The sequence below is a fragment of the Nitrososphaera sp. genome (genome assembly GCF_013388945.1).
Classification (GTDB): Archaea; Thermoproteota; Nitrososphaeria; order Nitrososphaerales; family Nitrososphaeraceae; genus Nitrososphaera.
This window is the reverse complement of the sequence record NZ_JACAEH010000002.1, coordinates 56441-109361: the sequence shown is the minus strand read 5'-3', so window position 1 is coordinate 109361 and position 52921 is coordinate 56441. Positions and strand designations below refer to the sequence as shown.

General features: G+C 55.6%; 69 protein-coding genes, 3 tRNA genes and 1 pseudogene (2 of these 73 cut by a window edge). 31 read left to right on the top strand and 42 right to left on the bottom strand.

Annotated features, from left to right (window positions below; genetic code table 11):
- The 3 genes from HXY31_RS01115 to HXY31_RS01105 form a co-directional block, all read right to left on the bottom strand.
- Positions 1–1204 carry the 5' portion of a hydroxymethylglutaryl-CoA synthase gene (locus HXY31_RS01115; RefSeq protein WP_292638651.1) on the bottom strand. The gene continues 197 nt to the left of window position 1, outside the view, so only the first 1204 of its 1401 coding nucleotides appear in the window; it begins with the start codon at positions 1202–1204; its stop codon lies off the left edge, out of view.
- A gap of 202 nt (positions 1205–1406) precedes the next feature.
- On the bottom strand, positions 1407–1799 hold the full coding sequence (locus HXY31_RS01110; RefSeq protein WP_292638649.1) for a hypothetical protein: 393 nt from the start codon (positions 1797–1799) through the stop codon (positions 1407–1409).
- Complete coding sequence (locus HXY31_RS01105; RefSeq protein WP_292638647.1) at positions 1796–3214, bottom strand: hypothetical protein; 1419 nt, start codon at positions 3212–3214, stop codon at positions 1796–1798. Before HXY31_RS01105 ends, HXY31_RS01110 begins: the two co-directional genes overlap by 4 nt.
- 86 nt (positions 3215–3300) lie before the next feature.
- Between HXY31_RS01105 and HXY31_RS01100 the strand changes: the two genes are divergently transcribed.
- Together HXY31_RS01100 and HXY31_RS01095 are read left to right on the top strand one after the other, a co-directional pair.
- Positions 3301–4128, top strand: a complete 828-nt coding sequence (locus tag HXY31_RS01100; protein ID WP_292638645.1) for a hypothetical protein — start codon at positions 3301–3303, stop codon at positions 4126–4128.
- A gap of 42 nt (positions 4129–4170) precedes the next feature.
- The gene (locus HXY31_RS01095; RefSeq protein WP_292638642.1) at positions 4171–4794 is read left to right on the top strand and encodes a superoxide dismutase; all 624 of its coding nucleotides are present in this window, start codon (positions 4171–4173) and stop codon (positions 4792–4794) included.
- Positions 4795–4806: 12 nt separating this feature from the next.
- On the opposite strand, the gene HXY31_RS01090 is transcribed toward HXY31_RS01095, so the two are convergent.
- On the bottom strand, positions 4807–5535 hold the full coding sequence (locus tag HXY31_RS01090) for a YkgJ family cysteine cluster protein (RefSeq protein ID WP_292638641.1): 729 nt from the start codon (positions 5533–5535) through the stop codon (positions 4807–4809).
- Positions 5536–5570: 35 nt separating this feature from the next.
- Between HXY31_RS01090 and HXY31_RS01085 the strand changes: the two genes are divergently transcribed.
- The 6 genes from HXY31_RS01085 (at position 5571) to HXY31_RS01060 (ending at position 8866) form a co-directional block, all read left to right on the top strand.
- Positions 5571–5924: a hypothetical protein gene (locus HXY31_RS01085; protein WP_292638639.1), complete on the top strand. Its 354-nt coding sequence runs from the start codon at positions 5571–5573 to the stop codon at positions 5922–5924.
- Between the two features lie 30 nt (positions 5925–5954).
- Positions 5955–6069 (top strand) — tRNA-Gln (locus HXY31_RS01080).
- Between the two features lie 6 nt (positions 6070–6075).
- Entirely contained in the window at positions 6076–6846 is a 771-nt protein-coding gene (locus tag HXY31_RS01075) for a hypothetical protein (protein WP_292638636.1), read from the top strand.
- Positions 6800–7327 (top strand): hypothetical protein, encoded by a 528-nt coding sequence (locus tag HXY31_RS01070; RefSeq protein WP_292638634.1) that lies wholly within the window; start codon positions 6800–6802, stop codon positions 7325–7327. The genes HXY31_RS01075 and HXY31_RS01070 overlap by 47 nt, the downstream gene beginning before the upstream one ends.
- Positions 7299–8264 carry a glycosyltransferase family A protein gene (locus HXY31_RS01065; RefSeq protein WP_292638632.1) on the top strand — a complete coding sequence of 322 codons (966 nt, stop codon included), beginning with the start codon at positions 7299–7301 and terminating at the stop codon, positions 8262–8264. The genes HXY31_RS01070 and HXY31_RS01065 overlap by 29 nt, the downstream gene beginning before the upstream one ends.
- Before the next feature lie 20 nt (positions 8265–8284).
- The gene (locus HXY31_RS01060) at positions 8285–8866 is read left to right on the top strand and encodes a hypothetical protein (protein WP_292638630.1); all 582 of its coding nucleotides are present in this window, start codon (positions 8285–8287) and stop codon (positions 8864–8866) included.
- On the opposite strand, the gene pckA is transcribed toward HXY31_RS01060, so the two are convergent.
- From pckA to HXY31_RS01035, 5 genes are all read right to left on the bottom strand, one after another.
- Positions 8863–10410 carry a phosphoenolpyruvate carboxykinase (ATP) gene (pckA, locus tag HXY31_RS01055; protein WP_292638628.1) on the bottom strand — a complete coding sequence of 516 codons (1548 nt, stop codon included), beginning with the start codon at positions 10408–10410 and terminating at the stop codon, positions 8863–8865. The two genes, HXY31_RS01060 and pckA, sit on opposite strands and share 4 nt — an antisense overlap.
- A 111-nt stretch (positions 10411–10521) precedes the next feature.
- Complete coding sequence (locus tag HXY31_RS01050; protein WP_292638625.1) at positions 10522–10653, bottom strand: hypothetical protein; 132 nt, start codon at positions 10651–10653, stop codon at positions 10522–10524.
- Positions 10654–10768: 115 nt separating this feature from the next.
- On the bottom strand, positions 10769–11041 hold the full coding sequence (locus HXY31_RS01045) for a hypothetical protein (RefSeq protein ID WP_292638621.1): 273 nt from the start codon (positions 11039–11041) through the stop codon (positions 10769–10771).
- A gap of 24 nt (positions 11042–11065) precedes the next feature.
- Positions 11066–11422, bottom strand: a complete 357-nt coding sequence (locus HXY31_RS01040) for a hypothetical protein (protein ID WP_292638618.1) — start codon at positions 11420–11422, stop codon at positions 11066–11068.
- A 31-nt stretch (positions 11423–11453) separates the two neighbouring features.
- Positions 11454–12254 (bottom strand): class I SAM-dependent methyltransferase, encoded by an 801-nt coding sequence (locus HXY31_RS01035; RefSeq protein ID WP_292638616.1) that lies wholly within the window; start codon positions 12252–12254, stop codon positions 11454–11456.
- An 81-nt stretch (positions 12255–12335) separates the two neighbouring features.
- On the opposite strand from HXY31_RS01035, the gene HXY31_RS01030 reads away from it, so the two are divergent.
- Genes HXY31_RS01030 through HXY31_RS01020 form a run of 3 tightly spaced genes read left to right on the top strand, consistent with a single transcriptional unit; the run spans position 12336 to position 14243 of the window.
- Entirely contained in the window at positions 12336–12647 is a 312-nt protein-coding gene (locus HXY31_RS01030; protein ID WP_292638614.1) for a hypothetical protein, read from the top strand.
- Positions 12648–12689: 42 nt separating this feature from the next.
- Positions 12690–13007: an MTH1187 family thiamine-binding protein gene (locus HXY31_RS01025; protein ID WP_292638611.1), complete on the top strand. Its 318-nt coding sequence runs from the start codon at positions 12690–12692 to the stop codon at positions 13005–13007.
- A 3-nt stretch (positions 13008–13010) separates the two neighbouring features.
- Positions 13011–14243 carry a cation:proton antiporter gene (locus tag HXY31_RS01020; protein WP_292638608.1) on the top strand — a complete coding sequence of 411 codons (1233 nt, stop codon included), beginning with the start codon at positions 13011–13013 and terminating at the stop codon, positions 14241–14243.
- Here HXY31_RS01020 and HXY31_RS01015 read toward each other — a convergent pair.
- Both HXY31_RS01015 and HXY31_RS01010 read right to left on the bottom strand, forming a co-directional pair.
- A complete protein-coding gene (locus HXY31_RS01015) occupies positions 14240–14548 on the bottom strand; it encodes a non-heme iron oxygenase ferredoxin subunit (RefSeq protein WP_292638606.1) in 309 nt (102 codons plus the stop codon). The two genes, HXY31_RS01020 and HXY31_RS01015, sit on opposite strands and share 4 nt — an antisense overlap.
- A 31-nt stretch (positions 14549–14579) precedes the next feature.
- The gene (locus HXY31_RS01010) at positions 14580–15692 is read right to left on the bottom strand and encodes a DUF763 domain-containing protein (protein WP_292638604.1); all 1113 of its coding nucleotides are present in this window, start codon (positions 15690–15692) and stop codon (positions 14580–14582) included.
- 99 nt (positions 15693–15791) lie between these two features.
- On the opposite strand from HXY31_RS01010, the gene HXY31_RS01005 reads away from it, so the two are divergent.
- Positions 15792–16475, top strand: a complete 684-nt coding sequence (locus HXY31_RS01005; protein WP_292638602.1) for a DedA family protein — start codon at positions 15792–15794, stop codon at positions 16473–16475.
- Here HXY31_RS01005 and argF read toward each other — a convergent pair.
- From argF to HXY31_RS00985, 4 genes are read right to left on the bottom strand one after another with little or no spacing between them, the layout of a single operon-like run.
- Positions 16459–17412, bottom strand: coding sequence for an ornithine carbamoyltransferase (argF, locus tag HXY31_RS01000; RefSeq protein ID WP_292638600.1), 954 nt, complete (start codon positions 17410–17412; stop codon positions 16459–16461). The two genes, HXY31_RS01005 and argF, sit on opposite strands and share 17 nt — an antisense overlap.
- Positions 17384–18811: a signal recognition particle-docking protein FtsY gene (gene ftsY, locus HXY31_RS00995; RefSeq protein WP_292638597.1), complete on the bottom strand. Its 1428-nt coding sequence runs from the start codon at positions 18809–18811 to the stop codon at positions 17384–17386. The genes argF and ftsY overlap by 29 nt, the downstream gene beginning before the upstream one ends.
- 9 nt (positions 18812–18820) lie before the next feature.
- Positions 18821–19327 carry a prefoldin subunit alpha gene (gene pfdA, locus HXY31_RS00990; RefSeq protein ID WP_292638595.1) on the bottom strand — a complete coding sequence of 169 codons (507 nt, stop codon included), beginning with the start codon at positions 19325–19327 and terminating at the stop codon, positions 18821–18823.
- Positions 19328–19360: 33 nt separating this feature from the next.
- On the bottom strand, positions 19361–20380 hold the full coding sequence (locus tag HXY31_RS00985) for an NAD(P)/FAD-dependent oxidoreductase (protein ID WP_292638593.1): 1020 nt from the start codon (positions 20378–20380) through the stop codon (positions 19361–19363).
- 84 nt (positions 20381–20464) lie between these two features.
- Between HXY31_RS00985 and HXY31_RS00980 the strand changes: the two genes are divergently transcribed.
- Positions 20465–20659: a hypothetical protein gene (locus tag HXY31_RS00980; protein ID WP_292638591.1), complete on the top strand. Its 195-nt coding sequence runs from the start codon at positions 20465–20467 to the stop codon at positions 20657–20659.
- Here HXY31_RS00980 and leuS read toward each other — a convergent pair whose 3' ends face one another.
- Complete coding sequence (gene leuS / locus HXY31_RS00975; protein ID WP_292638588.1) at positions 20660–23545, bottom strand: leucine--tRNA ligase; 2886 nt, start codon at positions 23543–23545, stop codon at positions 20660–20662.
- A gap of 3 nt (positions 23546–23548) precedes the next feature.
- Complete coding sequence (alaS, locus tag HXY31_RS00970) at positions 23549–26257, bottom strand: alanine--tRNA ligase (RefSeq protein WP_292638585.1); 2709 nt, start codon at positions 26255–26257, stop codon at positions 23549–23551.
- 117 nt (positions 26258–26374) lie between these two features.
- Between alaS and HXY31_RS00965 the strand changes: the two genes are divergently transcribed.
- The gene (locus HXY31_RS00965) at positions 26375–26863 is read left to right on the top strand and encodes a hypothetical protein (protein WP_292638582.1); all 489 of its coding nucleotides are present in this window, start codon (positions 26375–26377) and stop codon (positions 26861–26863) included.
- Positions 26864–26878: 15 nt separating this feature from the next.
- Here HXY31_RS00965 and trxA read toward each other — a convergent pair whose 3' ends face one another.
- On the bottom strand, positions 26879–27220 hold the full coding sequence (trxA, locus tag HXY31_RS00960) for a thioredoxin (RefSeq protein WP_292638579.1): 342 nt from the start codon (positions 27218–27220) through the stop codon (positions 26879–26881).
- Between the two features lie 32 nt (positions 27221–27252).
- Positions 27253–27444: a protein translocase SEC61 complex subunit gamma gene (locus HXY31_RS00955; protein ID WP_342817006.1), complete on the bottom strand. Its 192-nt coding sequence runs from the start codon at positions 27442–27444 to the stop codon at positions 27253–27255.
- A gap of 391 nt (positions 27445–27835) precedes the next feature.
- Between HXY31_RS00955 and HXY31_RS00950 the strand changes: the two genes are divergently transcribed.
- On the top strand, positions 27836–28132 hold the full coding sequence (locus tag HXY31_RS00950) for a winged helix-turn-helix transcriptional regulator (RefSeq protein ID WP_292638575.1): 297 nt from the start codon (positions 27836–27838) through the stop codon (positions 28130–28132).
- Here the strand turns inward: HXY31_RS00950 and HXY31_RS00945 are convergent.
- Together HXY31_RS00945 and HXY31_RS00940 are read right to left on the bottom strand one after the other, a co-directional pair.
- Entirely contained in the window at positions 28129–28560 is a 432-nt protein-coding gene (locus HXY31_RS00945) for an Lrp/AsnC family transcriptional regulator (protein ID WP_342817007.1), read from the bottom strand. The genes HXY31_RS00950 and HXY31_RS00945 overlap by 4 nt on opposite strands.
- A gap of 184 nt (positions 28561–28744) precedes the next feature.
- Positions 28745–28975 carry a hypothetical protein gene (locus HXY31_RS00940; RefSeq protein WP_292638570.1) on the bottom strand — a complete coding sequence of 77 codons (231 nt, stop codon included), beginning with the start codon at positions 28973–28975 and terminating at the stop codon, positions 28745–28747.
- 187 nt (positions 28976–29162) lie between these two features.
- On the opposite strand from HXY31_RS00940, the gene HXY31_RS00935 reads away from it, so the two are divergent.
- From HXY31_RS00935 to HXY31_RS00920, 4 genes are all read left to right on the top strand, one after another.
- The gene (locus tag HXY31_RS00935; RefSeq protein ID WP_292638568.1) at positions 29163–29666 is read left to right on the top strand and encodes a hypothetical protein; all 504 of its coding nucleotides are present in this window, start codon (positions 29163–29165) and stop codon (positions 29664–29666) included.
- 37 nt (positions 29667–29703) lie between these two features.
- A complete protein-coding gene (locus tag HXY31_RS00930) occupies positions 29704–30021 on the top strand; it encodes a hypothetical protein (protein WP_292638566.1) in 318 nt (105 codons plus the stop codon).
- 131 nt (positions 30022–30152) lie between these two features.
- Positions 30153–30350, top strand: coding sequence for a hypothetical protein (locus HXY31_RS00925; protein ID WP_292638564.1), 198 nt, complete (start codon positions 30153–30155; stop codon positions 30348–30350).
- Between the two features lie 38 nt (positions 30351–30388).
- On the top strand, positions 30389–30742 hold the full coding sequence (locus HXY31_RS00920) for a hypothetical protein (RefSeq protein WP_292638562.1): 354 nt from the start codon (positions 30389–30391) through the stop codon (positions 30740–30742).
- Between the two features lie 4 nt (positions 30743–30746).
- Here the strand turns inward: HXY31_RS00920 and HXY31_RS00915 are convergent, their stop codons facing one another.
- Entirely contained in the window at positions 30747–32048 is a 1302-nt protein-coding gene (locus HXY31_RS00915; RefSeq protein ID WP_292638560.1) for a hypothetical protein, read from the bottom strand.
- A 210-nt stretch (positions 32049–32258) separates the two neighbouring features.
- Positions 32259–32342: transfer RNA gene (locus HXY31_RS00910), tRNA-Ser, on the bottom strand.
- A 309-nt stretch (positions 32343–32651) separates the two neighbouring features.
- Between HXY31_RS00910 and HXY31_RS00905 the strand changes: the two genes are divergently transcribed.
- Positions 32652–33092: a hypothetical protein gene (locus HXY31_RS00905; RefSeq protein WP_292638558.1), complete on the top strand. Its 441-nt coding sequence runs from the start codon at positions 32652–32654 to the stop codon at positions 33090–33092.
- Here the strand turns inward: HXY31_RS00905 and HXY31_RS00900 are convergent, their stop codons facing one another.
- Genes HXY31_RS00900 through cofE form a run of 3 tightly spaced genes read right to left on the bottom strand, consistent with a single transcriptional unit; the run spans position 33093 to position 35005 of the window.
- Positions 33093–33620 (bottom strand): hypothetical protein, encoded by a 528-nt coding sequence (locus HXY31_RS00900; protein ID WP_292638556.1) that lies wholly within the window; start codon positions 33618–33620, stop codon positions 33093–33095. It abuts the gene before it with no gap.
- 40 nt (positions 33621–33660) lie between these two features.
- A complete protein-coding gene (locus tag HXY31_RS00895; RefSeq protein ID WP_292638554.1) occupies positions 33661–34209 on the bottom strand; it encodes a hypothetical protein in 549 nt (182 codons plus the stop codon).
- 55 nt (positions 34210–34264) lie between these two features.
- Positions 34265–35005 carry a coenzyme F420-0:L-glutamate ligase gene (gene cofE, locus HXY31_RS00890; protein ID WP_292638552.1) on the bottom strand — a complete coding sequence of 247 codons (741 nt, stop codon included), beginning with the start codon at positions 35003–35005 and terminating at the stop codon, positions 34265–34267.
- A 100-nt stretch (positions 35006–35105) separates the two neighbouring features.
- On the opposite strand from cofE, the gene HXY31_RS00885 reads away from it, so the two are divergent.
- The 3 genes from HXY31_RS00885 to HXY31_RS00875 are packed head-to-tail and all read left to right on the top strand — an operon-like array spanning position 35106 to position 37083.
- Complete coding sequence (locus tag HXY31_RS00885) at positions 35106–36377, top strand: 3-isopropylmalate dehydratase large subunit (RefSeq protein WP_292638551.1); 1272 nt, start codon at positions 35106–35108, stop codon at positions 36375–36377.
- The gene (locus HXY31_RS00880) at positions 36374–36868 is read left to right on the top strand and encodes a 3-isopropylmalate dehydratase small subunit (protein ID WP_292638549.1); all 495 of its coding nucleotides are present in this window, start codon (positions 36374–36376) and stop codon (positions 36866–36868) included. The genes HXY31_RS00885 and HXY31_RS00880 overlap by 4 nt, the downstream gene beginning before the upstream one ends.
- Complete coding sequence (locus HXY31_RS00875) at positions 36865–37083, top strand: DUF504 domain-containing protein (RefSeq protein ID WP_292638547.1); 219 nt, start codon at positions 36865–36867, stop codon at positions 37081–37083. The genes HXY31_RS00880 and HXY31_RS00875 overlap by 4 nt, the downstream gene beginning before the upstream one ends.
- Here the strand turns inward: HXY31_RS00875 and HXY31_RS00870 are convergent.
- Together HXY31_RS00870 and HXY31_RS00865 are read right to left on the bottom strand one after the other, a co-directional pair.
- Complete coding sequence (locus tag HXY31_RS00870) at positions 37072–37635, bottom strand: YkgJ family cysteine cluster protein (protein WP_292638544.1); 564 nt, start codon at positions 37633–37635, stop codon at positions 37072–37074. The two genes, HXY31_RS00875 and HXY31_RS00870, sit on opposite strands and share 12 nt — an antisense overlap.
- Positions 37611–38108, bottom strand: a complete 498-nt coding sequence (locus HXY31_RS00865) for a hypothetical protein (RefSeq protein ID WP_292638541.1) — start codon at positions 38106–38108, stop codon at positions 37611–37613. The genes HXY31_RS00870 and HXY31_RS00865 overlap by 25 nt, the downstream gene beginning before the upstream one ends.
- A 127-nt stretch (positions 38109–38235) precedes the next feature.
- On the opposite strand from HXY31_RS00865, the gene HXY31_RS00860 reads away from it, so the two are divergent.
- Positions 38236–38517, top strand: a complete 282-nt coding sequence (locus tag HXY31_RS00860; RefSeq protein ID WP_292638538.1) for a winged helix-turn-helix domain-containing protein — start codon at positions 38236–38238, stop codon at positions 38515–38517.
- 26 nt (positions 38518–38543) lie between these two features.
- Here HXY31_RS00860 and HXY31_RS00855 read toward each other — a convergent pair whose 3' ends face one another.
- Both HXY31_RS00855 and HXY31_RS00850 read right to left on the bottom strand, forming a co-directional pair.
- Positions 38544–38723 (bottom strand): hypothetical protein, encoded by a 180-nt coding sequence (locus HXY31_RS00855; protein WP_292638536.1) that lies wholly within the window; start codon positions 38721–38723, stop codon positions 38544–38546.
- Positions 38724–38762: 39 nt separating this feature from the next.
- The gene (locus tag HXY31_RS00850; protein ID WP_292638532.1) at positions 38763–39089 is read right to left on the bottom strand and encodes a DUF4342 domain-containing protein; all 327 of its coding nucleotides are present in this window, start codon (positions 39087–39089) and stop codon (positions 38763–38765) included.
- Between the two features lie 295 nt (positions 39090–39384).
- Between HXY31_RS00850 and HXY31_RS00845 the strand changes: the two genes are divergently transcribed.
- The gene (locus HXY31_RS00845; protein ID WP_292638529.1) at positions 39385–40410 is read left to right on the top strand and encodes an AsnC family transcriptional regulator; all 1026 of its coding nucleotides are present in this window, start codon (positions 39385–39387) and stop codon (positions 40408–40410) included.
- Here the strand turns inward: HXY31_RS00845 and HXY31_RS00840 are convergent.
- From HXY31_RS00840 to HXY31_RS00820, 5 genes are all read right to left on the bottom strand, one after another.
- Entirely contained in the window at positions 40407–41393 is a 987-nt protein-coding gene (locus tag HXY31_RS00840; protein WP_292638526.1) for an aldo/keto reductase, read from the bottom strand. The two genes, HXY31_RS00845 and HXY31_RS00840, sit on opposite strands and share 4 nt — an antisense overlap.
- Positions 41390–41938, bottom strand: coding sequence for a DUF1802 family protein (locus HXY31_RS00835; RefSeq protein ID WP_292638522.1), 549 nt, complete (start codon positions 41936–41938; stop codon positions 41390–41392). The genes HXY31_RS00840 and HXY31_RS00835 overlap by 4 nt, the downstream gene beginning before the upstream one ends.
- Position 41939: 1 nt before the next feature.
- Entirely contained in the window at positions 41940–42626 is a 687-nt protein-coding gene (locus HXY31_RS00830) for a chlorite dismutase family protein (protein WP_292638520.1), read from the bottom strand.
- Positions 42627–42702: 76 nt separating this feature from the next.
- Complete coding sequence (gene sufC, locus HXY31_RS00825) at positions 42703–43476, bottom strand: Fe-S cluster assembly ATPase SufC (protein ID WP_292638517.1); 774 nt, start codon at positions 43474–43476, stop codon at positions 42703–42705.
- 79 nt (positions 43477–43555) lie between these two features.
- Positions 43556–44110 (bottom strand): plastocyanin/azurin family copper-binding protein, encoded by a 555-nt coding sequence (locus HXY31_RS00820; RefSeq protein ID WP_292638515.1) that lies wholly within the window; start codon positions 44108–44110, stop codon positions 43556–43558.
- Positions 44111–44225: 115 nt separating this feature from the next.
- Here HXY31_RS00820 and HXY31_RS00815 point away from each other — a divergent pair, with 115 nt between their 5' ends.
- On the top strand, positions 44226–44393 hold the full coding sequence (locus tag HXY31_RS00815; protein ID WP_292638513.1) for a hypothetical protein: 168 nt from the start codon (positions 44226–44228) through the stop codon (positions 44391–44393).
- Positions 44394–44447: 54 nt separating this feature from the next.
- A complete protein-coding gene (locus tag HXY31_RS00810) occupies positions 44448–44696 on the top strand; it encodes an Lrp/AsnC ligand binding domain-containing protein (protein ID WP_292638510.1) in 249 nt (82 codons plus the stop codon).
- Here HXY31_RS00810 and HXY31_RS00805 read toward each other — a convergent pair.
- Both HXY31_RS00805 and HXY31_RS00800 read right to left on the bottom strand, forming a co-directional pair.
- Positions 44693–44899: a hypothetical protein gene (locus HXY31_RS00805; RefSeq protein WP_292638507.1), complete on the bottom strand. Its 207-nt coding sequence runs from the start codon at positions 44897–44899 to the stop codon at positions 44693–44695. The genes HXY31_RS00810 and HXY31_RS00805 overlap by 4 nt on opposite strands.
- On the bottom strand, positions 44896–45048 hold the full coding sequence (locus tag HXY31_RS00800) for a hypothetical protein (protein ID WP_292638504.1): 153 nt from the start codon (positions 45046–45048) through the stop codon (positions 44896–44898). Before HXY31_RS00800 ends, HXY31_RS00805 begins: the two co-directional genes overlap by 4 nt.
- Positions 45049–45123: 75 nt before the next feature.
- Between HXY31_RS00800 and HXY31_RS00795 the strand changes: the two genes are divergently transcribed.
- A tRNA-Arg gene (locus HXY31_RS00795) sits at positions 45124–45198 on the top strand.
- A 5-nt stretch (positions 45199–45203) separates the two neighbouring features.
- On the opposite strand, the gene HXY31_RS12315 is transcribed toward HXY31_RS00795, so the two are convergent.
- From HXY31_RS12315 to HXY31_RS00780, 4 genes and pseudogenes are all read right to left on the bottom strand, one after another.
- On the bottom strand, positions 45204–46142 hold the full coding sequence (locus tag HXY31_RS12315) for a 2-oxoacid:ferredoxin oxidoreductase subunit beta (RefSeq protein WP_366933057.1): 939 nt from the start codon (positions 46140–46142) through the stop codon (positions 45204–45206).
- Positions 46128–47156 (bottom strand): annotated as a pseudogene (locus HXY31_RS12310) (LAGLIDADG family homing endonuclease); the annotation flags it as partial. The pseudogene HXY31_RS12310 and the gene HXY31_RS12315, both read right to left, overlap by 15 nt.
- Before the next feature lie 109 nt (positions 47157–47265).
- The gene (locus HXY31_RS00785) at positions 47266–49230 is read right to left on the bottom strand and encodes a 2-oxoacid:ferredoxin oxidoreductase subunit alpha (RefSeq protein WP_292638498.1); all 1965 of its coding nucleotides are present in this window, start codon (positions 49228–49230) and stop codon (positions 47266–47268) included.
- A gap of 35 nt (positions 49231–49265) precedes the next feature.
- Positions 49266–49400: a hypothetical protein gene (locus tag HXY31_RS00780; protein WP_292638497.1), complete on the bottom strand. Its 135-nt coding sequence runs from the start codon at positions 49398–49400 to the stop codon at positions 49266–49268.
- Positions 49401–49485: 85 nt separating this feature from the next.
- Between HXY31_RS00780 and HXY31_RS00775 the strand changes: the two genes are divergently transcribed.
- Entirely contained in the window at positions 49486–49872 is a 387-nt protein-coding gene (locus HXY31_RS00775) for a hypothetical protein (protein ID WP_292638494.1), read from the top strand.
- A gap of 1 nt (position 49873) precedes the next feature.
- Here HXY31_RS00775 and HXY31_RS00770 read toward each other — a convergent pair whose 3' ends face one another.
- A complete protein-coding gene (locus HXY31_RS00770; protein WP_292638491.1) occupies positions 49874–52147 on the bottom strand; it encodes an aconitate hydratase in 2274 nt (757 codons plus the stop codon).
- Positions 52148–52220: 73 nt separating this feature from the next.
- Between HXY31_RS00770 and HXY31_RS00765 the strand changes: the two genes are divergently transcribed.
- On the top strand, positions 52221–52697 hold the full coding sequence (locus tag HXY31_RS00765) for a hypothetical protein (protein ID WP_292638489.1): 477 nt from the start codon (positions 52221–52223) through the stop codon (positions 52695–52697).
- Between the two features lie 42 nt (positions 52698–52739).
- Positions 52740–52921, top strand: the 5' portion of a protein-coding gene (pdxS, locus tag HXY31_RS00760; RefSeq protein WP_292638487.1) for a pyridoxal 5'-phosphate synthase lyase subunit PdxS. Its footprint extends 784 nt past the window's final position; 182 of the gene's 966 nt are visible here — the first part of the coding sequence; its start codon is at positions 52740–52742; the stop codon falls past the right edge of the window.

Here is a 52921-nt window from a genome sequence, read left to right as displayed (position 1 = left end):
TCTCCTTGTATGTGGGCTGGATGACGCCAGAGAACACCATCGCGCTGCTGCCGCTGCCGTAAGAGCCAAAGCCGACGCGCTTGCCTTCAAGGTCGGTGCCCTTTCTGTGCTCGAACTCGAGCAGGCTTCTCAGGCCCATGTACATCGACGCTGTGTACAGGTTGCCTATCTGCGCCGACGCCTCCAGAGAGCTTGCCAGCTTTTTCTCGTAGACTTCGTTGTAGAACGAGGTCTGCATGAACGTCCGGCGGAACTGCTCGTCGGCCTTCATGAATTCTGTATCTGCAAGTATCGATTCTATGGTTCCACGCGGGTCTTTTGGCTGCGGCTCGTTAGAGCCGACCTCCTTTATGACGTGCTTCCACCTCGGCAGGTGGCGCCACTCGTGCCTCATGAGGTAGGCAAGCGCCTTCTCGCCCATCCTGCGGTACGGTAGGTGGACTGCGAACAAATCTATATGATCGGTAATCGCCTCGCCTTCGCTCAGCTTCACAAGGCCAGTCTTTATCGCCTTTTCCTTGTACGCGTCAAAGGCCTTCTTTACCTGGATGAGGTAAAGCAGGTTTGAATAGCCGCCGTTCACGAGAGGGGTCTCCTTGCCAAAGGGCCTGTAAAAGTCGTACTCGTTTTTGATTATAGTCGACGCTACTTTGGGGTCAAACGCCATCAGGCGCGGATCTTCTTTTATCAGGAGCGCGACCGCGCCGCCGCCCTGCGTGTACTCGCCTGCAGAGCCGAGGTCGTACTTGGCGATGTCGCTCACAATGACAATAGCGGCCTTGCCGTTGTTCTCCTCTGCGCGTATCCAGTTGGCGTTGTCGTGCAAAGCGTAAGAACCTGAAACGCATGCAAACTTGCACTCGATGCCGCCGGCGTGCTCAAACGAGCCCTCGCCGTAGATCTGCTCGAGCATTCCTATCACAAAAGAGTTCATCGCCTTTGATTCGTCAAGCGCAGACTCTGTGGCGACGTAGACCCTGCCGATGTCCTCCGGGTGCAGGTGGTTTTTCTGCATCAGCTTCAGGCAAGCGTTTGCCGCCATGCAGGCAGAGTCCTGGTTGGTGTCGGCAATCGCCATCTTGCGTATGCCGATACCGTACTCGAGCTTTTGCGGATCAATGCCTCTGGCCTGAGCAAAATCCTTGTAGTCGATGTAGAGTTTCGGGACGTAGATCGCCAGATCATCGATCCCTACGACTGGCATTCTGTACTTCCAGATGCCAATAGTCATTTAAAGGTATTTCTGGTTGTTTTTGAGTTGTACGTATCATTAAATAGACAAGCGCCTCAGGTGCTGGCATCAGGTTTAAATTATCATTCTGCATGAGTAGCCTTACATCGACCAAACCGATGGGGAACAAACGCTGGCAGGCGTGGTCAAAAGCTGCGTCCTGTCAGCTATTCTACTAAACTGCAACTATTTCCACCTCGTCGTACGCGTCCTTTACCGCAAGCAAAAACAGGTCGTCCTCGTATATGAGGAGCCAGTCCTTGACGCCCAGGACCGGCAGCTTTCTCACAAGCAGCTTGCCGGTCTCGTTTATTGTCGCCGTGACGTACGCAAACTTGGGCGTGCGGCCTTGCAGGCGGAAGAGGTTTTCCTGCAGGTCGATGCCCGTCAGGCCGCCCTCGATGTTTATACTCACCTTGTCGCCGTTTCTGTCCTCGACCTTTGCAGTGACGTAGCTCTGCCCCACCTCGAACCTCTCGATGTGGAGCATCACCTTGCCCGCGGCCTGCAGGCTTGAAGGCATCTCGCGGTACGTCTTTTGCGACAGCTCGTCGTGGAAACCTTTCAAGGCTTGCGCGCCAGCCGCTGGTATGCGACTAACGATCCCAGCGCCCCTATCACTGCCAGCATTGCGCCGACTGGAAATTCCGGCACAATCACAGTGCCGCGTGCTATGCCGTTTCTTGTCAGGTCCGGAGACTGGCCGTCCCGGGTCACGCCCTTGACCTCCAGTTCGACGGTGTAGGTCTCGTCTGCGGGAAACGTCAGCGTCTGCGAGTCAGAGCCTCCCTCTGCAACCTGATTCTCCTGCGAATACACTTCGTTCCCGTCAGGGGCAATGATGCGCAGGTCGTAGGTCACGTCGTCGTCCATCCTTTCGCCTGAAAACGCGTCGTGGAATTCAAGCCCGAGCGTGGTCTGGCTCTCTGCAGAGAGCTGGTTAGGCTCCCAGTCAAGCAACACAAGCATGCCGCCCGTGTCGGTGGTTATCTCGCCGGATGTCTTTACGCCTCCGTCAGAAGCAGGCGAGAACGCAAACTGCATGGTGTCAGCGTTGTCTGGAACGTCCGCTGCCAGGCTCAGGATGTCGTTTCTGTTTATCAGAAAGTGCAGGGTAAGATCCTCCTGTGACGAGAACGGGTCTACAGAGAGCATCCTGGTGACGATGGGCTTGCCGTTCACCGTCGCGTCAAAAGCAGTCACGTCGCCCACGCCGGCAAACGACTTGGGAATCCTGATCTCCTCGTGCACGAAAATGCTTGTCGCCGACTTGATCCTTTCCACGTCCCAGTTGAAAGGCATCGACCAAGAGTAAGTCAGCGAGTCTGGATCAAAGGCAAAGCCCTCGACCTTGTCGTAGTATGATATCAGAGTCGCAGGGTAGTTCTGGCCCTGGTACTGGACGTTTTCTGTTACGACGTCACCCACCGAAAGGTAGGTGTCAAAGATCCTAATCTGATCAGGAGGCAAGAGTGCCCTGACGTTGTCTACCCCGATGACGTCGATTCTAAAGTGATAGAGGCCGCCGTCAAGGAGAATGGGACCTTTGATGTTTATGGTCCCGCCGGGATCGGCCTTGTATGCCTGAAGAAAGTCGTCCACCGTGGCCTGAACATCAACATCTCCTTCCTGCGGCTGTATCTTTAGCGTGAGGAGGCCGCTTTCTGTGTGGAAGGCGTTGGAGCTCATGATAGTATCCTCGCCGGAGCCCGTAACCTTTGAGATCTCTATGATAAAAGTCGAGTACTTGATGGTCTCGTTGTTGCCTTCAAACAGCCGTACTTGCATGAATCTGTCCCCCGCAGTCTCTGTGGTCAAAATAGGAGGATTCACTCTTACGAACAGGTTTACGTCTCTACCGGCGATGTTTCCCTGGATGTTTTCCTGAAAAAGCCCGTCTGCAAAAGCCTTCTGACTTGCAAGCGCGGGCAGGATCAGCAGCCCTGCAAATGCAAGGGCCAACAGCTTTTTCCCCGCTAGCACAAATACGGTTTGTAGAACATCATATTTAATCGTGACCCAACCTTGTGCAGCTACGGTTTAAGTACCGCAAGCGGCAATTCGCTTCAGTGTCGCCGGTGAAAAGCCTCGCAATAGTTGTTGCAATAGCAGCTGTTGTTGCAGTAGCCACGGTTTTCGTGTCTCTTCCACGCGAGCAAAATGCACCGGGGGTGGCGCAGGACGACACCGCGCCAGCAAACGAGACCGAGGACAAAACCATAGTCTACACCGCCAAGTTCGAGTGCGGCACAATCTCAGGCGACGAGGGACCGCTCAGGCCGGGCCACTACGACACGGACATCGGCATATTGAACAAGCAGGACTTTGACGTTCAGTTCACGTGGACCGCGGTTGTAAACGACGGCAGGGCAACACACCCTGTAGTGAAAGAGCTTGCACCGCAAACGTCGACGGGCATAGTCTGTAGCATGCTGCGCCAGCTTGTCGGCGACGAAAAGTTTGTCGAGGGGTTTGTGATAATCGAAGTGCCTGTGAGCGGCCAGCTGTTTTCAGGAAGCAGCGCTGTTGTCGGCAGGCAGGGCGACACGGTGGACATACTTGACGTTCAGGTGTTCTACACCGCAAACGCGCTTGAAGAGCTCCCTCACGAAGTCCTGGTGGACAAGATAGTATTCAACATCGAGTCTGACCCTTCAGGCAAGTTGCCCGACGAAATTGTCGGGACAACGCTTGACGTGACAGTGCGCTCTGCTCTTGACGAGATCTCTGACCCTGTAGAAAGAGTAAGGACGGTCCTTGCAGAAAAATACAAACTGTCAGCGCAGGAAGCGGCAGGCCTTGACATCACTGTCCAGATGGTCAGCGTCGGAGCGGGCACGATGATAGACGACCACGCGCTTTCGCTTTCAAGGGTTCCACCGCAGACAAGGGGTTAAGCATCGCTAAAACGTTATATTCGACGGCGGCGATCCTGCCTCATGGCAAACTTTACTCTCCCACCATTACCATACGCGTATGACGCGCTGGAGCCACACATCGACGCAAGGACAATGGAGATTCACCACACAAAGCACCACCAGGCCTACACTGACGGCCTGAACAAGGCGCTTGCGAACCTGGACGCCAAATTCCAGAGCATGGACGTTGTTGACATTTTGAAAAACATTGACACCGTTCCCGAAGCTTCGAGTAGCGCGGTAAACTTTCACGGCGGCGGCTACAACAACCACGCGCTTTTCTGGAACAACATGAAAAAGGGCGGCGGTGGCGAGCCGTCAGGCGAGCTTGCAGACGCCATCAAGAAGGCGTTTGGCAGCTTTGCAGATTTCAAGACAAAGTTCCAGACAGACTCTGTTGCTGTTCAAGGCAGCGGCTGGGGATGGCTCGTGAAGAACGCGTCGGGCGGAGTGCAGTTCATCACCATGCCAAACCAGACAAGCCCGTGGACGAGGTGGAAGGCAGAGAAGCTGACACCGTTGCTCGGGCTTGACGTATGGGAACATAGCTACTATCTCAAGTACCAGAACCGCCGCGCTGACTATGTGACAGCCTGGTGGAACGTCGTAAACTGGGACGAGGTCGCAAAGAGGTTCAAGGCCTGACCTCTTTTTCCTTTATTTTACAAAGCTGATAAACCCGTAATTTTCACGCGTCGTCCGCTGCACTGCCATGTTGTAGTCGTATATTTTCGGCGCGTATTCCTGCAGCACAGGCATGATGCTGTCAAGTGATTTTTCAAGGTAAAAGCCCGGGCAGTCGCCTGTAAACTGGAACGTTGCGTGCACGACAGGCTTGCCGAACCTGTCTGATTCAAGCCACGACGCAAAGGGGTAGAGCCAGCACACGCCGGGCTTGTCCGGATGTATGCCACAGTACCCATTGTCGTCAAGGAACCTGCAGCGCAGGGGCGTTCCGTCCTCTTCCTCCCGCTCGTCCTTTTTCCTCTTGAGCGACAGCATGCTCAAAGTGGTGATGAGGTTGCCGACGCCTTCCTCCTGCCAGCTTGAGATGCCGGTCTCGTTTCTCACAAACTCGGCTTTTGAATCATAACCAAGTTTCTTTGCCAAAACTGCGATGTCATCCTTTGTCAATGGCAATCTGCCTTGCCTTTCGCAGCAGTTGTGGCAGTCTGGCCACAGGCACTTCCACAGGACGTACAGCCCGTCGTTTTCAAGCGCGGGCACGTGGAACACCACGCCACTGACATTGACTTGCGTGTCCACGACGTCGCTTCTCCGGCCTACCTGCAGATCATAAAGTTTGTCGTCAATTGGCCACTTTTTGGCAAGCGCGTCCAGCGAGTCTTTAACCGAAATACCACTATGCAAAGTTGGGATTATCATAAATTATAAGGCCCGCGGTGTTTAAATGTACTCAGATGCTGAGCCAAGGACAGGCAGAGGTAGAGGCACCCAGGGGAAAGGGCAAGCACGCGTCGTCCACCGAGAACAGGAGGATGGTCTGGGAAAACGTCGTGTGGCCGCTGATACTTGACATCAACAGGCCTTATTTTACGCTCAAAGAATACCACGCCAAGCGCGACAGGTTCTGCAGGGACACCGGCACGCCGGCGTCAAAGGTCGCAGGAGGCTTTGTGTCGCTTTTGATTAAAGGCATCATCGCCCGGAACAAGAACATCTACTCCATCCACTACAGGCTCATCCCGTACCTGCGCAAGCGGGCGATACTGGAGTACGGCCAGGTAATCAGGGAAGTAAACACAAAACGGTAAAATAACGGAGAGACAGCCGTGTTGTTGGTCAGCCCGGTCGTCTAGTGGCCAATCTCCAAGGTGGAAGGGCTAGGGATTTCAGGCTCTGGATCTCACAGAGAAAAGAAACCTGGAGACAGCAGTTCGAATCTGCTCCGGGCTACCATCTTCCTTGATATACTTTCTGGTGTTCCGAAAAAAGACATACTGCCGGATTTATCCCGACGCCTGCGCAGGCAACATCATGATGATGGGCTTTGAGCAGGACAGCGACACTGGCAAGTGCTGCTTTTCTCCGGGCCACTATGCAGACATACTCAAGGCGATGGCTGGCAGGGCCGGGACCGTCAGCGAGCGAAAAGAGATCATATTAACGCACGATATCGACGTATTCCCGCCGTACGCATTGCAACTTGCCAGGATGGAGCACCGTCACGGCGTAAGGGCGACCTACTTTGTGCTCCTGCATTCAGAATGGTACAACGCCCTTTCCCCTGAAAACATGGAGATCTGGAAAAAGATAGGCGAGCTGGGCCACGAGATAGCCCTGCATTACGACGGCCGCTATGACGGCGATATGGCCGCGGTCCACAAGGCGTTTTGCGCCATGCTAAAGACAAACAGTATCAACGTCTCGCAGCACCTGGTGGGAATAACGCCGGACATTGAAGTGCCCGACGGACTCTACGACAGGTCACGGCTAAAGGGCGATGGTTACCATTACATAGCAGACAGCGGCGGCTGGTGGCGCAACGGCTGCGTCTGCCAGCACCTTGACAAAAAGGTATACTTTGTGTCCCATCCCGTGTGGTGGATAGCCGGCGCTTTTGACGTGGTGGAGCATGACGCTAACCAGGTTACAAGACGTGCGCGCAGGTTCTGGGAGGAGATGGTGAGTGAGCACAGGAAACAAAAGGTTCAGGTCGCAGCAAGAAGCGCATGAGTTTCTGCGGAGCCTGCCAAGGCCCAGGCCGTACGTCCACCCGACGGCGATCATCGAAAATACCGTCATGGGCAAGGACGCTACAATAGCGGCGTACGCCGTGATAGGCAAGGAAGGCTTTGGGTTTGACCCGCTCACCGGGTTCAGCCAGCGCTGGCCCCACACGGGCAATGTAGTTCTGGGGGACAACGTCGAGATAGGCGCACACACCTGCATAGACCGCGGGACGCTTGACAGCACCAGGATAGGCAACGATACCAAGATAGACAACCTGGTCCACGTCGGGCATAACGCCATCATCGGCAAGGGCTGCGTCATCGTGGCCGGCTCCATCATAGGTGGGTCGAGCGTGATAGGCGACGGCGTCTTTATCGGCGAGGGCGTGAAGATAAGGGACCACGTTACCGTAGGCGATAACGCGTTTTTGTGCATGGGGGCGATTGTGACCAGAGATGTACCCGCAGGAACAAAAGTACGGTAGCTATTACTGCATCGTCTTTGGCAGGGACGGCAACAGGTCCATACGCAAGGTGCTTGACAGCCTGCTGAGCCAGACCGTCATGCCCGGAAAAATCATCGTAATAGACGACGGCTCGACTGACGGCATGTACGACACGGTGCAGGAGTACGGCCGCAAGAATCCTGGCATGATAACCGTACACGAAACGAACAACAAGACAAGGGATTATACGCGACTTCCGCTGCTCTGGAACATGGGCCTGCTTGACGGCTACGACTTTCACATGATAGTCCCAAGTGACGCGTCCTTTGTTACAGAGTATGCCGAGCGCATGCTGCAAGAGCTGGCGCAGAATCCCAACCTTGTCATAGTATCTGGCGATTGGGGACCAATGAAGGCGCAGGCTCCGCACGGCGGCGGGCGCTTTGTCCGGCAGTCCTTCTTTTGGAAGCACTACCCGCAAGGCTATCCGCGCATCCTGGGCTATGAAAGCGAGATACTAGAGCGCGCCATCCTGAACAAGAACGAGATAAAGGTGCTAAACGACGTCGAGATATTCCACCACGACGCGCTGGGCCACAGCCACAATTTCAAGGAATTTGGCTACGGCATGAAGTCCTTGGGCTATTACCCGCCATACGTTTTTGGCAGGTTCGTGATGGACTTTGTGCGGAACAAGAGCATGGGCAAGAAAGGTGCGCTGAAGATGCTCTGGTACTACCTGCTTTTCAGGCCCGAAAAAGACGGCTATTATTCCATGTTACCCGCCGACGTGCGAAGCGCCATAAGGGAGCGGCAGAAAAAATATATCAACTCGCTTGCCAGGCGCGCGGTCAGGAAATTGCTGCGCAGACACAGGTCTGGTCTAGCCATACAAAAAGTTACAGCCCCGGCCACCAAGTCTTCAGGCTTTTCGATTGTGCGAGGCGAGACGGTCAGGAGCGCTGACCGGAATTGACAGGCAGAGGCCGCGCAAGCATGTCACTCAACTCCGAGTGGATGAGGAGGCGCTGGCTTGACTTTCGGAACGGGCACAGCACCTACCTGATATTCCTGCTGACGTTTGTGAACTTTGTAGTCATCACCTACACGCTTGCGATAGAGAGGTTCGCCTTTTTGGAAGGGATATTCCCGTCGATGTGGACATGGGGCATAGTGTTTATCGTCGGCTATATCCCGGCCGCGATAATAATCGGGCACCTTCACCGCAAGTTCCAGATCCCAACAGAAACAAGGCAGCTGATGGACGCAAACCCGTTCATATACCACGTGCAGCCCGGCAGGGAAAAGCTGTTCAACATGCCCGTGTCGGTCCTCGGGTTTGAGGCGCAGGTGCACAGCATGAGAATGCAAAACGCGATGGCCGACGCGATTGAAAAGATAGCTGCGAACACGAGCACTGCCATACCGGCAATCCCCCGGTTTGACCAGTCGTTCTTTATTGAATACGAACGTGCCATACACGTCACCGAGCGCCTTGCAAAGGGCGACAACATACTGGACATCCTGGAAGGCCTGAAGGCGCAGGAAAAGGGCGTTGCGGTCAAGCAGGGCCGCTAGGGCTTTGGGCCTGCGTTCACGATTTCCTTTGACACGCTGCCGAACTTGGCAAAGTTCTTGGCAAAGAGCGCGGCGAGGCGCCTTGCAGCCTGGTCGTACTCGTCGCCGTCATGCCAGGTGTTGCGCGGGTTGAGCACCTCGTATGGCACCCCGGGGCACGACGTGGGCATGTCCAAGTTGAATATGTCGTGGTGCCTGACAGGGCTGTTCTCTATCTCGCCCGTCAGCGCCGCGGTGACCATCGCCCTCGTGTAAGAGAGGTTCATGCGCTTGCCGATTCCGTAGGGGCCGCCGGTCCAGCCGGTGTTTATCAAGTAAACGCGTGTGCCGTGCTCTGTTATTTTCTTGCCAAGCATCTTGGCGTATTCCTGTGCATGCAGTGGCATGAACGGCCCGCCAAAGCACTGCGAAAATGTCTCTTTTGGCTCGGTGATGCCCCGCTCCGTGCCTGCAAGCTTGCTCGTGTAGCCCGACATAAAGTGGTACATGGCGCCTTCCTTTGTCAGCTTGGCAATTGGCGGCATGACCCCGAACGCGTCGGCGGTGAGAAACACGATGACCCGGGGGTGGCCTGCGACGCTCGGGATGACTGCGCCGTCGATAAAGTCAAGCGGGTAGACTACGCGTGTGTTTTCAGTCAGGCTGCCGTCTGCAAAGTCGGGCTCGCCTGTTCCGTTCAGCACGACGTTTTCCATTAGAGAGCCAAAGCGAATCGCGTTCCATATCTGCGGCTCGTGCTCTTTTTTCAGGTTGATGCACTTGGCGTAGCATCCGCCCTCGAAGTTGAACACGCCGCTATCCGACCAGCCGTGCTCGTCGTCGCCCACCAGCTGCCGCGACGGGTCTGCTGAAAGCGTCGTCTTGCCGGTCCCCGAGAGCCCGAAGAAGAGCGCGACGTCGCCTCCCTTGCCCACGTTTGCAGAGCAGTGCATGGGAAAGATGTTCTTTCTCGGCAGGAGAAAGTTCATGATTGAAAACATGGCCTTCTTTATCTCGCCGGCGTAAGACGTCGAGCCGATGAGCACTATTTTCTTCGAAAAGTTGATGATGATAAAAGTCTCGGTGCGCGTGCCCTCTGTCGCGGGGTCTGCCGCAAAGTCGTCGCAGCCAATAAGCGTGAACTCGGGCTTGTGGCGCTCAAGCTCCTCCGGAGTCGGCCTAATGAATATCTGCCTTGCAAAAAAGCTGTGCCAGGCGCGGTTGTTTATGACCCTGATTGGAAGGCGCACCGCAGGGTCTGCGCCCACAAAGCCGTCAAAGATGAACATCTCTTTTTCCTCGACGTGCCTTTTCATGCGCGAGTAGATCCTGTCAAAGTTCTCCTCGGAAATGGGGCGGTTCACCTTGCCCCAGTCCACCGCGTCGTGCGTGACGTGGTCGTCGACTATGTACTTGTCGTCAGGCGACCTGCCGGTGAACTTGCCCGTCTTGACCGAGAGCGCGCCCGTGGAAGAGAGCACCCCCTCGCCCCTCTCGAGTATGAGCTCGACCAGTTTTGGCAGCGGGAGGTTCCTGTGGGCGTTGGCTAGTTTTAGGTCCAGCAACTGGGAGCTGTATCAAGAAGCCACAGGTTATAATCTTTAGGCTGGGAGAATCTAGTGCCAAAATGTCGACGATAAACCATGCTGCACGCCGTGCAAGGCCGGCGCAACCTGTTATGCTCGAGCTGTCTTGCCCGACTTCTTTTTCGGCGACGCGCTTGCGTAGCGCACCTTGAGCGTCGATATGAAGCGATTGATTTCCTCCGGCGTCAGGATCACCATGTCCTCCGAGAGGTCCAGAGCCAAGCTTTGTGTGAGTAAATCCGGCTAGCTTAAAAAGATTTGGCGAATTTCTATGCTCAAAATTTCGCGCAGGGGCAAAAACAAGTGTCGAGAGGGGAAAAACACGGGCGGGGCGCAGCTATTGACATGCTTCTCTTATCCTGTCAGCGTTCTTGGACAGGATCTGCAGAAACTCTGAAAATTCCTGCTCGGTCGCGTTGCGCCCGATTATCCTGCGCGTCTGGTAGTGGAAAGAGTTGTAGATCCTTCCAACAGCTATCCCAAACGCAAAGTCGGATTTCTGCGAACCCGGCACGGCCTTCAAGCTTGCCTGTATCTGCTTTATCTCCGCGGCTGATTCTATGGCCTCGCCTATCTTTGACAGGACCGCCTTTTTCACCCTCGGGTCCATGGGTGCAGATATCCCGTTTCGGTATTAAAATAGTCCGAACTGCGACGAGCGCAGGTCCGACAAAAGTTCCACCCGTATCCCTTCCGCCCTTGCCTCAAGCTGCCGGTTGAGCCAGACGGCAAACTTTTGGTCCAAGGTTGCGCCTTTCGTACGCATTATGCCTATATCAGGCAGGCCTGCGAGCCTTCGCACGAATGACTTGTCCACTGCAAGTGCGTAAAACGTCCACCCGAAGGCGGGTTCCGCCTTTCCTGAAGCGAGGCGCGGCTCCGCCCCCGCCATCCTGCCCAGGTTTCCGAGCATGTCAGCCACAAGCGCGCTGCCGGCCTCGTAGTCTGTGCACCCGACCTGTAGCACCACCCTCTCGGGATCGTATTGCAACGCGTATTTTTCACAGGGGCAAGTAATAACTCTAGCAGCAGCCCATCTTGTCCGGCGCCATCGCCTCGTCCTTTGGCTCGCGGGTGAACATGTCTGACAGGTCTATCTGGAAAAACTCGCGCAAAATCCCGAGGTAGGACTGGACCGGTGGGGGCACGCCGTCCTCGCACGTGACTCCCATGTTCCACGCGTTTATCCATATCACCATGCCCTGCAGCATGTTCACGAACCGGCGGTATTCCTGCGGCACGACTCCGAGCTCGTCGATGAACTTTTCTGCCAGCCGCCACGCCGCGACAAAGTCGATGCACTTTGTCTTGTAGACTGCCTGTATCTGCTGCCTGACAGAAGCGGCGTACCTGAAGGGCTTTTTGCACACAAAGAACGGAAAGTCGACCTTGTCAGGGAGCATCATCCCCGGAGGCGACCAGACTGTGAGCACGCGCGCGCCTTTCTTGAGCGAGCGCCTGAACTTTTTCACAAGCGCGTCGACAAGCTCGGGGTCCGAAGACCAGAACAGCACGAGTGTGGCAGACGAAATGTCCGCGTCTTTCAGGTCCGAGACTGCTATCCCGGCGTTCTTGAGCCTTGACACGTTTCTTTTGGCCTCCTCTGCGAGCCTGGCGTCGGGCTCTACTCCTATCGCCTTTTTGACGCCCATCTTGGCGGCAAGCCTCACCGCGTTTCCGCGGCCGCACCCGAGGTGGCAAAAGACGTCGCTCTTGCGGAGGCCTGCAAGCCTGAACATCTTTTTCAGCACCCTGTCAGGGATCTCCACCTCTCCTTTCAGGACGTCCTGGGGAAGCGTGGACAGGAACTCGTTTATGTTCAACCGCTTATCGTGCTTCTCTTGGATAATAAAAAGTCACGGGAAAAAGGATCATTCAAATACGAATGCCCACTCTAAATGCCCATGCCGCAACTTTTCGGGGTCTTTGCGACGCACTCGCCGGAATCGTGCCCGCTCAACAACGCCAAGAACAAGGAAGTGTTACTGCAGATGGATAAGAAAATGCAGGAAAGGATGCAGGCAAACGGCGTCACGAAAATAGTCGGCTTTTACTTCTCGGTGCTAGAGCACGAGTGGACCATAATACTTGAGGCACAGAGCGCGCACGGCATTGAAACGCTCTGCATCGAATCAGGGATCTCGGCGTTTAACACCGTCAAGATAGTGCCCCTCACGGAGTTTGGGGCGGCCCTGAAAAGGATCAGGGGCTCCTGACCTCGCGCCATTTTTTTACCAGTGAGTGATAAAAGAGAGGTAATGGCCGTGCATGCCGAAATAAGCGTCATCCCGGTTTCAAAAAAGGGCGGAACCAGCATGAGCAGGGAAGTGGCTGCAGCCTTTGACGCGATAAGAAAGACGCGTGGCGTAAAGGCGACGCTGACTGCGCTTGGCACGCAGATAGAGGCAAGAGACATCGACTCGGCGCTCAGGGCTGTAAGGGCCGCGCACGTCGCTGTAAGAAAGGCAGGAGCTGCCAGGATAATCTCGTCGGTGAGGATAGACGAGCGGCTCGACAGGGACCAGACGCTTGAAGACAAGGTAAGGTCTGTCAAAAGGGAGCTTTCTTCGGAGTAGGGCATGGCAGAAGCAGCGTTTTTGCACGTCATTATCTCGCTTGGTGTACTGCTGTTTGCAGCCAAGCTCATGGCAGAACTGTTCCACAAGTTCAAGCTGCCGGTGGTGCTCGGCGAGCTGGTCGCAGGAATCATCGTCGGGCCTTTTGCGATAGGCGGGCTCCCGCTTTTCAACGGCGAGCCTCTAGTGGTCCTTGACGAGACTGTCAGCAACATCGGCGAGATATCTGCAATAGTCATTCTGTTCATAGCAGGCATGCACATCACGCCCCGCGAGTTTCTCAAGGGCGGGGCCGCGTCGTTCACGGTGGGAGGCCTCGGGGTTGTGATACCGTTCTTTGTCGGATTCTATGCGTTTCAGGCGTACGGCCTTGAAGCGCTGCAGTCGGTGCTTATTGCGACTGCGCTCACTGCCACCAGCATCGCTATCTCGATACAGGTGATGACTGAGATGGGCAGGATGCACTCCAAGGAGGCAAGGCTCATCCTCGGGGCGGCCATAGTAGACGACATTCTTGCCATAGCCGCGCTCTCTGTGGTGACTACCATGGTGCAGACGGGAAGCCTGGAGCTTGAGATAGTCGACGTGATATTCCTCATACTCAAGATACTTGGCATATTTGCAGCCCTGCTCGTAGCCTCGGTGATCATAATACCCAGGATACTGCACGTCGAGAAGCTCAAGGCCAAGGGCACAATAGAGGGCATGGCAACTGCGTCGTTCTTTGCAGCAGCCGGCATCGCCGCGTTCTTTGGGCTCTCGCCGATTGTCGGCTCATTTGCAGTCGGCATGGCGGTGGCAAGCACGCGGGTAATCAAGCAGATAGAACAGTACGTCGGCAAGCTGGAGATAATCTTCGCGCCGCTGTTTTTTGCTATCATCGGCGCGCATGTGGACCTCCGCGGCGTGAACGCGGACGTGCTCGCACTTGCAGGCGTGATAATAGCGATAGCAGTCGTTACAAAGCTCGCAGGCTGCGGGGCGCCTGCAATGCTGTTCCTCAAGGACAGGGGCAAGTCCTTCAAGGTCGGAATAGGCATGATCTCAAGGGGCGAGGTGGGGCTCATAGTTGCAGGTGTGGGAGCGTCTGCCGGCGTGCTTTCTGCCAACAACTATACCGCTGTCATCATCATGGTCGCCGCGACCACGATAATTACGCCCATCTGGCTCAAGATGGCGTACAGGAAGGAGCCGCCCGAGCCCGCGCCAAGCTCAGCCGAGCCGGCGCACCACTAGACTTCGACGTACACGGTCCCATCCTCTACCGTGACCCTGTACGAGCCTATCGGCCTGAGCTTTTGCGGGAACCAGGTCATCTGGCCTGTCGTCAGGTCCCACTTTGCGCCGTGCCAGGGGCACGTCAGTATCTTGCCCTCAAGCGTGCCGTCATGGAGCTCTGCACCCGCGTGGGTGCACGTGTTGCCTGCCGCATAATACTTGCCCCCGATGTTTGCGACGAGCACCTCCTGCCCGCCTGCAGTTACGTGTGTTATCGAGCCCGCCCCCATGTCAGAAGCCTTGCCAACCATGACTTTAGCCATACGGTTTTTGTCGGCAGACAGGTATTTTTGTTTAGCTGGAAAACATGCTCTCTGAAAACCGCGCCAGTTTTTTCAGCGCCTCTTTTCGTTCTTCCCTGTCGACCTCCGCGCCCTCTATGGCGCCCTGCAGGTAGCTTATGGACTGGTCGTAGACCTTCCTAGCGACGGGATGGGGCACGCCGTCCTTGCCGCCGTGGGCAAAGCTGTATTTCACAGGGTCGCTCCACGACGCTCTGGCGCCGTGTATCAGTTCTGCTACAAGCGCAAGCGCCCTGACAGTCGCTGCGCCCACTCCCTGCATCGACAGCAGCTCCTCATAGTTTCTTGGCTGCACGTCGTATACCCGCCGGAAAAGGTCCCAGTCAAGCCGCCGGGGCATTTCGTACCCGGAGAGGTGGACGGGCTTGACGCCAAGCCACCTGTCAAGCGTGTTTTCTGCGCCGAGGCGGTAGATAGACGACTTTAAATTTTCAGTGTCGCCGCAGGCAAGGTCAAGTGATACCTTCTGGTTTTCCTGCGAGTCTTTCGATGTCATGTCAAGGGCTTGCTGCTCTTTTTCCGCGCAGATTATGCCGGCGTGGGGCTCGCAGGTGAATTCCAGGACGGACTCGGAAGCCCAGTGGTACCTGCGCGCCATCCTGTTTTCTTCGTTCATGCCCTGCTGCACGACAGCCCAGTCGCCCCGCTCGTCAAATAGTATGACGTGGTGGTAGAGCGAGTACCCGTCCTGTACGGCCGCGCTGTCCACCTTGGCAGACATTTTGCTTGCGCGCAGAAGCGAAGCAGTCTTGCCGTCGGAGAGCCCAAAGTTCTCTGCAAGCCTCGGGATGTCGTGGACAGCCGACGTCGCCTTTGCGCCCTTGCCGCCTGCTATTGAGATCCCGTGCACGTCGGGCGAGAGCGACTGCTTCAGTATGCCGGTGACGACGGTGGTGACACCTGACGAGTGCCAGTCAAACCCAAGCACGCAGCCAAACGCCTGGAACCATACGGGGTCTGAGAGCCGGCGCAAGAACTCCTGCGGCCCGTACTCGTCCACGATGACCTTGGACATGGCATGCGACAGCCTTATCATCCTGCGCACCAGGTACGCCGGCGGGTGGCCCCCGTGCAGAGGCAGGTTGATGAATTGCGCCCGGCCCACAATGCGAGCCTGCATGCGGCAGTATTAAGCGCAGGGGCACCCCGGGGAGAGGGGGCCCCGTGCAGAACATATTATATCCGACGCGCTTTACGGTATGGCGTGCAGCCGGCGTGGCTTTTGCTAGTGGCACTTGCAAGCGCGGGGTTCCTGGGCGACCTGCTTGACCAGATAACCGCGCTCATAGCCCAGTACGGCTACCCGGCAGTCTTTGCGGCCGCGTTTTTGGAGGTCATATTCCCGCCCATCCCAAGCGAGGTGGTCTTTCCGCTCGTCGGGTTCACGGCTCAGAACGCTGGCCTGGGCCTTGAGAACGCAGTAGGGATGGCAACGGTGGGCGCCCTTGGCTCGACTGCAGGCGCGATTGTCATATACTACCTTGCGAAGGTGCTCGGACGCGCGGCATTGTTGCGATATGGCAGGTACGTCAGGGTGGGCGAGCACGAGCTGCAAAAGGCCGAAAAATGGTTTTTGCGGTACGGGCCGGTGGCGGTGTTTGGCGCAAGGATGGTCCCCGGCGTCAGGGAGCTGATATCGATACCCGCGGGGATTGGCGGGATGGGCATAGTCAAGTTTGTCGCCTACACGTTTGCCGGCTCGCTTGTCTGGTCAGTCGCGCTCACGCTTGTCGGATTTTACCTGGGGGAGGCGTGGACCCAGGTGGCGAGCCAGCTGTCGGCCGCGTTTACCACCGTGACTGCAGCGGTGGCGGCAGCCATAGTCCTTGGCGGCATTGCATGGTACCTCAGGCGCAGGAAAAAGGAGCAGTCTAGACAGCCTTCATGAGGATGCACAGCACCGCCTTCTGGGCGTGCAGGCGGTTCTCGGCCTCGTCCCACACGACGGACTGCGGCCCGTCCATGACGTCGGCAGTCACTTCCTGGCCGCGCTTTGCCGGCAGGCAGTGCATGAATATCGCGTCGCGCCTGGCAAGCTTCATGATTTCAGAATTGACCTGGTACTTGGGCATAAAGACAGACTCGCGGGTGGCCCGCTCGCCCTCTTTTCCTATCGATATGAAAGTGTCAGTCACCACGACGTCGGCGTCTTTTGCGGCCACTACAGGATCTTCGGTTACCGCAACCTGCGCGCCGGTCTTTTGGCCCTCCGCCCGGGCAAGCCGGACCACTTGTTCAAGCGGCTCGTAGCCCTTTGGGCACGCCGCCGTCATGCTTATGCCGGTCTTGGCGCACCCAAGCAGGAGGTCGTTGCACACGTTGTCCCCGTCGCCAAGCCACGCAAGCTTCAGGCCCTTCAGCTTTTTCTTGTGCTCCTTTATCGTGAGAAGGTCCGCAAGTATCTGGCAAGGGTGGAACGCGTCTGAAAGCCCGTTTATCACAGGTATCCTGGCGTAAGTGGCGAGCTTTTGCACGTCGGTGTGGTCGTAGACGCGGGCCATCAGGCAGTCGAGGTATCCTGACAATGTCTTTGCGGTGTCCTCTATGGTCTCGCCCCGGGCAAGCTGGATGTCAGTCGCGCTCAGGTAGACCGCGTCGCCGCCCATCTGGTACATGCCTACTTCGAAACTTACCCGCGTGCGCGTCGATGGCTTTTGGAATATCATGCCAAGGGTCTTTCCGCGCAAAAGCGGCCGGCCCCTTCCGGCCTTGTGCTCCTTTTTCAGTTTTGTCGCAAGGCTCATGATCCTGTCGATATCCTGCGATGAAAGGTCCTGCATGCTGAGCAGGTCGCGCTTACTTGAGGAGGTCTTCGATGTCTTCATCTGTCAGGTATACGACCTCATCTTCTTTCTTGTCCTTATCATCTTTGCGCTTCTTCTTCTCCTCTTTTTCACGGCGCTTGCGCTCCTCTTCCTCGCGCTTGCGGCGCTCGTCCTCTTCCTTCTTTTTGCGCTTCTCTTCTTCCTGCCTGCGCTTTTCATCCTCCTTTCTCTGCCTCTCATCCTGCTTTTTGCCCTCCTCCCTGTCCTCTTCGCGCTTGCGGCCAAAGAAGCCAAACCGGCCCTTCTTTTCTTCAGGCTCTGCCTTGGCAGGCTCTGGCGCGGGCGGAGGAGGCGGTGGCTTGGGCACCTGCACGGGGGCAGGCGGGGGCGAAAAGTCGCGCTCTTCTCTTGGCTCTGGCTCCTCTATGGGCGCGCTGACAGGCGTGGAGACCGGCGCTGCCGGCGGCGCCTCGACCTTTGGCTCCTCACCTGCCGCAGGTCCGGGTGCAGGCGGCGGTGCCGACATCAGGTCCTGCACGCTCACTTCCGCCTTGCCAAAGAGCGACTCGATGAACCTGTCCGGGTCGAAAGGTATCATGTCGTCGTACCCCTGGCCTACGCCTACGTAGATGATGGGCTTTGCAGTCAGGTGCGATATCGATATAGCGGCCCCGCCCTTTGCGTCGGCGTCTATCTTTGTCAGGATTGCGCCGTCAAAGTTTGTATACTGGAAAAACTCGCGGGCCTGGTTTATCGTGTCGTTTCCTGCAAGCGAGTCGCCCACGAATAATTTCACGTCCGGTTTTACCACGCGCACTATCTTGCCCATCTCGTCCATCAGGTTCTTTGAAGTCTGCATCCTGCCGGCCGTGTCCATGAGAACGACGTCGATGTAGTGCTTCCTAGCATAGTCAAGCGCGTCGCGCCCTACAGCCGACGGGTCAGCGCCGTACCTCTGCGCTATCACCTTCAAGGAAAGCCGCTGCGCGTGCTCAGTCAACTGCTCTATTGCGCCTGCGCGGTGCGTATCGCCTGCCGCAACTACAACGGAGAGACCTTGCTTGCGGAGCAGGTTTGCGACCTTGGCAACCGTGGTGGTCTTGCCAGTGCCGTTTATGCCAAGGAAAACAATCGAGAACGGGCCCTGCTTGGCCTCCTTTTTGGCCTTTATCCTGCTCACAAGATCGAGCCTGCCGGCCCGGGCAAAGATGCCTGCCACAGATTCCTGCAACTTCTTTTCAATGATTGCGCCGGCCTCCTGCCCTTTTTCCAGCTTTACACCAAGCAATTCTTGTTTCAGCTTTTTTGAGAGGTCGTCGACAACTTCCTGCGCGACGTCGCTTTCCAAGAGCGCTATCTGCAGATCAAGAAGCGTGTCGTCAAGGACGCGCTCGGTTATCTCTTTCTGCCCTATGCTCCTTGCCGCGCTTGAAAAGGCGTTCTTTAGCTTGTCAAACATTATCGCAAGTCAGCCTGACTGGGCCTGCCTCAGCATGGCGTTGAGCTGCTGCTGGAGCTGCTCCATGCGCATCGCTATCTCCTGCCTCTGCGCCTCCAGCTGCCTTATTGCAACGTCGTACTCCTTTATGCGCGCCTCCACAAAGTTCAGCGCGTCCTCCTTGCTCTTTTCCACTGTAACGCCCGAGCCGAGGCTGACTATGACTTTTTTCATAGGTGGCACGTTTGCCTTGACGTAGATGCCGCTGCCGACTGGCATCAGCGTCTCCACCTCTGCGTCCGCGCTTATCCCCTGCAATGTTGTCGACGCAAGGCGCGCCTCGTCAAACATCCTGCCTATCGCCGCCTGCCTAGCGACTATGTCGTTCATGTAGGCTTCAAGCGCCCGGGACTGCTGGGCCATCTCGTTCAGCGCCTGCTCAAGCGCGCGGTCGTGCGAATGCTCATGTGGGTGATCGTGGGTATGAGGATGATCGTGATCATGCTCGTGCGTGTGGCCGGAAGAATCCGTGTGCATCAGACTGACTGGCTCCGCTCGATTTTTAAAGCTTTAGATTTTCGAGACCTTGAGCATGTCGGCCATCCTGACCGCCATGCCAAAGCGATCTTCTTCTGCCTTCATGTGGTTGTAGATCTTTATCATGTCTGCCGCGTGCCTTACCATGCTGAACCTGCCCTGTATTTTCAGCTGGACGAACTTGAAGACAAGCGAATACACCTTGAACTTTTCAAGCACCGCGTTCCTGTACGCGGCCAGGTCATGCATGTTTTTCACAAACAGGTCGGCGCACCAGGTAGCAGGGATTATGCCCTCGCCAAGCAGCGCAAACACCGTGCCTATCGACTCGCCCACTCCCACGCACTTGCGCCCGTCGGTGAAGGGCTCGCAGCTGGCCGGCGGGCTGAGCCTCACGGGCCTGCCGACCTTCTTTATCACCTCGCACTCGTGGGCGCGCATAAAGTCGTCGACGAACTGGTTGTGCCCCTTTGCAAAGTCGCCGGCGCCGACGTGCGCGTAGCCGTTGCCAAGCGGGAAATACCAGAAATACCCAGTCATAGACGGGAACGCCTTCAGGTAAAAGTCGTCAAACGGCTCCTTGCCGTTTTCGTAGCGCACCTTGTACTGGACGCATGGAATCCACATCTCGTTCTGCAGGCGCGGAAGGTAGTTGCGGTGAAAGCCGGTTGCGTCGATTATAAGGTCAAAGTCAGGTTCGAGTTCTTCTTTTCGCGGGGCCCTGCCGAACCTGATGTTAGTCCCCTTTATCATGTCCTGGATGAGCCGTATCTTGTCGTAGCTGACCATCCCTTTCAGCTTCAGGTCGACATGGTCCTTTCCAAGGTCGACTTTCATGTGCTTCCCGTCGTGGAGCACATAGTCGTCAAAGTTCAGGCCGCAGTTTTTGGCAAGCCCTGACATGACGTTTTCGCAAGTCGCCCAGGCGCAGACGGCGTCGTGCTGCTCCTCCGGCATCCTCTCAAAGCCTGTCACCTGCACGTCGCGCATGGCGGAAAGCTGGTTCATGAGGTAGGCGCCTGCAACCCCGATGCCGGCGACGGCTATCTTCATCTGGCTGATTGGATGGGCAAAAGCAATAAAAAGATTGGCTGGGCCACCAAATGAATTATCTAGCCGGCGCCTGCAACTAGGGCGTTGTCAAAGCCAAAGATAAGGATGCCCGGCGCGGCCAGGGCTGGGATAGGGTTGTTGATTATGGGCGGCATCGTAGTCGGCATCGGCACGGTGACTGACAGGGGTGCCGTGTCGCTTTACGGGCTTGCGATGGTCGCAGGCGGTTTCGTGCTTTACATGGCCGCGTCCATAATGGCAAAAAGGCAGGCCCGCTGATCATTCCATGTAGACCGCGGGCTTGTAAGGCCTTGCGAATTTTGCCTTGCCTTTCGGGTCATATCTGTCAGGGTCGTCCTCGGCGTTTACGATTACCTCTGCGCCGGCAAACTCTTTAGCAATCAGGCCTGCGCCGTCCCGGATTGCAGACGCCTCGTCAAACTGCATCACCTTCAGCCTGCGCTCCCTCGCCTCGACGGGCGCAGAGAGTATGTCTTCCTGCATTTTTTTCACTGCGTTGGGATCGGCCTTGACCTTGGCAGTCTCGGGGTTTGCGATGAGCTGCTTCATGGTCTCGCCAAAGTTGGTCTTGCCCTGCATGATGTTTGCAAGTATCGTCCTATATGCCGGCTCTTTCCACGCGGCGCGCGTATAGATTACTATTTTCCGGGGCTCCATCTTTGTGACCTTGATTATGCTCTGGATGTCGGCAATCAGGCTCTGCAGCAAAAACTCTGTCTCTTCTGCTTCAGAGTCAGCGCCGCCGCTTTCAGGCCATCCTGCCTTCGTTATAGAGTCCTTGTTGCCCAGCCGCTCCCAGACTTCCTCCGCTGTAAAGGGCGCAAAGGGCGCAAGCATCCTCACCTGCGCTTTTAGATAACTGGAAAGGGCAGACAGTGCCGCGGGCGAGTCCTGCCTGTTCTTGGCAGAAACGCGCTTTTCGTACCACTGCAGGTCCTGCTCTAGCGAGTAGAGTATGTGGTGTATTGCCTCTCTCACGCGCAGCCTGTCCATCGACTCTGCTGTTATGGCCGAAGCCCGCGCAAGCCTGCTAGCAAGCCACCTGTCCTCCACCTGCTCCGGCGCGACTGCATTTGCGTCTTTCACGCGACCTGCCATGTCAAACACGCCTGACAGCTTGGACCTGATGCCCCGCACCGTGTCAAACGAAAAGTCGGCGTCCTGCAGGATTTCGGCAGACACGAGCATCGCAAGGCGTATCGTGTCAGCGCCGTGCTCTGCGATGGCGGCGCGCAGCGGTATGATGTTGCCAAGCGACTTGCTCATCTTCTTGCCTTCCATGAGCACCGAGCCGTTCACGACGACCTGCCCGGGCCACAAATCGCGCGTAAAGATTGCGACGTGGTTGAATATGAAAAACGAGAGGTGGTTCGGGACAAGGTCGCGGCCCGAGTGCCGCGAGTCGACAGGGTAAAAGTACGAGAATTCGCTCCTTACCTGCTCTACTATGTCTTTTGAGAGCTTGCACTCTTGCGCGACTTTGCCCGGGTCGCCTAGGCCCAGGAGCACATAGTCAAAGAAAGAGTCGCTTATGCTGTCAATGTCTGCGATGGCGCCGGCGTTGACAAACCTGGCAATCGTGTAGTATGCCATGTATATTACAGAGTCAGACAGGCTTTCGATTATCCACTCCGGGTCCCACGGAAGTTTCGTGCCAAGCCCTGATTTTCTGGCGCAAGCCCTTTCCCTGAGCCAGTCGATGACATAGTCGAATTCCTGCCTTATGTCCTGCGGCACCACATCCATCTTTTGTATGCACTCGTGTGCAAGGGCCTTCCAGTTCTTGTCGCCGTAGTTTAAGAACCACTGGTCGCTCAGCAGTTTCACCACGCACTCGGCGCCGCACCTGCACCGCACGGGGTTGTTGAGCTCGTACATTGCCGACGTCATGCCAGCCTTTAACATCTCCTCTTTTACCTCGTTCTTTGCCTCTGCAACGGGCCTGCCGGCGTACTTGCCCGTGTTTGCAAGCATCTTTCCCTTGTAGAACTCGTGCGAGTAGAGGTCGCTTGTCGCCTTTTCCAGCCGGTCCTCTTTTGGACCCGGCACGGCCTTTTCGATTGCCTGCGCAGCAGGAACCAATGAATAACCTTCGGACTCGATTATCGCTATGGGCTCTGCAGAGACTTTGATGCCGAATTTTTTCTGCAGTTCGTTGTTGCTTTTCAGGTCTGCAAGCGCCTGGTAGTCGTAGGGCGCGTGCGCCGGCACGGACATGACGACGCCCGTGCCGCTTGTGGCCTCTACAAACGCGGCCGGATACATCGGGATTTTGGCATTGTTGAGGGGGTTTTCAATCTCCCAGCCGACCATCTCGCTTCCCTTGACCGTCTTTTCAATCCTGACTGTGTGGTTCAGGAACTCGAGCTTGCGCGCGGCCTCCTTGCTTATTATCCACTTTTCGCCGTCGACTGACGCCTCGACGTATTCCACGTCGGGGTTGACCCACATGTTGGTGACTCCAAATATCGTTTCGGGCCTGAGCGTCGCCGCGGGTATTACGACATTGCCGTGTTTGAACTTGACAAGCACGTATTCTGTGAAGTCGGGCTCGACGTCGCCCATCGTGTCGTGCTGGCTGACAGGGTTCTGGTCACGCGGGCACCAGCCCACCGGGTGCGAGCCCTGAACTATCAGCCCCTTTTTCTTTAACGTGTCAAACTGCCACGTGATGAACTTTGAATACATCCTGTCGATGGTGGTGAACTCGCGGCGCCAGTCCATCGAGTAGCCCATCTCCTTCATCCCCTGCTTTATCTCGTGGTGGAAGTAGCTTGCTATCTTTACAGGCTCCACAAATGTCGCGATGACGTCGTCTGTCAGCCTGTAGACGTTGTGGAACGTGTCAAGCAGGTCCTTGTCGCCTGCCGCGACCCTCCTTGACATGCCAAGTATCGGCGTGCCGGTGTAGTGGAACCCCATAGGGAAGAGCACGTTGTATCCTTTCATGCGCATGTACCGGGCGTGCGCGTCTGCAAGCGTGTAGGTCCTTCCGTGACCTATGTGCTGGGGCGAGTTCGGGTAAGGGTATGCAACTGTTACAAAGTATTTTTTCCGAGAAGGATCCGGGTTTGCCTCAAACGCCTTTTGCTCCTCCCACCTCTTGATCCACTTGCCCTCGATTGCGTGCCAGTCGACGCTCATTTTCTAGCCCGCCCTTGCCGTCTCTTCGGCCAGAAGCAGCGCGTCTTTCACCATCTCTTTTGACTTGCCGCCGCCCTGCCCGAACCTGTCGTTTCCGCCGCCAGATCCTCCAAGTTTTGCGGAAACCTGCTTTGCCACAGCGCCGGCCTTGACCTTTGCGCGGGCTTTTTCGCCGGCGAAAACGATGACGCGCATGCCGGCGCCCTTGGCTATTAGCGCGACGTAGACAAGCTCGGGGTCTATCTCTATTGCCTTCTCGCCCACCGCGATGTGGTAGTCATCGTCAAGCTCCTCGTCAAACGTGCTGTACAGCTTGACATGCTTCAGCCGCTTGGCGTTCTCGGCTGCCGTCTTTGCCATCGCCGGCGCGACGACGCGAAGCATCGTCTTGGCTTTCTTCTTGGTGTCTTCTGAATCTTCCATCGCCTTGGCAAACGACTCGACGACCTTTTCCTTGCTCGAGCCAAGAGCCTGCGCAATGGCGCCCAGCTGCGCGTCCTGGTTCTGCATGTGTTTGACCGCGGCCTCGCCGGCCACAAACTCGAGCCTGACGACTCCGTCCTGCACGCGCTCTGACTTGACTATCTTGACCATGCCTATCTCGCCGGTCCTCCTGACGTGCGTTCCTCCGCACGCCTCGATGTCCCACCCTTCTATGTTGACAATCCTCACGTTGCTCGTAGGGACGACTCCGCCCTGGTAAATCCGAAAAGTGTACTTTTGCTCGGCCTCGCCCCTGTCGAAAAAGTTGATGTTGACGGGCAGGTTCTTGCGTATGACCTCGTTTGCTGTCTGCTCTATTCGCTGCGCCTCTTCCTTTGTAAGCGCCGAGTGGTGCGTGATGTCAAGCCGGCCGTAGCTTTCTTCCTTGAACGCCGAGTTCTGCCAGACCCACGAGCCCAGGTTGTTCCTCGACGCCGAGTTGAGCACGTGAGTCGCCGTGTGGTGCTTTGTTATCAGGTCGCGCCTTCTGGCGTTCACCATCCCTTTCACCACCTGGCCGTCTGCCAGTTTTCCTTCTATCCTGTGGAGCACGAGGTCGCCCTGCTTTGTGACCTCGACCACCTTTGCGCCCGAGATCTCGCCGGTGTCCGGCTCCTGGCCGCCGCCCCTCGGGTAGAACGCGGTCTGGTCGAGCACGACGTGCTTGCCGGCGACCCTCAGCACCTTTGCCTCAAACTCGCGTATCGACTCGTCTTCGTAGTACAAAAGCCGGGTTGCAGGGAGCCCTTCAAGGCCGGCCACGGGCTTTGCCACCTGCGCGCCGCCGGAGACGCTTGCGTGGAGCTCTGCAAGCTTCGTGTAAAATGTCGAAGGCACGCCGGCGATGACTCCCTGCTCTACAAGGAAATCGGGCGTTATGCCGTCTGACTCGTACAGCCTTAGCAGGTCCTCCACCTTTAGCCCGCCGGACTTTGACTTGAGCGACTCTGCAGTCGCGTTCATGCGCTCGCGTGAACCCACGTACCTTGTAGATTCAAGCTGCAGTATTGTACGGGCGTCCTGCCTGTGCTCCTCAAGCTCGGGGTACATCTGCTTCAGATAGTCGATGTGCATGTCGGCAATGTCTTCAAGCCTCACGGTCCAGCCAAGCCTCTCCATCATGGAAAGCGCCCTGCGCAGGATTACTCTCAGGTTGTAGCCGCCGCCCACGTTTGACGGGAGCGCGCCGTCGGATATCGCAAAGAGGAGCGTCCTGACGTGGTCCGCTATCGTGTATACTGCTTCGTACGGCGCGACTGCGCCTGCCAGCTCGTCGTAGGACATGCCCATCTGCCTTGCTATCATTCCTTTGAGCGCCTTGACGTCCCCTTCAAAGTTCTCCAGCTTGGACGACACCGCGCCGAAATACCTGCCTAGGATTTCCGGTGCGGCTTCAGTGCCGGTAGCGTCCAGCATCTTTTTGACGACAGGCCCAAAGCAGCAGTCGTAGCTTGTTGGCGTCCCCATGGTTATCCACGAAAAGCGCTCAAGGCCGGCGCCCATGTCTATAATCTTGTTTGGCATGACCCGGTAGCTTTCCTCGTTGCCCTCAAACTCGGTAAAGACGGCGTTGCCAAGCTCAAGCCCGCGCACGAAATACTCTAGCGAGTACCCGAACGCGCCGGCGCCCATCCAGACGTCCTCTACAAACGTTATCTCCTCCGGCTTGATGCCAAGTCCGTTTGTCAGCATGCCATAGTCAAGGTCGATGCACCTGTCCTTCCAGTAGCCGCCCGGCGCGTCCGCGTTGCAGGTCTGGCCTATCATACAAAAGCCGGTGTAGTGGCGCCCGGAAAGGCCGACGTTTTCGATGTCGTTGAATCGCAGGCACATCTGCGGGACCACGAGCGGGTTTGCCGGCAGCTCAAACACGATCTGGTTTCCAACGACACGCTGAAAGTCAACAATTGATGCTATCGTGAAATAAAGGTCATCGCGCCACCTGCTTACGACAGGGTAGCGCCTCACTATCTCGTGGCCGTTTTCCCGAAAATGCTTCTCCGTCTCCTTCCACGCGCCGACGTAGTCCAGTCTCTTTGAGGTCGGCGGCTTGCCGATAAAACCATAATCCTCGTGGTCGGGGCACGCCTGCTTTTCCACAAGGGACCAAAAGTGCTTGCCGCACTTGCCGCATTTCTGGCGCGTAAAGCCGAGCTTGTCAAATAGCGAGACCTTGTAATAGCGGTCAGGGTCTTTAGAAAACATCTCGGCGAGTTCTTTTTTGCCCAATTAGACTCTCTCGGCTTTCTTCTTGTTATCGCCGCCCATACAGTATTAATGCTTTCGTCGTACAGTATGCGATTGCATAAGGTTCAAAATTTGTGAGCGCGGATTGCTGTTGTACTCATGAGGAAAGCCCTGATAATAGCAGGTATTGCGATAGTAGCGGGTGTGGCTATTCTTGTCGCCTTGACTTGGGGCGGTTACCTGACAAAGGCTTTGACGGGTGCCCCGGAAAATCCCGTCGTGTATCTTGTCGTTGACGGAGAAAGGTATGCCTCAGACAACAACTTTTACTGCCCAAACGATTGCGACTTCTTAACCATCGCAAGGGTCTTTTCCTCGCCACCAATAGAAATTCCTCGCGGTTCAGAAGCAGCCTTTGAAATTGACTACAGGGCGATCTCGACGCAGTATGCTCTTTTCGAATACGGACCGGTCGAAAATGACGACCGGTTTCGACAATCCGACAAACAGCTCAACTTTGATGAGAATGGAAGACTTGTGATAGATTGGCCGAAGGGAAGGTATGTCCTTGCCGTGACGACAGGTTGGAATTCCGTGGATGAAAACCAGTCGTATTCGCTGCACAGGTTCAGGATAACCGTGACTTGAAAAAAGAGAAAGGGCTTACGCTTTTGCAAGCGTGCTTTCTATGAACTTCAGGTACGACTCTTTTGGCATGGCGCCAATCGTCCTGCCTATCTCGTTTCCGCCCTTGAAAAGCAGAAGCGATGGGATTGACTGGATGCCGTACTTCATTGCAATCTCCTGGTTCTCGTCGACGTTGACCTTTGCCACCTTTATCTTGCCCTGCATCAGCTTGCCTATCTGCTCCACGGCAGGCCCTACCATCCTGCAGGGGCCGCACCACTCGGCCCAAAAGTCGACGAACACGGGCACATCTGATTTTAGCACTTCAGACTCCCACGTCTTTGAAGTGACATGGGCAACTGCACTTGTTTGTTCCATGGGTCTGCTTAACAGAAACGGTATTTGAACGATCAGCCAGTCTGTCCGGACTGACCGGTCAGGCCGATAGTGATGAACTCGGAGATGAGCTTTATCACAAAGGCGATGCCTCCGACCGCGCCAAGGCCCAGCGCGACAAGGCGCAGGTGCTGGTTATAGTCCTCCTTGCTGGTCTTTTTTGCCAGCCTGAGGGTCTGGATTATCTCGCCTATCTTGCGTTCCACTACGGACAAGTCGAATCTGGTGCCTCTTTTGCGGTATATAAAACATGGGTTTAAAGCTAGTTGAGGTGGTGGCACGCCCTCTGGTGTTCCCGGAGTATGAAAGACAGCAGCTTTTCCCTGTCTGCCTCGCCGGCCATCCGGGTCTTGTCTATTTCTGACATCAGCGCGCTGCAAAAGACGCACCATAAAGACTGGGAAATTTTCTGCCCCGTTGATCCATATCCGGGTGATTTTTCAGCTTTGCTCGTTTCTCCTTTCTTTTCCGGATTTTGCCCAGCGGACGCCGTTCCAGCCACTTTTACCCTGATGCGGATGGCAACTTTATTATAATAAAGTTTGCTATAACTATTTATCGCAAGTGATTTTATCGTCATTAGAACGCAAGTATAGGATGTCCTCCCGCCCCGATAGGTGGTCAGCAATCCGGATTCTTGCGCAGACATACGCCCTGGACATCCTCGACGCCCTTAACAAGAGGCCGCTCAGGTTCACAGACCTCGAGGAGTTCGGCCCAAACGAAAAGACCCGCTCGCAGCGCCTCAAGGAGCTGGAGAGCAGGGACATGATAACAACAGTCAGCCTGAAGATAGGAAAAAGGTTTTTCGTCCACTACACGCTGACCAGCAGGGGAAGGGCCGTCCTTTTAAAGTCAAAGGAACTAGTGGAGCTTGCCCGCTTGCCGTTCTAGCCCGACGTGTAGGTGGGCTCCTTGTCGACCCTCTGCATTTCTACAAAGGTCTCGGTGTTCTGTATGCCCTCTATCTTGCCGATGCGCTCGATGACGACGTTGTGGAGCTCTTCAAGCGTGTGCGCGTGCACGGTCACTATCATGTCAAACCTGCCGGTGACCTCTGAAACGGAGCGCACCTCCGGGATCTTTAGCAGGTCGGCCTGAATCGGCTCCTTCAGCTTCGGGTCGCGGTTGATGCCGACTGTAGCCTTGACGTTTATGCCTAGCATGCCTTCGTTGACAACCACGGTGAACTTTTTGACCAGGCTGCGCTTTGACAGCCTCTTTATCCGGCTGTAAAGCACGGACGCGTTGATGTTCAGCTTTTTTGAAAGGCGCGGGACCGAAATGCTCGCGTCGCGGGTCAACTCGGACAGGATCCTCATGTCAAGCTCGTCGAACTTGTGCAAACTATCTACCAGCCTAACCTTCGGTGACTGTGTTAATAAATGTAATTCTGCACCTATTGTTAATGCAAAAAGCTATTACTTTGTCCCGCGCAAAGGGATTTCTATAAAACTTATGACCAATCGGGCCAACTTTACACTGCCAAAAAAATGGCGGGGGAGTTTATTGCGTCTTGTATGCCTGCAGGTCGCGGTAGCTGATGTTCAAAAATACTTCAGCACCGTTGAACCCTTCCACTGCCGACTTGGGCAGTTTGTATTCCCGGCTTGCCCCCTTTAGGATGGTGAACGTGTCACCGTCTTCTGAAATGATGGTTCCGACATCGACCCGGTCAGACGACCGGACGTTCTTGTGCATGACTCTATCCCAGTGGAGTATTGCTGGCTCAGACATGCTACATCAATTCCTACATATGTCGAACTTGTATTTAAGACTAAATTGCATTTAATGCAGCATTTCTGTGATTTATCGAATGGTTGTGCAGGTTTTATGTAAAAAATAAGCGAATGTGTACAGAAAACGCCTCAGGCGCAGGCTGAACGGAAATAATATATAATTTGCGAGCCGCTGTTTCTCAATCATGTTTGGAAAAGGCGGCATCAAGCCCGGCGAGTTTGTGTTTGTCGTCCAGAAGGACGGCGAGTACAACAAGGTCGTTATAGGCAGGATACAGGCAGTCAAAGGCAGCAAGGTGCACGTCGCAGGCACCCAGATAAGGCCGTCGGGGCTCATCCAGCGCGTCGGCGCGGGGACCGCTGGCGAGCGCTCAAAGCAGGTGCTCTCAAACCCCGACCCGAACAACTGCATCTTCATGCTCATCGACAGGGTGGAGACGGCGCCTTTCAACGGCGAGACGGACCAGGCAGTCGACCGCGTCATCTGGATAAACGAGAGCCGCTACCTCGTCCTTGACGGCTGGATAAAGGAGAACTTTCCCGAAGTTTTCGCAGCGGCGCTGACGTCGCCTACAGAGGAGGACAGGCAGCAGGCAAAGGCCGTCCTGCGGGAAAAGATGGGCGCACTTTACGAGCGTGACCTGAAGGAGCACGTCTACGCGGTGGCAAGGAGCGCCAGGCTGCTCTAGCGCAAGGATTAAGTTTGAGTTTCTTGGAAAAAAGCCCATGTCCTTCTTTGGCCCGCCTCCCGAAGGCGCGAATTTTGACAGGAAAAAGTACGAGCACCTGACTATGTCCATAAGGCAGACGGCGCTAGAGAGGGCCAAGAACCGCTGCCAGAAATGCTCCGTCAAGTTCGGGCCGGCAGTCCAGCCCCATTTTGAGCACATCAACGGCAGCAGCAAGGACAACAGGCCGATAAACCTCCGTGCGCTGTGCGCCAGCTGCTACAAGGAAGTCGAGGAGAGGGAGCAGAAGAAGAAGGGCTTTATCGGCGGGCTCCGCAAGGCGTTTGAGAAGGTGCCTGTCGACTTTAAGAAATAGGTACCATAGAATACCTCTAGAAGAATTAAAAGGTATGTTTAAATCTACTGGTGCCGATACTGTACCGACTGACGGTGCCCAGAAAAAAGAACGTCTCCAGTCTGATTCCCGGATTGAGGCTACGAAAGGCAATGGAGAAGGGCCTGGAGATAATCGGCCCGGCCGCGCTGCAGGGGATATTCGAGGACCTTGAGAGGCGCGGGGTAAGATTAGAGTCTGAGGCGGCATGCTCGACTGACCAGATAAACGGGATACTGCGCGAAATATTTGGCGAGGACGCGTCGAGGCTCATGATGACCAGGATTTACCGCCACCTGGATTCCGACTAGCGCAAATCTTAATTTGCCAGGCAGGCTTTGCTGTGGCGTTGGGTGAAAGTCTCTGCAGGGCGTTTGTAGACCTGCACAAAAACATCCAGGCCGCAGTCATTGTTTCGCGCGGCGAGGTTAAGGAGAGGTACATCAGGCCCGGCATCCCCGTGCCGGACCCTATGGACCTTGAAAAGCTGTTCATAAGGGCAGAGGTGTTTGTGAGCATGACGATGGAAAGCGACAGGCTGTTTGGCGAGACCGGCTATGTCATGACAAACCACAAGCTGCTCGACACGTTCATCTTCCCGGTGCCCGGCAACGGCGCGCTCATCGTTCCCATCGTCAAGCCCTACGACTACCACGAGCTTTTGAAAAAGGCGGGGCAGCTCCTGGGCAGGGACCTGACATAGTACCCTACGCTTCAGGCATCGGTCCTGGCGGGCAGCAGCGGTATTCCTGCGACTTTTCCAGGATCTCTATTTCCTTCTTCAGCTTTTCGTTCTCCAGTTTTTTGTGTTCAAGGTCAAGCTCCATTGCCTGCATCAGCTCCTTTTCGCAGATGTTGCAGTCGTCCACGCAGCCCCTGACAAACATCCCCGGCGTCGGAAGCGACGACGTGACTTCAAACGAGTATTTCTTCTGCGCGACTGACGATATTTTCAGCTCGCTTCCCACCTTTTCGAGCAGTCCTGCGGCCACAAGCTGTTTCTCCACGGCTTCAAGCCCCTCCTTGCGCATGGCCTCCGTGAGAGGCGGCGGGCTGATGGTCCTGGCAGCCAGAAGGATGCCCGGCTGGAAGGTTCCTGCAGTCACGGCAGTCGTGCCCTGGCTCCGGATAAAGCTCTCCCGCCCTATGGCCTCCGCGCTCAGCCTGTCCTTGTCGGTTGCAAGAACTGCAGCAGGTATGGCACTTACGTTTCCTCGGGAGACAAACGGGTTGTTTGTCACGCGCGTGTCGGCTGCTGGGTCTATCACCCTGCGCTCAATAGACTCTATCGTGAACTTGACTGTCTGCAGCTTGTTTATGCGATAAAAGTAGAACGTGACTGCGTGGCATTTGTTCGGGTTAGCAAACTCGCGGGAGGACGATTCAAAGTGGTCCTGCGACTCTGTTTCCACGTGCGAGCGGGTCTGGACCTCGCCTATCGACACCGCGCTTGCCGCCCTCGTGCCCATCTCCGCCCGGTGGTGCGACGCGCTGGCGTGCTGGGAGAGCTCGCGCAGAAAATCGCTTGTCGATTCAGAGTTGAAATTGCCGCTGACGTCAAGCGACGGGCCGCCAAATATCGACTCCAAAAAGCCGCTGGTCTCGCCGTGGGTGTCAAAGTGCGCCTTGGTGGTGTTTGTCGAGCGCGCGTGGTCCTTCGACGTAAAGTCGGACATGAAGTTTGACCATGCAGACATGTAATAGTGCTCTTCCTGCGTCTGCTCGTTTCTATAGCTCACCTTTGACGCGCTGTCGTAGGTGAACCGGGTCCGCCTGTCTGTCGTAAACAACCGGACTTTTTCGCCCGGGAAAAGCGTCGTGGAATATACAAGGTCGCCAAGCGCAAGCGGGCCGGGGCAGCGCTGCAGGCGCGCATGTATTATCACTTCAACAGAAACGCGGGACTGCTGGTGTAGCAGGCGGTAGTGGTAGTCGAGCACGTCGCACACAGGCTTTGTCTCAAGAGGAGGGCAACACGGGATCATTTGCTCTGAAGTGGCATGACTCATAGACTCTTCCATAGAGATGAAATATTTAAGATCCGCAGAGGCGCAATTCAGAAAATTCAGCAGCAAATTTCATACTCACTCCTGAGATCTGTGACTTTTGCAGGCAAGATCGCGGATTACAAAACGCGACTAGACGCGCAGCAGCGGCTTTGCTTCTTTCAGGTCGACAAACTGCTGTATGTTGCCGCAGTCGGGGCAAATATAGAAAAGCGCGGGGAGTGGGATTTGAACCCACGGGTCCTTGCGGACATGGGATTAGCAATCCCACGCCCTACCAGGCTAGGCGACCCCCGCCCGAAGAAGCACTATCAAATTACATTATATTAATTGTGTGAGAATCTACTCGCTTGCTGATGCTCTATTCATCTGTCTGAATTTCAGGCGCACATAGTCTTCTTCGCTTGGCTCGTAGTGGCTTGACCTTTCCGCGTCGCGCATCAGGAAACGAGACATGACACTGGTTCGCAGGCCTGCTTCATTAGGCGTTGTTTGTACGTATGTACAACGCACGGCCTACGAACAAAAGGGACCATCCCAACATGCAAAATTTGCAGCGCTTCTGCTAAAAAGATTATAAAATAGACACGCACCGTTATACTATCTTTGAACCTTAAGGAGGCAAACGAGCTCTTCCGGCGCGCCATCATCAAGGCCTACTTTGAGCCCCAGCTCCTGAAGATGGACTACCGCAAGTCCCACGTCAAGCACCCGAGCATTTCCGACGACGGGCTGACGCTTGACAACAACCTCCACATCTATTTTGACGTCTCGACCGGCAACGACTACCCGGACGGCGACGAGTGGTTTTCAGTAGAATACATTTTCCCCCACGGCATAAAACTGCCGGACGGCCTGAAGGGGCCCGACTATTTCACGACCTTGTCTGTGCCTGACGGCGGCCACTACTGGCGCCACCGGGAGCTTGTGCGATTCAAGTATGGCAAGTCCAAAAAGCTTGAAGAGTCGCTTGAATTCCTTGACAGAAAGTACAAGGAGCTTTCAAAGGGTCTGCACGATTCGGGCGTCGTCAACCAGCTGGACTGATCACTTTTTCGGCGGCAGCCACTCGTTGTTCTTGAAAGAGTAGTTGACGCCCTTTACAAGCGCGATTGCAGGGCTCCACTTGAACGTCGCCTCGTCGTAGGAATAAAGCACCTCCTCCGCGCCTGCAGGCACCGTCTTTAGCTGCAGCGGAACGATGTCGACCAGGTACTCCAGCTTTTCGATTCCCATCTCGTACTGCCTGTCGCCCTTTGACAAAAGAGGGAACACAAGCGGGACTGGCGTGTCGCCAAAGCCGGCGAACCTGACATAAGTCTTTACGCCTTTTTTGCCGCGCCTGCGCTTCATGTTCTTCAGGATTTCCTTTACCTTGTGCCAGCTGTCCATGGAAAATTCCTGGAAGAAAGACTCGCCATACATGACTGGGAAACTTATCTCCACCATGCTCACGTACGACGTGTCGTCGGGCCTGAGCTCCTCCTCTTTCACCTCAAACGAGCGCTTCAGGGTGTCGTAGAGCGTCTCTGTCTCCCAGGGCGATATCGCGTAGTAGCGGAAGATGGCCGACAACAGTTGCAGAAATACACTCGCAAAAGCATTAAAGCGTTTGCTAGAAAAGCCCGAGGAACTTTGCCAGGTACACTAGCGAAAGCGCGCTGACGTAGCCGGCCATGTGCTTCCACGATATCGCAGGAAGCGACGGCGCGACCAGTTTTATCTCGTGGTTGTCTATCACGCGGGTGATGTAGTCGCGGACCTTGGCGTTCCAGATCTTGTATTCTATCTGGTGCTTTTTCAGGATCTGCTCAAGTTCATAGATGACAGGCGCGCGCACCGACCGGATGTGCTGTATGTATTTTCTAGATATCTCGACTTCGGCCTGGATAGCTATCAAGCCCTGCTGCATGTCAAAGAGCCGGACGTGCATCTCCCACGGCTTGGCTAGCCTCTTTGCAAGGCCGCAGCCTATCTGGTTTGGCTTTTTGTTTTCCAGCCTGACAGTCTTGAAGCCCTCTGACAACAATGCTTGAATTATCTCGTCCTTTTTGGTTTTGACCATCAGGCTCAGGTGATCCAGCTCTATCTCCTCGCGCTGGATGAATGCGCGCAGGCCCTGCGATATGCTGGTGCGCGGATAAGCAGTGAGGAATTCGGACATCCGGGCTTCAGATAGCATCTGCCAGAGTGCTATAAAAGCTGTGTGCAAGTGCTCCTCATAGCATTCCTGTGCCCCGGAGGTAGATGTCAGTCCTTGCCGGCACTGCCATGTCCTTCCACGAGAGCTTTCGCTCCGTCCAGGTGACAGGAAAGCCTCTCACGACTGCTGCAGGCGTCGACTCGGCGGCCTCTCTCATCACCGCAACTCCGGCCGTCGCCAGGCTGTCGGCGACTGCCCTGAGCGTGACTTTGAGCGTGTTGCCAAAGAGATCCCGCTTGCCCCGGTCATCTTCCACCGGCTCAAAGCCGGCGCACGCAATGGCGATCCCTGTAGTCCCGCGGCGCGTTGGCATCAGCCGGCTGTCTGCCAGGATTACGCCCAGCTTTATCCCGTTGTCCAGAAACTTCTGCCGAAGTTTCTGCGCGCTTGCAAAGGGTTTCTTCGGATAGAGTATGACGTGCCCGGGCGGGACGTTTGACTTGTCGATGCCGGCGTTAGGAGCCATCATGCCCTTTCTTATCGCAAGAACAAAGCCCGGGATTCCGCCGACTATCATATCGGCCTCCTGCAGTACTAGCTCGGCAAGCCTTTCGTCCATCCTGAATTTCTTTGCAAGCCTCTTTGCCTTTGCGCCCGGCCTGACCGTGTCCAGTTTCACGAACCGCCCCTCAGACATTGCGACAAACTTGCTTGACACGACAAGTATGTCCGAGTCTTTATAGTCAAAGCCCTGCAGCGCCTCAAACAGGTCAAACCTGCCGAGTTTTGCCGGGACGGAAATCGCAGTTATCTCCAAGCAGTGACGATATTCGCAACCGGCTTAATCTTGCTTTCGCGCAACCCGCCAAAGGTTTTAATCCGTCGTGCGATAAATTCCACTCGATACCGTTTTGGCGATGACAATTACAGAGAAGATACTCGCCCGGGCGTCCGGCAGGCAGCAACTTTCGCCGGGCGACGTGGTTTTCGCTAAGGTAGACAAGGTCATGTTGCACGACGTGTCCGGGCCTGGCGTAATCAAGGTCTTTTCAGAGTGGGAGAAGAAAGGAATGAAACTGGAAAAAATATGGGACCCTGACAGGGTTTGGGTCACAGAGGACCATTTCGTGCCGGCGGCTGACAGGGTGTCTGCTGAAAACGTGATAACGCTTTCCAACTTTACCAAGCAGTACGGCGTAAAGAAGCACTTCAAGTACGGCCTCGGCCAGTACGGCATCTGCCACACGCTCTCTCACGAAGAAGCGATGGTGCTTCCCGGAGAGGTCTATGTCGGGGGCGACTCGCACACCAACACCACGGGCGCGATGGGCGCCTTTGCGGCTGGGCTTGGGCACACGGACGTCGCGTACGTGCTCATGAACGGGCAGATCTGGTTCAAGGTTCCAGAAACAATGTTGTTCAAGGTCGAAGGCCCCAAGCCTGCGCACATCATGGCAAAGGACATCATACTAAAGATAATAGGCGAGATAGGCACCGACGGCGCAAACTACAGGGCGATGCAGTTTGCCGGCGACGCAGTCAAGAAATTGTCGATGGAAGAGCGCCTTACGCTCACAAACATGACGACAGAGGCCGGCGCCAAGAACGGCATAATCGAGCCCGACGAGACCACGTTTGCGTATCTTCGCGAGCGCACCGACGCCAAGTATGTTCCTGTAAAGGGCGACGAGGGCGCAGAGTATGCAGAGACTTTCACTATAGAGACTGCGAGGATGGAGCCGACGGTTGCCAAGCCGTTTTCGCCCGGCAACATATCTGCAGCGCGCGAGCTTCAAGGGACAGAGCTTGACAAGGCGTACATCGGCTCGTGCACCGGCGCAAAGCTCGAAGACCTGAGGGCCGCTGCCAAGATAATGAAGGGCAAGAAAGTCAAGATAAGGACCGAAGTGCTTCCAGCCGCACAGTCAATCTACATGAAGGCCATGAAGGAGGGGCTGATAGAGATATTCATGGAGTCCGGCGCCATCGTAGGCCCGCCGACTTGCGGGGCGTGCTGCGGCGCGCACATGGGCGTGCTTGGCAAGGGCGAGGTGTGCATCAGCACGACAAACCGCAACTTCCCCGGCAGGATGGGCCACGTCGAGTCAAAGACGTATCTCGCCTCGCCGGTCGTAGTGGCGGCGTCTGCGCTCACAGGCAGGATAACCGACCCGAGGGACCTGAAATGAACCAGACACTGAAAGGAAGGGTGCACAAGTACGACAGGGACAACATCGACACGGACGTCATCATACCCGGCCCTTACCTGAAGATACACGACCACAAAGAGCTTGCAAAGCACGCGCTTGAAGGGCTCGACCCCAAGTTCCCCGAGAAGGTGCAGGCAGGCGACTTTCTAGTAGCTGGCAGCAACTTTGGCTGCGGCTCTAGCAGGGAGCACGCCCCGATAGCGCTTTCGCAGACAGGCATCAGGGCTATCCTTGCGCCGACCTTTGCAAGGATATTCTACCGCAACGCTGTCGACGGCGGATACCTGCTCCCGATAGAGATAGACAAAGAGACCGTGAAAAAGATCTCCGACAGGGACGAGCTTGAGATAGACATCGCTTACAACACGATAAGGAACGTGACAAAGAACGAGCAGTACCCGATGAAGCCCTTTCCCGAGCTGATAGCCAAGATAGTCGAGGCCGGCGGCCTGATGAAGTACCGGCCTTGACCAGAAAGGGCAGGCTCGAAGAGATATTCAGCAAGGCGCTCCACGCCGACGAACCGTCGCTTTATTTTGTCAGCTACCGCGACTTTGAAGACATTGTTGAAGTCCCGCTGGACGAGTTCGTAAAACTGTCAGAGAACTTTACAGTCATCCCGGCAAGCAGGATAACAAAAGTAAGGAAAGGCAAGGAGACCCTGTACTTCAAGTCAGGCGTCTAGGACCCAGCCTTCCGGGAACACTGCGTCTTGCCCTGTCGCAGTGGCGTACCGCCACACCCGCTTGTTTTCGGACCTGACCTTTGACTGTATCTTTGAGAGCGCCTCAAGCTCGCCCTGCAGGCCGTCGAGGCGGGCTGTCTGCGAGTGCTTTTTGCAGAACTGGCAGTGCGGGTCAAGCGTCGCGACCTTGCCGGCATCTATCACAGGATATGCGGCGCACGCAAGCGGCCTCTCCTTGTATATCGAGCAGGAATGCCCGCCGTGCGGCGACTCTTTTTCCGCGTCAAGGAACGGGCACCAGTCGCCGTCTTCTATTCCCATCATCTGGTACGCGATTATCTTTTCAGGCTTGTCGCCGATTGCAAGGCGCGGGAGTATCCTGACTGAAATCCCCTTTTGCCTTGCAAGGTTTTCCATCCTTGCTTTTTCTTCCGGCAGCAACAGCACGCCTATCTTGCCAAATTCCTTTGTCGGGTAATAGTCGCGGTAGATGCAGCAGTCAGAGCACCCCTGTACGCAGGAGAACCTTATTGCCGGTTTTCCTGTATGCACTGATACTCGACGCTCCCTGGATCGAGCTCCGACATCTTCAGAAACGAGATGGTGTACACCGACTTTGCTTTCTTTAACACCTCGAGCTCGAACTTTTTCATCACGCCGTCGCTGTCCTTCTTTTTCGGGTTGGTGTTCTCCTTGTATATCCCGAAGCGCAGCATCGCCTTTTTTTCGTAGCCTTCCTTGAAGCGCTTGTAGTTTTCAGATATGGGCATCTTTTTCACAAAGCCCGTGTTGTCGCCGGAATATTTCGAGCCCCCGTACAGTATGAACCAGTAGTCGTCGCCTTCTTCCACAAAGGACATCCTGATGTCGACGTCCGGCCACCAGTCTACAGTCTTTTTCCAGAGCCTGTGCGCGGCCATCTTGTCGGAAAAGAGCGGGAAGACGTTCATGTACACGTCGTGGTAGCGGTAGCCTACGCCCATAAAGTCCTTGAACCAGGTGGTTGGTTTGGTGCTCGTGCTCAAACCTGCTTCTTTCCGTTATAAAAAGTCTGAATCGTATAGGCATTGGGCATAGCTAAAGGTCACGTTACTTGTAGTTAGAACCATCTTACGCAATCCTTATTACAGCCATACGCGTCTCACGTCCTACATGAGCGCATACCGCAACAGCGTCAAGATAATTGGCGACGTTCTGCGGATAACGGACGAATCTGGCATGGGTGGAGTCAACCTCACCTCGCTTCTCCGTAAGGCAAACCTCTCCTACGGCAGGCTGGCCTCGGTGGCCGGCAAGCTTGTGCAGGCGGGGCTTATGAGCGAGCAGGCCCAGAACGGGCAGAGGATATACGTCATCACCCAGCAGGGCAAGGAATACCTGCGCAGGTACCAGCAGTTTGCCGAAGTGGCAGACTCGTTTGGCCTGGGCCTCTAGGGCAGTACCGGTCAGTCATTTTCGCATCAATCTAGTTTCTGGACAGCTTCGATGTGGCACTCGTGGCCCCGGTGTTCTTTGTCCAAGTTCTGCGCCTCTTCCTGCGTTATCGGGAACCGCTCGTTCAGAAGGTGCTCCTCGCCTTCCTTTTCGAGAAGGACCTTCTTGCAGGTGTCGCAGACAAGCTGCATTATCACGGCGCCCATGGCAGGGTTTTGGCGTGAAATGATATTTAGACTATTTGGCTAGGCGGACTTCTCTACTTCCACCGTGCACTTTGTCACGACTCCTGCTATCACCCCAAGCGCCGCAAGCCAGGGAGCAAGCGCAAGGACTGCAACCGTGCCGGCCGCGCCCCATGTGACCGGAATGGACAAAAGCACCTTGCCCTTGTCGTCCTTGACGACTATCCTCTTGACCTTGGCGTCGTTTATCACTTCCTTCACCTTGCCGACCAGTCCTTCTGCAGACACCTGGTAGACCTCTTTTTTGAGCCCCGCCTGCGCGCCGCAGCGCGGGCAGAACCGGGCGTCAGAAGGCAGGTCCGCTCCACATTCGCCACACTTTGCCATGGTAGAAAATAGCGGCACGAATTCTTTAACATTTGGCGGTCCTGGCTTTGTAAAAAACCGCCTTAAAAGAACTAATTCTGCGCACGAGATTGCTTTTGCCTCTTGCCATCTTGCAAAATTGTATCATTTTTTCGTGCTCAAAATGTTACACGATGTAAGATTTTTTCTGCGGGTAGAAAAGGGTTCGGGACCTGTCAGGATTGGGTACAGAGTCCGACCCTGGCTTTGTAAATGTGCAGGCAGAGGCATCTAGAGGCGGCTTTTTTTACAAAGTCGTGGCGCAGGTAGGTTTTTAATGGAAAAGCGATCATCTGCAGCAGGTCAGATGCAGGCAAACCAGCAGCTGGACGAGACCGACAGGAAACTCCTAAACGACATCCAGTGGGTATTTCCGCTTGCAGACAGGCCCTACCTCGAGCTTGGCAAAAAGCACGGCCTCTCGGAGGACGAGACCATGCGCAGGATTGCAGGACTGCGCAGCATGGGCCTTGTCAGGCAGATAAATGCCATTTTCGATACCAGGCGCCTTGGGTACAAGAGCGCGCTCATTGCATTTGCAGTAAGGCCCGACAAACTTGACGCGGTGGCAGAAAAGATAAACGAGCACCCGGGCGTCAGCCACAACTACGAGCGAAACCACGAGTACAACATGTGGTTCACCCTTGCAGTCCCGCCCGACTCGGACATGAAAGACGAGCTTGACAGGATGGCCGCGCTTGACGGCGTCGTGAAATACCGCTTGCTCCCGACGCTGAAAATGTACAAGATTGGCGTAAAACTAGACATGGTAAACGAGGACGCGGAAAAACCCAAGCCCACAGACGAGGTGAAGGAGCTGAACCCCGAGAGGCTAGAGATAACAGAGCGCGACAAAGAGTTTGTGCGCGAGCTGCAAAAAGACCTGCCTGTTGTTCAGGAGCCCTTCAAGGAGATGGCACAGAACCTCGGCGTGACCACGGAAGAGCTGTTTGCAAAGGCTAAAGAGTATGAAAATAACGGGCTCATGCGCAGGTATGCGGCGATCCTGCGCCACCGCGACGCGGGCTTTGTGGCAAACGGCATGGTCGTGTGGAACGTGCCCGAAGACAGGGTCGACGACGTCGGCTTCAAGCTGGCGGCGTTTCCGCAGGTGAGCCACTGCTACCGAAGGCCTGTATACCCCGACTGGAAGTACAACGTGTTTTCGATGGTGCACGCAAGGTCGCTTGACGCCGCGGAAAACATGGCAGTCGAGATGTCCAAGTCAATCGGCATCCCAGACTACAAGATACTTTTCAGTTCCCGCGAGTTCAAGAAAGAAAGGGTCAAGTATTTCGTCTAGCCTGCGACGGGCTTGACGAAAAAGTTGTTCTCGTACATCTCTGTCAGCCTGGCAGACTCGTCAGGCGAGAGGTAGTTGCCGTCAGAGATTGACGCAAACATCTCCAGCTCTTCCACGCTTATCATGGTCGGCAGCACGACTGAAATCTGCGGCTGCGACAGGATGAACTTTATCGCAAGCTGGGTTATGTTCCAGCCCCGCTTGTCGGCTATCGGCTTCATGTTGTCTATCTTTTGCATCGCCTCTTTGATGAATTCCTGCTTGCGGAACGAGCGGTGGTCGTTCTTGTCAAACTTGGTATTTGCATTGACCTTTCCTGTCAAGAGCCCCGACGCGTCGGGCACGCGCACCATTATCCCCACGTCGTTTTCCTGCGCCGACCTTATCAGGTCCCGCCCGGGGTCCTGCTCGAGAATGTTGTAGACAGTCTGAAGGCAGGTTATGTTGCGGTTTTCAATAGCGAATATCCCCTCTTCCTTCCAGCCTATCGCAGGCCCGAGGGCGACCCCGTGGCTCTTTATCGTGCCTTTTTTCACCAGGTCGTCGAGCGCGGAGAACAGCTCGTCGTTTTGCATCGCGTCCATCTTGGGGTTGTGGAGCGAGTAGACGTCGATATAGTCCGTCTGCAGCCTTTCAAGGCTCTGCTTTAGCGCAAACTGCAGGAATTCCGGGTCGTGCTTTTGCGGCAGTTCGTTGTGCCCTATCTGCTCGGCGCTGTAGAGGTCGTAGCCCCACTTTGTAGAGTAGACGACTTCGTTGCGCATGTCCTTGAACGCCTGGCCTATCAGCTTCTCGCTCCTGCCCTTGCCGTACATGTCGGCAGTCTCGTAAAAGTTGATGCCAAGGTCGTATGCCTTTTTCAACATCCGTATCGCCTCGTCGTCGTCTATTTTCTTGCCCCACCAGTCAAGCGCAATAGTCCAGGCGCCGAATCCTATCTCGCTTACCCTGATGTCGCTCTTGCCTAACCTTCTGTATTTCATGCCAGTACCTCCATGACTTTAGACTCTATCATCGAAAACGCGGAATCGTCGAGCGCGGGCCTGCCTGCCGCTTCAACGTCGATTGGAATCCACGACTTGCATCCGGCCCACTCTTTTTTCGTGTCGATTTTTATCGGGTTTTGCAGGTTGTAAACGCGCACGAGAATCACGCTCATCGGCTTCTGGGGGTTATAGGCCATCCTCGCATTAACATAGCTTTCGCTCCAGACGTGGTACTTTTCCAGCTGCTTCAGGACCGCAGGGTCCCTTATCTCTGCCACGCGCTTTGCTTCAGCATAGCTTGAAAGCACGTTCGACTCTGCAGGCGGCTGCTCTTTGAAAACGGCATCTATCCTGCCTGCATAGTCTGGCTGCAGATGCTCCTTTGCCTGGTGCTCGTATGTGGGAAAAAGCATGAACCTGTCGTGCTTGACTTCAAAGCCCTGCCGGTATTCCAGTATGCCGCCCTTTCGCAGGAGCACGGTCTGCCGGCCCTCTTGAAGCGCCCTGCACACCACTGCCCACTCTTTTAGCGCCTGCACCATATCACCCCAGGCTCTTGATTATCTCCTCGATGTTCTTGTGCACGCACGGTATCATCGGCGTGTCGCGGACTACATACTTGCTGACCTTGGTCTCGCGCAGCTGCATTATGAGGTTCTGGAATACCGCAAGGTCAGGAGTCTCAAAAGCAAGCATAAAGTCCTGGTCGTCCAGGCCGAACGAGTAGGTGGTGTTGAGGCGCACCTGCGGGAACTTTCTTCCGACCATGATGTGCTCTTCCATCATCTGCTTGCGCTCTTCAAACGGCAGGAGATACCAGTCCCTTGTCTTTACAAACGGGTAGACTACGACATACTTCATCGGCTGCTCATCGGTCATGAATCCGGGCGTCACCTTGCTTGAATACACCGACGGTCTGCTTGCCGAAAGAAAGGTGTGCGACGATTCAAGGTACTTGCCAAACACCGTGCTGTATACTTTGGACGCCATGACCTGCATCTTTTCCACGCTGTCTGAAATCATCCATATCATCAGGTCGGAATCGGAGCGCAGCCCGAGCGTCGAGTAGGTGCGCACCTTCATCTTGGTGTTTGCGACCTCCACGAGGGTTGCAAACTCTTTTGCGGCCTCCTCCCTGCCCATCTCGTTGAGCCAGCGCCACTTGGGGTCTACCTTGAAAAACGAAAAGTTGAGAAAGACAGGCGCCGGCGGCTTGTTGTCTTCCGACATTTGGAAAGGTGGAGCCCTTTCCATATTTAAAACTAGGCACACTGCCGGCGGATTTCACTTGCACAGCATTGCAGGTTTACTTGTCTTCGAGACCCAGCCAGCCGTAGCCCTTGGCTTCAAGCTCCTCCGACAGCTCTTTGCCGCCGGACTTGATCACCTTGCCCTTGGCAACGACATGCACGTAGTCGAGCTTTTTCAGGTAGCGCAGTATGCGCGCATAGTGCGTGATGACAAGGACGCCTGCGCCGGTGTCTATCAGCTTGTTTATCGCCTCTGCCACTGCCTTGACCGCGTCGATGTCAAGACCCGAGTCGGGCTCGTCAAGTATCGCGATATTTGGCTTTAGCACTAGCATCTGCATGACCTCGGAGCGCTTTTTCTCTCCGCCCGAGAATCCCTCGTTGAGGTACCGCCCGAGAAACGACGGGTCAAGTCCCACTGCGTCCAGGTTCTTTTTCACGTACTCGTGGAACTCCCTGACCGTAAGGAACACCTCGCGGTTCTGCTCCTCGCCAAGCGACTTGTTCAGCTGGTTGTAGGCGTTGCGCAGAAAATGCGAGTAGCCTACGCCGGATATTTCAGTCGGGTACTGGAACCCGAGGAATATGCCCTTCCTTGCCCTGAGATCGGTTGAAAGGTCGTTTATGAGCTCGCCCTTGACCCTTATCTCGCCAGAGTCAAGCGTGTATTTCGGGTGGCCCATGACCGCGTTTGCAAGCGTGCTCTTGCCCGAGCCGTTTGGCCCCATGATGGCGTGGACCTCGCCCTTGTCAATGTTCAGGTTGAGGCCGGATAGTATCTCCTTGCCATCTATGCTGACGTGCAAGTCTTTAATCTCCAGAAATGCCATTTTCATCTTTCTTCCGATTTGTAGGTATTTAGACTTAACGCCGTTATATTTGGAATATTCGCAACCTTTGCCTAGCCGGCTACTCTATCGTCAGAGTGCCTACCATGAACGGGTGTGCCTGGCAGTAGTATTCGTATTCGCCTGCGCCTATCTCCGACGCCTTTATGCTGTATTCCTTTCCAGGTGCAAGCAGGCTGGTGTCAAAGGCCGATCCGGAATCCTCGTCGTCAATGCCCGTTCCTGACGTCGCGGTGTGGTACGTAGTGTCGTTGTTGACCCACTTTATCGTGTCAGAAAGCGAGGCTGTTGCAGCGTCGGGATCAAAGTCCGGCGCGCCCTGGGCCGACGAGCCTTTCAGGATGGATATGGTCACCACGGATCCTTCTGACGGCGTTTCTTCGGCGGCAGGTGTCTCTTCTGCTGCAGGCGCCTCTTCTGACGGCTGCTCCTCTGCAGAGTTTTCAGGTGTCGGTGACTGGGCCTGCGCGCCTGCAAGGTCCTTGCGGTACGGGGAATTGTCATAGATGCCCATGACAGGGGTAGACTGGATAACCAGCATGTCGTATGCGAGATAGCCTGTTATCGCACCAAGCACGAGAAGGACGGGAAAAGCGATGATTCCTGGTTTACCCATAGCCATGCGTATTTCTGTACCTATATTAATTCCTTTTAGATGCGGCCTCTGCCGCGCAATGCAGTGCACTTTTGGAATGACTTTTATTTTGGATGGCACGGGGAAATGTCAGCTGATGGTCAGGACAACCGGCAAGTGCGCGGCTTGCGGAAACGACATGACGTTCAGGTACAGGCCCATGCCCGAGTGGAACGTGCAGGGCGAGCTCTGCGGCACCTGCTACACGCAAAAGCTGACCGAGCATTATATTTCGCCTGACAGGCGCAACGTGACCAAAAAGTAGCGTCCGAAACCAGACGCAGGAAAGCCTAAATACTTTATTCCGCCAATCCCCCGTATGCCAACAGCCTACATACTCGTGAACTGCACGCTGGGCTCCGAGGAAAAGTTGATCGGCGAGATTGCCAAGTTCCCCGACGTGAAGGAGGTAAGGGGCACCTACGGCGTTCACGACATCTTTGTCAAGGTCAAGTCAGAAAACACAGAGGCGATGAACCACGTGATCACAAACAAGATCCGCAAGATACCGGGGATCACGTCGACTGTCACGCTTGTCGTGATAGAAGAGCAGGGCGGAAAGGGCTAGCCCTTCAGTTCTTCCTTCTTTTTGTCTTCTGCTTTTATCCTGCGCATTTCAACGAAAATCAATGCAGTTGCTGCTGCCACTGTGCCCCACCCGGCGATGCTGACTGCAAGGTAGCTGTCGTAGACCGGGACAAAGATGGCGACTGTTGCAATGCCTGCGCCGGCCCACCACATCAGTATGAGCGCCGTTAGGTAGCGGTTCATCCCCTCAGATCCTCGTCGTAGCCGGTAAACGACTTTAACACTTTTCCGCAGCTCTTGCACCTGCAGTACTCGACAAACTCGTAGTCGTCGTACTGGCGGTACGCAAACGACTCGCCGTGGTCGCAGAAGAGCTGCCGCAAGTCCAGCACGCAGGTATTTGGATGCCGGGCTTCATTACTATTTCTGTCAGGCTTGATATAGAGGCGCCTGCATATTGCAGGGAAGGGCCCGTAGCGTAGCCAGGATATCGCGGCGGTCTTCGGAACCGCAGGTCGTGGGATCGAAGCCCTCCGGGCCCGCTTTTCTAATGATCTATCCGCAGGTCGTTCAGCAGCCTTTCGATGTTGGTCACCGTCTTGCCGCTTGCGTCTGCTATCTGCTGTCTTGCCGGCGGCGACTCGCGATAGTTTTCAATCCTTGCCGAAATCCTTTCCTGGTACGTAGGTATGTGCTCGTTCTGGTAGAATACCCCGATTGGAATCCTGTCGCCCCACTCGTTTGACTTTTCAATAACCTTTGCCATCTTGGCGTTCATCTCCGACGGGTCGCGCACTATGCCGTCATACCCTTGCTCTTCCATCTTGTAGATCCTCGGCATCGCCCTCTTTGTGTTCGGGTCGACCAGATCGGAACCTTGGAACCATTCCTTCGTGTTGATGTCGTTGTAGGTGGGGCACGGCTGCAATACGTCTACAAACGCAAGCCCCTTGTGCTCCACTGCCTTTCTGATGACATCCTTGAGGTGCCTCACGTCGTACGAGTAACCGCGGGCAATGAACGTGAATCCAGAGACGAGTGCAAGTGCAATAGGGTTGACAGAGTTGTTCATGTTTGGCTGCGGCAGCGATTTAGTTTTCATGCCAAGCTTCAAAGTGGGCGACGCCTGACCCTTTGTTAATCCATAGACGGCGTTGTTGAATATGATGTAGGTCATGTCCACGTTGCGCCTGCCAGCCCCAACGAAATGCCCGGCGCCGATTCCAAGCCCGTCGCCGTCGCCGCCAACGGCAATTATCTGAAGGTCAGGGTTTGCAAGTTTAGCGCCCTGCGCAAACGGAAGCACGCGGCCGTGAAGCGTGTGGATGCCGTACGTCTTGATGAAGTGCGGCGTCTTGCCCGAGCATCCGATGCCGGAAAATATCGTCGCCTTGTACGGAGGTATCTGCATGTCGGCAAGCGCCATCTGGATGGCGTTGAGGATGCCGAAATCGCCACAGTTGTGTAGCACGGCGTTTTCGCTCACGTAGGAATTGACATCGTTGACCTCCAAGTTGAAGACGGGCCCCTCATAATCAAAGCTGTCAATCTTTTTGATAGGAATCAGGACGTAATCGGGTCCCAAGATTGAAGACGGCGGCTTGCCGGTGTGCTGTATCGGCTCATAGTCTCTTCCCAGCATTCTGCACAGAACGGCAAAGTCGCGGTCACTCACCACCTGGACAGAGTACGATTTCCGGTGGATGCCGCTTGCCTTCATCACAGAAATTACCGGCACTATCCACTGCCTGAGCAGCAGCGTCTTTACCTGCTCGCAGAGCGTCTTTGATATCGTCTTGAAGTTTGCACGCCTCTGCCCGGGGCTGACCCAGCCATCGCCTCTCCACAGGCCTTTTATCAGCTCGGCCTGTTTGCTGACTGGAAGTAGCATGGCAAAATGAGGTATCTTTTTGTTGTAGGCCCCTTCTCCGAACCACTCAGAGAACAGCCGGGCAAGTGGTGCAGAATAGAAAGTTATTGTGATCCCTTTTCCTTTTGTACGCGTCGTTCCTTCGAGGCCGAAAACACGCATCATGGTTTCCTTTACATCTTCTAGAAACTCGACTTCATCGACGTGGAATGTAAATGATATCTCACGGTTGTGCGCGTACCCCTCCGCGATATAGTATCCCATCAGGCGCAAAAAGCCCGCATCCAGTGGCATCCTTGCGGGCATTTCCTTACTGACGGCGTCTTTCTTGGGCAGGCGGTAATCGACGTCGATGTAGTCCCGGTCTTCCTGCTCCTTCTGTATCGGGTAGATGAGGTAGTCCTTTTCCTCTATTTCGTCTGCCCTCTTCCAGACGGCGTCGTAACTTGTGTTGTGAAGCTTCTTGTTCCGGTCAGAGCGCTTTACAACCAGAATCGGATGTTCGGGCGTGGCAAAGGTCTCCCCGAAGCACTTTGTTACTATCCTGAACATCTTGCCCCTGTGAATGTGGCTTATTATTTCGGTGACTTTGTGAAACCTGCCGTCTCTGCCAAGGACTCGCTCGCCCACACTAACTTCCTGTATCTGTTTTGCAGAAGGATTGCAGTGGATCGTCGTGTCGGGCAGCACGCATCCTGGGCACCAGTCGTTGTGCACCTCAGTCTTGTAGTCTGCGAGTTTAAGAGCCACCTTTCAGCACCTGCCTCCTTGGAGCATTCCCGGAAATTATTCGCGTGACTGCGTTATAAACCTCCTCGAGCGACATCGGCCTGCCGTTGTATTTCACGACCTTGTAGTCAGGCATGCGCCCGACGTGCTGGCTGACAAGCGCGCCCAGCTGCCCGAGGTAGTTCATTTCAATGTCTGCTACCGCCTTTGCGCCTGCAAGCATGGATTTTACAAGTTCAGTCGGGAACGGGTTCAGCAACCGCACATGGACAAAGCGCACCTTCTTGCCCTCGGCTTCAAGCATCTCTATCGTATCAAGGACGACGCCTTTTGTCGAGCCCCAGCTGATTATCGCCACGTCGGCTTTGGGGTCGCCGTACATCATCGCCTTGTCCTCGTCGGGGATCTCTTTTAGCGCCAGCTCTAGCTTGTCCATGCGCTTGTCGACCATCGCGACTCTCGTCTCGGGGTCTTCGGTGATGTGGCCCTCCTCGGTGTGCTCGTCGCCCGTGTTCCAGAATATCGCGTCGTCGGTCCCAAGGGGCATCCTTGGAGTTACCGGGCCTGCTCCCAGCTTGAAGCGCAAGAAGTTGCCGGCGACCCCCTTGTCATTTTCTGATATTTTCGTGACAAGCGCGCCCCGCTCTATCTTGACCTTTGCAGGGTCAAACACCCTGCAGGTCATGACGCTGTTTGCAATCGCCTTGTCAAGCATGTGGATGACAGGCATCTGGTATTTCTCTGCAAAGTTGAACGCCTTTATTGTGTCGTAGAAACTTTCTTCGATGTCGCCTGACGCAAAGACTATCCTTGGAAACTCGCCGTGGCCTGCATTTATCGCAAACTGCAGGTCGCCCTGCTCGTGTCTTGTCGGTAGCCCCGTTGACGGTCCGGCGCGCTGGTACAATGATACAACCACCGGGACTTCATTGATGCCGGCCCAGCCAAGCGCCTCTGCCATGAGGGAAAAGCCCGGGCCAGAGGTGGCGGTTGCGGACCTTGCACCAGATAGCGCCCCGCCTATTGCCATCGTTATTGCGGCTATCTCGTCCTCCGTCTGGATGACCACTGTGGAGCCCTTCTTGCCCGAGTCGTAGAGGTCAAGCACTTCGTGCGACTCTAAAAACTCGCTGTCGTCTGACGCCGGCGTTATTGGGTAGTAGGTCTGGAACCGGCAGCCTGCTACCATCTTGCCCATCGCAGACGACTGGCTCCCAAGCACGACCATCATGTCCTTTGCGGCCGGCCGCGTCTTTAGCCGGTAGTTAAAGCCGGCAGGCTCGAGCCTCTTCTTGGCGTACTCGTAGATGTGGTCAGCTGCTTTTACGTTCATCTCTGCCACGCTCTCTTTTGCCTTGAAGATGTAGCGTATGCCCTGCGACAGCGTCTCGGAATCAAAGTCGAGCATCGCCATCGAGGCAGAAAGCGCCATCACGTTTGTCATGCGCGTCAGCTTGCTGAGCGCGGGGTTGTTCATCTCGGCCGCAAACTCTTCTAAAAGCTGGAAATATGGCATCGGGTACAGCACGACGCCGTTTTTCTTGGCAAATTCAAGCGCGTCTTTGACAGTCGTGCCGAGACCCGCCTTTTCTAGCATCTTTTTTATCCGCTTTGTCGCAGGGTCGTCGATTGTTGGGACCTCGTCTATTTTGGTTTCAAGCGCCCCTGCGTCGTAGAATATCGCTCCCCCCTTTGTCACCTCGTTGAAGTGCCGGAACACGGTCTCGGCGTCAAACGACACGAGTATGTTTACCTCGTCCACCGGCGACCTGATCGGCTTTTCAGCTACGCGCACGGTAAAGTAGCTGTGCTCGCCCTTGATGTTGGAGTAGTATTCACGCTTGCCAAACACGTGCAGGCCGCCGACCGCGCACGCCCGGGAGAAGATGTTTGCGGCAGAATCCACGCCGGACCCCTGCGCGCCGCCTATGACCCAAGAGAGCGAGTTTGTAATCATTATGATTTCCGGTCCCATTTCTTGCTTTTAATACTTTACAAGTTCAAAAGCGGTCAACCGCCGCCTGTCGCCGCGTCAAGTATGCAGCACTCGCACGAGTCCTTTTGGCCGCAATACGGGCAGACGCACATGCACGACTCTATCGGGTTGCCGCAGTAGTCGCACGTGACTGCCTCGTCGCCTGCCATTGCTCTCTCACCGTATCCAAAGTTTTTATACTTTGTTGAGGCCGGGGTGAAGGCTAAAGTATCATCTTGTCCATTACAGTACGCGGTGTCACGCTACGCAATCGCAATAGCCGCTGCGGCCGCTGCAGGGATAATAGCATGGGCGGTGCTCTTTGGCGAGATCCCGTACAGGATGCAGGACGGCAACGAGATCAGCGTTGCCGGAAGGATGGTCTGCCTGCCCCACGAACAAGGGCTTTTCCCCGGACCTGAAACTATGGAATGCGCGTTTGGATTCCGCGGCCAGAACGGCGAGCACTACCAGATAGGCAATCTCGAAGAAATTTCAAAAGAGGAGCCGCTGCTGGAACAGTCGGTAGGCGGCGCTCAGGAATTCGTGATTTCCGGCACCTTCACCTACGGCGACTACAGGAACTATGACGTCGTAGGAACGATAGACGCCGATTCTGTCGAGATTCTCATCCGCCAGTGAGCTACTGCGCCCTCATCAGGTTCAGTGCAGACCCCGCCTTGAACCAGCCAATCTGCGCAGTGTTGTACGAGTGCTTCAGTGATATCTCCTCCGACTTGCCGTCGGCGTGCGTGACGACGCACTTGACGGGTTTGCCCTGCTGCATGTCCGCGAGGCCTGTTATGCTTATCCTGTCGTCTTCTCTTATCCTGTCGTAGTCGGCAGGGTTTTCAAACGTGAGCGCAAGCACTCCCTGCTTTTTCAGGTTCGTCTCGTGTATCCTTGCAAACGACCTTGCTATCACCGCTGCGCAGCCCAGATATCTTGGAGTCATCGCGGCGTGCTCGCGGCTAGAGCCTTCGCCGTAGTTGCTGTCGCCGATTATTACCCAGCGGAGGCCCTTTGACTTGTAGGCGCGCGCTATTTGCGGGTACGGCTCCACCTGACCCGTGAGCTGGTTCTTGCCTGCCCCGACCTGCCCGTCGCGGAACGCGTTTACGCCGCCAAGGAGCAGGTTGTCGCTTATCCTGTCAAGGTGCCCGCGGAGGCTGAGCCAGGCGCCTGCCGGCGAGATGTGGTCAGTCGTAGTCTTGCCCTTTGTCTTGGCAAGCACCGGCAGTTTCTCAAAGTCCCTGCCGTCCCACTTTGCAAAGGGCGTCAGCTTCTGCAAGCGATCGCTTGCAGGGTCTATAACTACTTCTATGGCATCTGGGTTTTCAGACGGCGGAACGTAAACGTCCCGGGCTTCGGCAAAGCCCCTCTTTGGCACTTCGGGCGCGGGCTTGGGTGGCTGCAGCTTGAACCGGGTGCCGTCAGACGCCGTCAGTTCATCTTTCAGCGGGTTGAAGGACAGCCTGCCGCTGAGGGCAAGCGCTATCACAAGCTCTGGGCTCCCGATAAAGTTCATGGTCTCCCGCCTGCCGTCGTTTCTGCCCGGAAAGTTGCGGTTGTATGACGTGACAATGGTGTTGGGCTCGCCCTTTTTCAGCTCCGGCCTGCTCCACTGCCCGATGCAAGGGCCGCAGGCGTTTGCAAGCACGTTTGCGCCTATCTCCTTGAGCGTCTGCATCTGGCCGTCGCGCTCTATGGTTGCGCGGATCATCTCCGAGCCGGGCGTCACCTGCAGCGGCACCTTTGTCTTTATGCCGTGCTTTTTGGCCTGCTCTGCAATGTCTGCAGCGCGGGACATGTCCTCGTAAGAAGAGTTTGTGCAGCTCCCTATCAGGGCGACGGAGATATTGTCAAGGTAGTGGTTCTTGCCGACGTCGTCTGCCATCTTTGAGACGGGCCTTGCAAGGTCGGGCGTGTGAGGGCCGACAATGTGTGGCTCCAGCTTTGACAAATCAATTTCAACAAGCTGGTCAAAGAACCGGGCAGGCTCGCTTTCGATTTCCAGGTCTTCTGTCAGCAGGTCCCTGTGCCTGTTTGCAAGCTCGGCAAGCTCCGGCCTGCCGGTTGCCCGCAGGTACGCGTCCATGCGCTCGTCGTATGCAAATATCGAGCACGTGGCTCCAATCTCTGCGCCCATGTTTGTTATCGTGGCCTTGCCGGTGCACGATATCGACCTTGCGCCGGGGCCGAAATACTCTATTATTGCGTTTGTGCCGCCGGACACCGTCAGCTTTGACGCGACGTAGAGTATGATGTCTTTAGGTGCCGCCCAGCCGCTCAGTTCGCCCTTCAAATAAACACCGATCCTTTTAGGGTAAAGGAGCTCCCAGGGCATGCCGGCCATCACCTCCGCCGCGTCCAGGCCGCCCACGCCTATTGCCACCATGCCAAGCCCGCCGGCGTTTGGCGTGTGAGAGTCGGTGCCTATCATGAGGCCGCCGGGGAACGCATAGTTTTCAAGGACCACCTGGTGGATTATGCCGGCGCCAGGCTTCCAGAAGCCGATGCCGTACTTGCGGCACGCAGACTCTAGGAATTGATAGACTTCGTTGTTCTGTACAAGCGCAAAGCGCGTGTCAGTCGCGCTGTCGACTTTGGCCTGTATCAGGTGGTCGCAGTGCACCGTCGTCGGAAGTTTCACCCGCTTCAGGTCTGCCTGCATGAACTGCAGAATAGTCATCTGGCCCGTCACGTCCTGCAGGGCGACCCTGTCCGGGTTCAAAAAGACGTAGCTCTTGCCCCTCTCCGGCTCGTGCACCTGCCCATCAAGGTGTCCCACCAGTATCTTTTCAGAAAGAGTCAGTGGCCTTTTGACCATCTGCCGATAAGCGGAAATATTCTTGGCAAGCTTTTCGTACACCTTTTCAACAAGCGCAGGAGTCGTCTCTATCGCTACCATCTGCATGAGAACCGGCGGTTTTGTCCAATATCTCTTTTTCCTTATGCTTTAATAACCACCGGCCGCCGCAGAGAGCCGGTTGGCAAGAAAGTTCGTCCTTGCGCTCGCAGGCGTCGTCGCAGCCATGGCCGCGCTCATCGCCATCCCGAGCCTGAACCAGCCGCCGCAGGAGGCGCTGAGCATCGAGTACAGCCGGCAGAACGTAACAAGAACAGACCAGGGGCTTGTCACGCAGAGCGCGGAACTTTTGAGCATAGCGCAGGACGGCTCTGCAACATACACGCAGGCGGGCGGGCAGGAGAGGCGCATACCGCTTTCAGGCGAGGAGCTTGGCAGGATAAGGGGGCTCATCCTTGAAACAGGATTCATGCAGATATCTGCGACCAACTACCCGCAGTCGGACAATGCTACTGACTTTACGAAATACACGCTGCGCGTAAGCACCGACGAGGGGCAGAAGACGTTCAACTGGGTCAGCCCCGGGGCGCACGGGGGCGTCATACCGCCCATAATCACAAACGTCGGCTCTCAGCTTGACGCCATAATGGACAGATGAGCCAATATCTATATAGAGCGTTTCGGCGCAGATTGGCTGTAAATGACCATATCGCTTGTTTCCAGCGAGCCGGGCGCAAAGGGCGTCAAGGCCGACGAGCAGGCTGGGACGGTCCGGGGGACCACTCTTTTAAAGCGCGGCTTTGCGCACATGCAAAAGCACGGCGTCGTGATGGACGTGACAAACGTCGAGCAGGCCCAGATAGCGGAGGAGGCCGGCGCAGT

Excerpts from the sequence above, each read along its gene's own strand:
- HXY31_RS01095 (WP_292638642.1), top strand. The coding sequence starts at position 4,171 with ATGGCAAACTTTACTCTCCCACCATTACCATACGCGTATGACGCGCTG.
- HXY31_RS01090 (WP_292638641.1), bottom strand. The coding sequence starts at position 5,535 with ATGATAATCCCAACTTTGCATAGTGGTATTTCGGTTAAAGACTCGCTG.
- HXY31_RS01085 (WP_292638639.1), top strand. The coding sequence starts at position 5,571 with ATGCTGAGCCAAGGACAGGCAGAGGTAGAGGCACCCAGGGGAAAGGGC.
- HXY31_RS01065 (WP_292638632.1), top strand. The coding sequence starts at position 7,299 with ATGTACCCGCAGGAACAAAAGTACGGTAGCTATTACTGCATCGTCTTT.
- HXY31_RS01060 (WP_292638630.1), top strand. The coding sequence starts at position 8,285 with ATGTCACTCAACTCCGAGTGGATGAGGAGGCGCTGGCTTGACTTTCGG.
- HXY31_RS01045 (WP_292638621.1), bottom strand. The coding sequence starts at position 11,041 with ATGGACCCGAGGGTGAAAAAGGCGGTCCTGTCAAAGATAGGCGAGGCC.
- HXY31_RS01030 (WP_292638614.1), top strand. The coding sequence starts at position 12,336 with ATGCCGCAACTTTTCGGGGTCTTTGCGACGCACTCGCCGGAATCGTGC.
- HXY31_RS01025 (WP_292638611.1), top strand. The coding sequence starts at position 12,690 with ATGGCCGTGCATGCCGAAATAAGCGTCATCCCGGTTTCAAAAAAGGGC.
- HXY31_RS01020 (WP_292638608.1), top strand. The coding sequence starts at position 13,011 with ATGGCAGAAGCAGCGTTTTTGCACGTCATTATCTCGCTTGGTGTACTG.
- HXY31_RS01015 (WP_292638606.1), bottom strand. The coding sequence starts at position 14,548 with ATGGCTAAAGTCATGGTTGGCAAGGCTTCTGACATGGGGGCGGGCTCG.
- argF (WP_292638600.1), bottom strand. The coding sequence starts at position 17,412 with ATGAAGACATCGAAGACCTCCTCAAGTAAGCGCGACCTGCTCAGCATG.
- ftsY (WP_292638597.1), bottom strand. The coding sequence starts at position 18,811 with ATGTTTGACAAGCTAAAGAACGCCTTTTCAAGCGCGGCAAGGAGCATA.
- pfdA (WP_292638595.1), bottom strand. The coding sequence starts at position 19,327 with ATGCACACGGATTCTTCCGGCCACACGCACGAGCATGATCACGATCAT.
- HXY31_RS00985 (WP_292638593.1), bottom strand. The coding sequence starts at position 20,380 with ATGAAGATAGCCGTCGCCGGCATCGGGGTTGCAGGCGCCTACCTCATG.
- leuS (WP_292638588.1), bottom strand. The coding sequence starts at position 23,545 with ATGAGCGTCGACTGGCACGCAATCGAGGGCAAGTGGATCAAGAGGTGG.
- HXY31_RS00965 (WP_292638582.1), top strand. The coding sequence starts at position 26,375 with ATGAGGAAAGCCCTGATAATAGCAGGTATTGCGATAGTAGCGGGTGTG.
- trxA (WP_292638579.1), bottom strand. The coding sequence starts at position 27,220 with ATGGAACAAACAAGTGCAGTTGCCCATGTCACTTCAAAGACGTGGGAG.
- HXY31_RS00950 (WP_292638575.1), top strand. The coding sequence starts at position 27,836 with ATGTCCTCCCGCCCCGATAGGTGGTCAGCAATCCGGATTCTTGCGCAG.
- HXY31_RS00945 (WP_342817007.1), bottom strand. The coding sequence starts at position 28,560 with ATGAGGATCCTGTCCGAGTTGACCCGCGACGCGAGCATTTCGGTCCCG.
- HXY31_RS00940 (WP_292638570.1), bottom strand. The coding sequence starts at position 28,975 with ATGTCTGAGCCAGCAATACTCCACTGGGATAGAGTCATGCACAAGAAC.
- HXY31_RS00935 (WP_292638568.1), top strand. The coding sequence starts at position 29,163 with ATGTTTGGAAAAGGCGGCATCAAGCCCGGCGAGTTTGTGTTTGTCGTC.
- HXY31_RS00930 (WP_292638566.1), top strand. The coding sequence starts at position 29,704 with ATGTCCTTCTTTGGCCCGCCTCCCGAAGGCGCGAATTTTGACAGGAAA.
- HXY31_RS00925 (WP_292638564.1), top strand. The coding sequence starts at position 30,153 with ATGGAGAAGGGCCTGGAGATAATCGGCCCGGCCGCGCTGCAGGGGATA.
- HXY31_RS00915 (WP_292638560.1), bottom strand. The coding sequence starts at position 32,048 with ATGAGTCATGCCACTTCAGAGCAAATGATCCCGTGTTGCCCTCCTCTT.
- HXY31_RS00895 (WP_292638554.1), bottom strand. The coding sequence starts at position 34,209 with ATGTCCGAATTCCTCACTGCTTATCCGCGCACCAGCATATCGCAGGGC.
- HXY31_RS00885 (WP_292638551.1), top strand. The coding sequence starts at position 35,106 with ATGACAATTACAGAGAAGATACTCGCCCGGGCGTCCGGCAGGCAGCAA.
- HXY31_RS00880 (WP_292638549.1), top strand. The coding sequence starts at position 36,374 with ATGAACCAGACACTGAAAGGAAGGGTGCACAAGTACGACAGGGACAAC.
- HXY31_RS00860 (WP_292638538.1), top strand. The coding sequence starts at position 38,236 with ATGAGCGCATACCGCAACAGCGTCAAGATAATTGGCGACGTTCTGCGG.
- HXY31_RS00855 (WP_292638536.1), bottom strand. The coding sequence starts at position 38,723 with ATGGGCGCCGTGATAATGCAGCTTGTCTGCGACACCTGCAAGAAGGTC.
- HXY31_RS00850 (WP_292638532.1), bottom strand. The coding sequence starts at position 39,089 with ATGGCAAAGTGTGGCGAATGTGGAGCGGACCTGCCTTCTGACGCCCGG.
- HXY31_RS00845 (WP_292638529.1), top strand. The coding sequence starts at position 39,385 with ATGGAAAAGCGATCATCTGCAGCAGGTCAGATGCAGGCAAACCAGCAG.
- HXY31_RS00840 (WP_292638526.1), bottom strand. The coding sequence starts at position 41,393 with ATGAAATACAGAAGGTTAGGCAAGAGCGACATCAGGGTAAGCGAGATA.
- HXY31_RS00835 (WP_292638522.1), bottom strand. The coding sequence starts at position 41,938 with ATGGTGCAGGCGCTAAAAGAGTGGGCAGTGGTGTGCAGGGCGCTTCAA.
- HXY31_RS00830 (WP_292638520.1), bottom strand. The coding sequence starts at position 42,626 with ATGTCGGAAGACAACAAGCCGCCGGCGCCTGTCTTTCTCAACTTTTCG.
- sufC (WP_292638517.1), bottom strand. The coding sequence starts at position 43,476 with ATGGCATTTCTGGAGATTAAAGACTTGCACGTCAGCATAGATGGCAAG.
- HXY31_RS00820 (WP_292638515.1), bottom strand. The coding sequence starts at position 44,110 with ATGGGTAAACCAGGAATCATCGCTTTTCCCGTCCTTCTCGTGCTTGGT.
- HXY31_RS00815 (WP_292638513.1), top strand. The coding sequence starts at position 44,226 with ATGGTCAGGACAACCGGCAAGTGCGCGGCTTGCGGAAACGACATGACG.
- HXY31_RS00810 (WP_292638510.1), top strand. The coding sequence starts at position 44,448 with ATGCCAACAGCCTACATACTCGTGAACTGCACGCTGGGCTCCGAGGAA.
- HXY31_RS00805 (WP_292638507.1), bottom strand. The coding sequence starts at position 44,899 with ATGAACCGCTACCTAACGGCGCTCATACTGATGTGGTGGGCCGGCGCA.
- HXY31_RS00785 (WP_292638498.1), bottom strand. The coding sequence starts at position 49,230 with ATGGGACCGGAAATCATAATGATTACAAACTCGCTCTCTTGGGTCATA.
- HXY31_RS00780 (WP_292638497.1), bottom strand. The coding sequence starts at position 49,400 with ATGGCAGGCGACGAGGCAGTCACGTGCGACTACTGCGGCAACCCGATA.
- HXY31_RS00770 (WP_292638491.1), bottom strand. The coding sequence starts at position 52,147 with ATGCAGATGGTAGCGATAGAGACGACTCCTGCGCTTGTTGAAAAGGTG.